The organism is Phycicoccus sp. M110.8, from assembly GCF_032464895.1.
Lineage (GTDB): Bacteria > Actinomycetota > Actinomycetes > Actinomycetales > Dermatophilaceae > Pedococcus.
In genome coordinates, this window is sequence record NZ_JAWDIC010000001.1 from 1,643,716 (window position 1) to 1,699,821 (window position 56,106).

The window sequence follows — 56,106 nt, forward strand, 5'->3', positions numbered from 1 at the left end:
GCCGGGTCCGGGGAGGACGAGGCCGACACCGCGCTGCAGGCCCTGCGCCACCGGTTCCTCGTCTCGGCCGCCCTCGCCGCCCCGGTCATCGTCCTCGCGATGGTGCCGGCGTGGCAGTTCCGCTACTGGCAGTGGGCCTCCCTCGTCCTTGCCGCACCCGTCGTCGTGTGGGGCGGCTGGCAGTTCCACCGCGCCGCCTGGACCAACCTGCGGCACGGGCAGTCGACCATGGACACGCTCGTGTCGGTCGGCACGCTCGCCGCGCTCGGGTGGTCGCTGTACGCCCTCTTCCTCGGCACGGCCGGCGAACCGGGCATGGTCCACCCGTTCCGCCTCACCCTCGAGCGCACCGACGGTGCGGGCAACATCTACCTCGAGGCGGCGGCGGGCGTGACCGCGTTCCTCCTCGCCGGCCGGTATGCCGAGGCGCGGGCCAAGCGCGCGTCCGGCGCCGCGCTGCGTGCGCTGCTCGAGATGGGCGCCAAGGAGGTCAGCGTCCTGCGGGGCGAGGGTGACTCGGCCCGTGAGGAGCGCGTGCCGGTCTCCGAGCTGGCCGTCGGCACGCGGTTCGTCGTGCGGCCCGGTGAGAAGATCGCGACCGATGGTGAGGTCGAGCAGGGCACCAGCGCCGTCGACGCCTCGATGGTGACGGGTGAGTCCGTGCCGGTCGAGGTCGGCCCGGGCGACGCCGTCATCGGCGCGACCGTGAACGCCGGCGGACGCCTGGTCGTGCGGGCCACCCGCGTCGGGGCGGACACCCAGCTCGCGCAGATGGCACAGCTCGTCGAGGACGCCCAGAACGGCAAGGCCCAGGTGCAGCGGCTGGCCGACCGGGTGTCGGCCGTGTTCGTGCCGGTCGTGATCGTGCTGGCCGTCGCCACGCTCGGCTTCTGGGCCGGCGCGGGGGCCGGGTGGACGGCTGCGTTCACCGCGTCGGTCGCCGTCCTCATCGTCGCCTGTCCCTGCGCCCTCGGCCTGGCCACCCCGACCGCGCTCATGGTGGGGACCGGGCGCGGCGCGCAGCTGGGGCTCATCATCCGCGGGCCCGAGGTGCTCGAGTCCACCCGCCGCGTCGACACCGTCGTGCTCGACAAGACGGGCACCGTGACCACGGGCCGGATGACGGTGCAGGACGTCGTGCCCGCGCCCGGGGAGGACGCGGCCGAGGTGCTGCGGCTGGCCGGGGCGGTCGAGGCGGCCTCCGAGCACCCGGTGGCCGCGGCCATCACGGCGCGCGCCGCCGAGGCCTCCGAGGCCGGCGACCTGCCGCCGGTGGCGGACTTCGCCTCGACCGCGGGCCTCGGCGTCCAGGGCGTGGTCGAGGGCCGGGCGCTCGTCGTCGGACGCCCGCAGCTGATGGCCGACTGGTCGGTGACCGTGCCCGAGGAGCTCGCGGCCGCGCTCGACACCGCGCGGGGTCGCGGCGCGACCGCCGTCGTCGTCGCGTGGGACGGCCGGGCTCGCGGCGTCGTCGCGGTCGCCGACACGGTCAAGGACACCTCGGCCGAGGCCGTCCGCCGGCTGCGGGACCTCGGGCTGCGCCCTGTCCTGCTGACCGGCGACCACGAGGCCGCGGCCCACGAGGTCGCCCAGGCCGTGGGCATCGACGAGGTCGTCGCCGACGTCCTGCCGCAGGACAAGGTCGACGTGGTGCGGCGCCTGCAGGACGAGGGCCGGGTCGTCGCGATGGTCGGCGACGGCGTCAACGACGCGGCTGCCCTGGCCCAGGCCGACCTCGGGCTCGCGATGGGCACCGGGAGCGACGTCGCCATCGAGGCCAGCGACCTGACACTCGTGCGGGGCGACCTGCGCGCGGCGCCGGACGCGATCCGGCTGGCGCGACGCACCCTGGGCACGATCCGCGGCAACCTGTTCTGGGCGTTCGCCTACAACGTGGCTGCGATCCCCTTGGCGGCGTCGGGGCTGCTGAGCCCGATGATCGCCGGCGCCGCGATGGCACTGTCGTCGGTGTTCGTCGTGACGAACAGCCTGCGGCTGCGCGGCTTCCAGCCCACCCGCTGACCCGGGCTCCCCTCGCCGTCGCGACCGCTGCGGCCGACCCCTCCCGGCGGGTTCGGGGGTGCAGACGTGGCGTATCCGTCACCCCTGCACCCCCAAACCCGGGCCGAGGCCGGGGCAGGGCCGACCACGCCGTCAGACGGCGCAGGCCACGTGGGTCGTCGCCGTCGGCCGGGCCTCGAGCCGCTCGGGCGGGATGGGTCGCCCGCACACGGTGCACACGCCGTAGCTCCCGTCCTCGACCCGGCGCAGCGCCGCCGCGACCTCCTCGAGGTGGGCCAGCGCGTGCCGGGCGAGGGCGTCGACCTGGGCCCGCTCGAAGGCGATCGTCGCGCCCTCCGGGTCGTGCTCGTCGTCGGCGTTCGACCCCTCCGACGCCGCGACCATCGCGGCGACGTCGGCCTCGCGGTCCGCGAGCGCCGCGAGCGTCCGCTCCCGCTCCTGCCCGAGCCGGGTCCGGGCCCACGCCAGCAGCTCGGCGTGCGACCCCTCCGGGGTGAGGTCGTCCTGCGGTGTCGGGTCGGGCGTCACCCGACGAGCCTAGGCAGGCAGTGCCGGGACGGGGCGACGCCGCAGCGACCAGGCGAGCATCGACAGCCCGCCCACCGGGATCTCCGCACCGAAGACGAACCCGCGGTACAGCAGCACCCCGGCAGCGGCGAGCGCCGGCTGCACCCCGAACGCCACGAGCACCCCCACCATCCCGAGCTCCACGATCCCCGACGCCCCGGGCGTGATCGCGGCCATCGTCAGGATCCGCTCCACCGCGAACGCCGCGGCCACGACCGCCGGGTGCACGTCGGCGCCGATCATCCGCAGCCCGGCCCAGAGCAGCAGCGCCTGCAGCGCGGCATACGCGAGCTTGGCGCCGACCATCCGGCCCCAGCCGGCGGCGACCAGGCCGGCGCTCTCGCGGCGGAACGACGCGGCCCGCTCGGCATACCCCTCCTCGGCGCGGGGCAGGAACCGCACCCGCGCCACGACCCGGTCGGCGCACCGGCCGAGCCAGCGCACCGCTCGGTCGTCGCGGGCGACGAGCCACACCACGAGGACGCTCGCGGTGAGCAGCCCGAGCCCCACGTATGCCGCGGTGCTGACGCTGCTCGACACCTCCACCCCGGCGACGCCGAGCCACAGGAGCGCGAGGCCGGGCAGGACGAACTTCAGCAGGGTGTCGACGAGGTTGGTGATGACGGCCCAGCGGCCGAACGCGGCGGTGGTGAACCCCCACGACCGGGCCATCCGCCAGTTGGCAACGGTGCCGGCGGCGCCGCCGAGCGGCAGCAGGTTGGAGACGAACGAGCCGGTGAGGTTGAGCAGCAGGGCACGGCGGTGCGACAGGCCCGGCATCGCCGCGGTGAGGGCCGGGGTCTGGGCCCACAACCCGGCGAGCCACACGACCGTGAGCACGGCGACCTGCAGCAGGCTGAGCCCGCCGAGGACGGCCGCGATCTGCGACCAGCCGGCGCCCGCCACCTTGGGCAGTGCGAGGGCGAGGATGCCCACCGCCAGGCCGCCGGACAGCAGCAGCTTGGCGGCCCTCCCCCCGCCGCGACCCCCCGGTACGCGGCGGGCGAGCCGGTGCCGTGCGGCCGGACGACGCAGGGCTGCGGTCGTCGCCGTCGACGGTCTCGGCTCGGTGTGGAGGGCCATGGCCCCACGGTGACGTCCGTGGGGGTCCCGGCGCATCCGGCTTTCTACCCATCTCGACCCCCATGCCGGACTAGTCCCCTCAGGGTCGACCCTGAGCCGCTGGAGGTGCGAGTAGGGGTTTGCCGGCTGGTGGCGCGGCCGACGTGGCGACCCGGCCGCGGCGGATGGGGCTTGCCGCGGCTCAGTGCAGGTGGTCGCGCCAGTCCGCGGGCACGGCCCCCGCCGGACCCGGGACGGGCTGGTCGACCGGGTGGCTCTGGGGGTCGGCGAGCCTCGGGCCGAGGAACCCCTGCCCGCTCGGGAAGTCCCAGAACCAGTCCTCGCCCGGCTCGAAGCTGGTGATGACCGGGTGGCCGGTCTCGCGGTGGTGGGCCGTCGCGTGCTGGGAGGGCGAGGTGTCACAGCACCCGATGTGGCCGCACTGGGCGCACCGGCGCAGGTGGACCCACCAGCCCCCCGCCTCGAGGCACTCGACGCACCCGGCGCCGCTCGGCGGGACGTCCGGGTCGATCCCCTCCCGGGACGTGTCGGCCTGCTGCTCGCTGGTCGGGTCTGGCATCGGACCACCTCCGGACCCCACCGTAGGACGCAACCGGCGCGATCGCCCGCGACGACCTACCGTGGCGCCATGCGCCGCCCCACGCCGCTGCCCCCGGGACCGGGGCAGAAGTCCGTCTGGGACTACCCCCGCCCGCCGCGCGTCGAGCCCAGCAGCCAGCACGTCGAGGTGTGGCTGGGAGGCGTCCGGGTGGCCGACACGACCCGCTCCTGGCGGGTCCTGGAGACCAGCCACCCGCCGACGTACTACCTGCCCGCCGACGCGTTCGCCCCCGGCGCGCTGCGACCCGCCGAGGGCTCGTCGTGGTGCGAGTGGAAGGGCCGCGCGGCCTACCTCGACCTCGTGGCCGGCGACGTCGTGGCGGCCCGTGCCGTGTGGACCTACCCCGAGCCCACCCGCGGGTTCGAGGTCCTGGCAGGGACGTATGCCGTGATGCCGGGCCTCGTCGACCGCTGCGTCGTCGACGGGGAGACGGTGCGTCCGCAGGAGGGCGGCTTCTACGGCGGCTGGGTCACCGACGCGGTGGTCGGCCCGTTCAAGGGCGGTCCCGGCACCCACGGCTGGTGACGCGCGGCTGGCTCAGTCGGGTTCGCCGAGCGCCTTGCGCGCCTCGTCCCGCGCCGCCTGGGCCTGCTTGCGGTCGCGGACGGCGTCGGTGACCGCCTCCAGCGCGCGCTCGTCGGCCTCCCGGGCCTTGGCCAGCTGCCGCTCGACCACGGCGAGCCGCTCGCGGGTCTCCTCGGCGCGCTCCCGGGCGGCGGCGACCGCGCGCTCGGCGTCGGCCAGCCGGCGCTCCGCCTCGGCCAGCTCGGCCTCACGCTCTGCGCGCCGCTCGGCCACCTCGTCGCCGGCCGGCTCGTGCCCGGGCTCGTCGCCGACCGGCTCGTCCCCAGCCTCGTCGCCGGCTGCCTTCCCGCCACCTCCGGATCGACCCGCCGGCCCCGGCCCCCGGCCCCCGGGCACCACCGTGAGGATCGCGCCGCCGGTGGTCCGCGCCAGGGCCTCGGCAAGGTCGACCTCGCCGAACCCGCTGTAGGACAGCGAGCGCGTCAGCTGCCCCGACGTCACGGCAGCAGACGCCTGCTCGTCGGCGAGCGCCGCGATCGCGGTCGCCCGCACCTCCTGCTGCGCGGCCGGGCTGAGGGACCGGCCCGCGTCGGAGACCGCCCGCGTCGCAGCCCGCACGTACACCTCGACGGTGGCGTCCCGCTCCTTGCGCATGCCGGTCAGCGCGGCCGCGTCGAGCCGCGACTGGGCCGACCGCATCCGCTCCCCCAGGTCTACGAGGTCGGCCACGACGTCCTCGGCCTCCCGGGCCGTGAGGTTCACCGCCCACGCGGCGAGGCTCGGCTTGCGCAGCCTGCCGATCTCGGTCGCCGCCTCCTTGTCCGAGGCCGCCTTCGCGTCGGCGACCAGGCGCGAACGGGTCGCCATGAACTCGTCCGGCTCCACGGCATACAGGTCCTGCATGGCCTCGGCGACGCGGTCAGCCACCGCGCACCTCCGACCCGGTCCCCTCCGATGCCGCCCCCGATCCGGCCACCCCCGCGGAGTCCCCTTCGTCCAAGCCCAGGAGGCGGGCACCGTTGTGCCACAGCACCTTCCGCAGCCAGTCGTCACCGAGGCCGAGCCGGTGCAGCGCCTCGAGCTGGTGGGCGTAGGGGTAGGGGATGTTGGGGAAGTCCGAGCCCAGGACGACCCGGTCGGCCAGGCCGGCCAGCCGCTCGACGTACGCCGGCGGCATGGGCGCGAAGGCGTTCGCGTAGTCGGTGCCGGCCATGGTCGTGTCGAGGTGCACGCGCGGGTACCGCTCGGCGAGGTCGGCGAACGCGTCGTACTCGCCCATGCCGAGGTGGGCGATGACCAGCACGAGCTCGGGGAACCGCTCGAGCACCGCCGCGACCGGCCGCGGACCCGTGTGCTCACCGTCCTTGGGTGCGGAGCCGGCGTGCAGGACGACCGGCACCCCGGCCGCCTCGAGGGCCGCCCAGCCGGGGTCGAGCAGCGGGTCGTCGGGGGCGTAGCGGCCGACCTGCACGTGCATCTTGAACAGCCGCGCACCGTCGGCCAGCGCCCGCTCGACGAGGTCGCCGACCCCTGGCTCGGGGTAGAGCGTGGCGCTGTGGACGGCGTCGGGCACGCGGGCGGCGAAGTCGGCGCACCAGTCGTTGAGCCACTGCACCATGCCCGGCTTGTGCGGGTACGTCAGGGACGGGATCGCCCGCACCCCCAGCGCCCGCAGCGTCGCCAGCCGCGTGGGCTCGTCGTCGCGGTAGTGGATCGGCCACGGCTGCCCGTAGTGCTGCGCCGCCTCGTCGAAGTAGGCCCACACCCTGTCCAGCATCCGCTCGGGCAGGAAGTGCACGTGGATGTCGGCGAGCCCGGGGAGCCCGAGGCCGCGCCAGTATGCCGGGACCTCGGCGTCGGTCCGCGGCCCACCACCGGGCGCCGGGTCCGGCCGCGGGGCGGGTGGTGACGGGCGCACGGTGGCGACGCTACGGCATATCCGGGCCTGCGCCCACGGACACCGCGGCGGGCGCTACGGGGCGCCCAGCTCGCGCTGGATGCCCTCCACCGTCTCGTCGCCGAGCTTCTCGAAGACCCGCTGCATCAGCGGCTCGGCCAGCTTGGCGATCCCGTTGAACTCGATGTGCGCGTGGTAGGTCACCGTGCTGCCGGTCGGCGACGCCACCACGCGGATGTCGTCGGTCGAGGTGGCGGTCTTGTTCGTGCCGCGCAGGACGACGTGGTCGCTGTCCATCGTCACCAGCCGGTAGTCCAGCTCGGTCTCGCGCCCCAGCACCTTCGAGACGTTGCGCCACTGCGAGCCGACCTGCACGGGTCCGTCGTCGACGCGTTCGCAGCGCACCGTGCCGGGGTCCCAGGCCACGGCGTTGGAGAAGTCGGCGAGGTAGGCGACCACCTCGGCGGGCGGGCGGCTGACAGGGAAGGAGCGGACGACGTCGACCATGGGCACGACGCTAACCCGGCGGCGCCGCACCCGCCCGGTGACGCGGAGCGCGGCAGGGCGGGCGGGAGGTAGGCCCCGATCGGGAGGTCGGCCGGGTGAGCGGGGGGCCAGCCGTCCGGTAACCGGCCGTCCAAAAAGAGGGGGCGCACTGTCGGGGGCCGGTACTAGCCTCGGTCGAGGGGGGCGTCGCAGGGTCGCGCACCACTCAGCCACCGCCTCGCGGCTTCGCCGTGGGCACACGTCCGAACCTGTCACCGTCCGAAGAGGTACCCGTGTCTGCACCAGCCACGACTCCTGTGAAGTACCCCGAGAACATCGACGCGGCCGTCCTCAAGGTCGCCGGCGTGGTCGTCCTCGGGGCGATCATGTCGATCCTCGACATCACCGTCGTCAACGTCGCCCTGCGCACCTTCCAGACCGCGTTCGGCGGCGAGCCGCTGGCCTACTCCACCGTCGCGTGGACCGTCACCGGCTACACCCTCGCCCTCGCCACCGTCATCCCGATGTCGGGCTGGGCCGCCGACCGCTTCGGCACCAAGCGCCTGTACATGATGGCGATCCTGCTGTTCACCCTCGGCTCGGTGCTGTGCGCGACCGCGAGCTCGATCGGCATGCTCATCGGCTTCCGCGTCCTGCAGGGCCTCGGCGGCGGCATGCTCATGCCGCTCGGCATGACGATCATGACCCGCGCCGCCGGCCCGAAGCGGATGGGCCGCCTCATGGCGATCCTCGGCATCCCGATGCTGCTCGGCCCGATCTTCGGCCCGATCCTCGGCGGCTGGCTGATCGACCACTTCACGTGGCACTGGATCTTCCTGATCAACGCGCCGATCGGCCTCGTGGCCCTCGTCTACGCGTTCTTCGCCCTGCCCAAGGACAACCCGCAGCCCTCCGAGTCCTTCGACTTCGTCGGCATGCTCATGATGAGCCCGGGCCTGGCCCTGTTCCTGTACGGCGTCTCCTCGATCCCGGGCGAGGGCGGCATCGGCCACACCAAGGTCCTGCTGCCCGGCCTGGTCGGCCTCGCCCTGATGGTCGCGTTCGTCCTCTACAGCTTCAAGCCGAAGCACCCGCTGCTCGACCTGCGCCTGTTCAGCAACCGCAACCTCACGGTCTCGATCATCACGATGTTCATCTTCGCCGCGTCGTTCTTCGGCGGCCTGCTGCTGATCCCGCAGTTCCTGCAGCAGGTCCAGCACGAGACGCCGCTCACCGCGGGCTGGCTCGTAGCACCCCAGGGTGTCGGGGCCATGCTCACCATGCCGATCGCGGGCGCCCTCGCCGACCGCTTCCCGGTGGGCCGGATCGTCCCGGTCGGGCTCGTCCTCATCATCGGCGGCATGTTCACGCTCACCCAGATCGAGGCCGACTCCTCGCACTGGGGCTTCCTCATCCCCGTGCTGTTCGTCATGGGCCTGGGCATGGGCGGCACGATGATGCCGATCATGACGTCGGCGCTGAAGACGCTGACCCACCACGACGTCGCCCGCGGGTCCACCCTGCTCAACATCACCCAGCAGATCGCCAGCTCGGTCGGGGTCGCGACCTTCTCGGTCGTCCTGACCAACCAGATCAACAGCAGGCCGCTCGCGGCCCAGGGCGGCCAGTACCTCGAGGTCGCCGCCACGCAGGGCCCGCAGGCGGCACAGGCTGCCGCGGCGAAGCTCCCGCTCGTCGGGCAGTTCTTCGCCGCGCACGGGGGCAGTCCGGCGGCAGCGGCCCAGGCCCTGGCCGACGAGGTCGCCAAGCTCGCGGCCGAGGCGTACGCCAACACCTTCTGGGTGGCCGCCTCGCTCGTGAGCCTGTCGCTCGTCGCGGCACTCTTCCTGCCGCGCAAGCACGAGGAGTCGCACCTGCTCGACGACGCGGACGCCGAGGGCGCGCCGCCGGTGATGGTCCACTGACCCGCGACCTCCTGCGCCGGGTCCGCGAGGAGTTCGGCGTCGAGCTCGTCGGCGTCCACCCCGTCGGGGTGGGCGCCGACGCGCGCGCGGACCTGCTCCGTGGCGAGACGAGCGACGGCCGTGCGTATGCCGTCAAGACCAGCACCGGGCCGCAGCCGGGCATCGTGGTGGCGGGCCACCTGGCGAGGGCGGGCGTCCCCGGCGTCCCGGCACCGCTGCCCTCGCTCGAGGACGGGTGGGCGTCCGAGCGCGACGGCGTGCGGCTGAGCGTCGTGCCGTGGGTCTCGGACCGGCGTGGCCTCGACGTGGGGCTCGCACCGGGCCACTGGCGCTCGCTCGGCGCCCTGCTCTCCGCCCTGCACCGGGTGCCGGCCGACGCCCCCGGACTGCGCGGGCTGCCGACGGCCGGCCGGGACCCGGAGCCGCTCCTCGCACGACTGCACGCGCTCGACGACCGCCTGGCGACGTCGCGGGCACCGCGGCCCGGGGCAGGCGCGACTGCTGACGCAGGTACCGGGGCGGCCGCGAGCGTGGACGCACGCACCGGGACGGACGCACGCACCGGGGCGGGCGCTGGGCGCGGGGCAGGCGCTGGGCGCGGGGCGGACGCTGGGCGCGGGGCGGACGCTGGGCGCGGAGACGACGCGCACGTCGGCGAGCTGCTGCGGTTGTGGGCCGAGGGCGGGCGCGAGCGACTCCTCGCGGTCGGCGAGCTGGCCCGCAGGGCGGCGTCCGACCCGCACGCGTGGGCCGACGCGCCGTGGGTGGTGGCGCACACCGACCCGCACCCGGGCAACGTGCTCCTGGCCGGCGAGGGCGCCGACGACGGCGCCGACGGCGTCTGGCTGGTCGACTGGGACGACGCTGCGCGCGCGACCCCGGAGTGGGACCTCATGTTCGTGGTGGGGGGTGTGCTCGCGACGCCGACAGCGGCCGACCAGGCGGCGTTCGCCGAGGGCTACGGGCAGGTGCGGCTCGACCCGGTCCGGCTGCGGTACGCGCAGGCGACCCGGGCCCTGCACGACTTTCTCGACTTCGCGGACGACGTGCTGGCGACGGACCGGCTGCCGGACGCGGACCGCCGGTGGTCGGTCGAGGTCCTCGCCGGGCAACTGTCGCCCGACGGGCTCGTGGCGTTCGCCCTCGGCGAGCGCGGATCCGACAGACTCGGGCCATGACCTCCCCCGCGACGCCCGCCCTCGCCCGGTTCGCCGGCCGCACCGCCCTCGTGACCGGCGCCGCCCACGGCATCGGCCGCGCCGTCGCGACGCGCCTGCACGCGGAAGGGGCGAACGTCGCGCTCGCCGACCTCGACCCGGCCGCGGCGAAGGACGCCGCCGCCACCCTCGGCGACCGAGCCGTGGCCGTGGAGTGCGACGTCACCGACGCGGAGGCACTGGAGCGCGCGGTGACCGCCGTCGTGGAGCAGTTCGGCGCGCTCGACGTGCTGGTGTGCAACGTAGGGGTCGCCACCGGCGAGGGGTTCGACGCGCTGGACGACGCGGCGTGGACGTTCCAGCTCGAGCCGACCCTGCACGGCACGGTGCGGACCATCCAGGCCGCCCTGCCCCAGCTGCTCACCTCCGCGTGGGGCGGGGCCGTGGTCATGACCGGGTCGGTGAACGGGCTCGCCGCCTTCGGCAACGTCGGCTACTCGCTGGCCAAGGCGGCCCTGCCGAACCTGGCGCAGAACCTCGCGGTCGAGTACTCCGCCACCCGCGTGGGCGAGGGTCAGCGGCCGGTGCGGTTCAACGTCGTCGCGCCGGGCACGGTCCGCACCCGGGTCTGGGACGACCAGGACCCGGACGCGCTCGTCCCGCTCTACCCGATGGGCCGCGTCGGCGAGCCGGAGGACATCGCGGCGGCGGTCGCGTTCCTCGCCTCCGACGACGCCTCCTGGGTCACCGGCATCACGCTGCCGGTGGACGGCGGCATCCTGGCCGGTCCGGCGCTCGCGTTCCAGGAGCGCAACCGCGGCCCGGTCGACTGACGACCCTGTCCGCAGGCGGCCGGGGCCGGCAGGTCGGCCTGCGCCCAGTCGCCCCCCGGGCGCCCCGGTCAGCCCTGCGCGGCCGCGGGGGAGTGGTCGCCGGCGATGTTGACCATCCAGTCCACGCCGAACCGGTCGGTGCACATGCCGAACTCGTCGCCCCAGGGCTGCTTGTCCATGGGGACCGAGACGCTGCCGCCCTCGGACAGCTTGTCCCAGAAGCGGCGGAGCTCGTCGTCGTCCCCCGAGAGGCTGACCGAGATGCGGCTGCCCTCGCGGTACTCCATGCCGGGCGGGGTGTCGGCCACCATGAGCGTGAAGCCCTGGGGCGTCTCGAGCTGGCCGTGCATGATGCCGTCGGCGAAGGGCTGGTCGGCGTGCCCGAACTCGCCGAAGGTGCTCATCGTGAGGTCGCCGCCGAAGACCTCCTGGTAGAACGTGAGCGCATCGCGCGCGGTGTCCTTGAACCCGATGTAGGGGTTGAGCCGTGACGTCATCGTCGTCCTCCTGACGGTGGTGGGGTTGTCCTCCCGAGGCTAGGAGGCACCACCGACGACGGCGAGGGTCCGATGACGTAGACGGTCGCGCGAGCGGCCGGGGTCCCGGGCGGTCAGCCCACGAGCCAGGCCCGGCGGAGCTCCGGGTCCCAGCGCCGCACGGCCGTGGCGACGGCCGCGGACGGGATCGGCAACGACGCGGCATACGCGAGCGCAGCCGTGGCCACGTCGTCGGGCAGCCTGCGTGCCAGCGTGATGTGCGGTCGCCACGGCAGCTCGTCCACCATCCCCACGGTCTCGACGAGAGCCGAGCGCACGTGCCGGTGCAAGGCGTCGAGGGCTGCGTCCGGCGCCACCGGCAGGACGAGCGCCGGGCGCCGCTCCCCCAGCAGCGCCGGGCCGGTGAGCTCGAGCCGCATCGGCAGCCGAGCCGCGAGTGGCACCAGCGCCTGCTCCGCCGCCGCCGTCACGAGGGGCACCGCCGCGAGGGTCACGTGGGGCGCGTTCGTCGGGCCCTGGTGGTCTGCCTGGCTCGGCAGGCCGGCCTGCGCCAGTGCCGCCCACAGCCCGCGCACCGCCTCGTCCGTCACGGCGTCGAGCACGAGCTCGACGGACTGCAGCGGCACGGGCAGGTCCCGGCTCAGGCCGACGCGATGTGAACGAGCGCGTCGCCGCGGTTGACCAGCGGCGCCCGGCTGTGGCCGATGACGATGCCGTCGCGGTCGGCCCGCACCAGCCGCAGCGTCCGGCCGAACGAGTCCGAGAGGGCGCCGAGCCGCTCCCCCTGCGCGACCCGACGGCCGAGACCGACCTCGAGGTGCAGGATGCCGGTGGCGCGCGCGCGGACCCAGCCGCTCGTGCGGCAGGCGAGGCTCGGCTCCTCGGCGAGGTCCACGGGATCGGTCATGCCCAGGGCAGCCAGCACGCGGCGTACCCCCACGACCCCCGCGGTGATCGCCCACTCGTCGAACCGCCACGGCTCCCCGGCCTCGTAGAGCAGGACGGTCGCACCCATCTCCCGGGCGGCCGAGCGCAGCGAGCCGTCGCGCAGCTTGGCGTGCAGCATGACCGGCGCCCCGAACGCCTCGGCGAGCGCGACGGTCTTGGGGTCGTCGAGGTCGGCGCGCACCTGCGGCAGGTTGGTGCGCCCGTCGGAGCCGGTGTGCAGGTCGATGCCGACCTCGCAGGGCGCGACCACCTCGGTCATCATCAGGTGCGCGAGCCGCCCGGCCAGCGACCCGCGCGAGGAGCCGGGGAACGAGCGGTTGAGGTCGCGGCGGTCAGGCAGGTAGCGGTCGCCCGCCATGAAGCCGTGGACGTTGACGATGGGGACGGCGATGAGCGTGCCGCGCAGGGTCTTCGGGGACAGCCCGGCGAGCACGCGCCGCACGACCTCGACCCCGACGACCTCGTCGCCGTGGATGGCCGCGTTGACCCACACGGTCGGGCCGTCCTCGCGGCCGTGGATGACCTGCACCGGGAGGCTGAGCTCGGCGCCGGTGACCAGGCGCGTGATCGGCAGGCCGACGTCCTGCTTGCTGCCGGCGCGGACCCGCACCGGGCCGATCGCGAACGAGGGGCGGGCCATCAGCGACCCCGGTTCTGGCGCCGCACCGACAGCGGCGGGCGCCCACCGAGGTAGGACCGCGAGGAGTCGACGAGGAAGCCCTGGCGCAGCACCTCGCGGCCGACGAGCATCCGGAAGCCCATCGCGTCGCGGTTGGTGAGCGTGACCTCCGCGGTCACGGGCCGGCCGACCAGCGAGAGCTCGAGCTGCACGACCAACCGGTCCTCGAGGTGCCCCGACGAGCTGCGCACCGACCGGCGGTCGTGCACCGGGCGCTCGACCGTGACGGCGTCCTGGGGCGAGCGCTGCCACGGGTGCACGGAGAACCGCACCCAGTCCTCGCCGTCCCGGTCCTGCTCCTCGACGTCGAACGCGTGCAGGGCCGAGGTGCGCGCCCCGGTGTCGAGCTTGGCCTTGAGCCACGGGACACCAACTCCGGGCAGGCTCACCCACTCGCGCCACCCGACGGGGGTGCTTAGATGGTTCGGCTTCGACACCGGTCCATCTTGGCAGGGACGTCCCCGTGAAACTGGCAATCCTCTCGCGTGCCCCCCGCACGTACTCCACCCAGCGCCTGCGCACCGCGGCCCTCGACCGCGGCCACGACGTCAAGGTGCTCAACACGCTTCGCTTCGCGATCGACCTGTCCGGTCCCGAGCCGGACCTGCAGTTCCGTGGCCGGCCCCTGTCCGACTACGACGCTGTCGTCCCGCGCATCGGCAACTCGATCACGTACTTCGGCACCGCCGTCGTGCGCCAGTTCGAGCAGATGGACGTCTACACGCCCAACACCGCCAACGGGATCGCCAACTCCCGCGACAAGCTGCGCGCCACCCAGATCCTCTCGCGGCACAACATCGGTATGCCGGCCACGACGTTCGTGCGCAACCGCGCCGACGTGAACGCCGCCATCAACCGCGTGGGCGGGGCACCGGTCGTCATCAAGCTGCTCGAGGGGACCCAGGGCATCGGCGTCATCCTCGCCCCTGAGATCAAGGTCGCCGAGGCCATCATCGAGACGCTGCAGAGCACGCAGCAGAACGTGCTGATCCAGGCGTTCGTCACCGAGAGCCGCGGCCGCGACATCCGCGCCCTGGTCGTCGGCGACCGCGTGGTCGCGGCCATGCGGCGCACCGCGCAGGGCGGGGAGTTCCGGTCCAACGTGCACCGCGGCGGCACGGTCGAGGGCGTCGAGCTGACCCCGGAGTACGAGCAGACGGCGGTCCGGGCGGCCCAGATCATGGGGCTGCGGGTCGCGGGCGTGGACATGCTCGAGGGCAACGAGGGTCCGCTCGTCATGGAGGTCAACTCCTCGCCCGGGCTGCAGGGCATCGAGACCGCGACCAAGCTCGACGTCGCCGGCGCGATCATCGACTACGTCTCGAACCAGGTCGCCTTCCCCGAGATCGACGTCCGCCAGCGGCTCACGGTGTCGACGGGGTACGGCGTGGCCGAGCTCGTCGTGCACTCGGCGTCCGACCTCGTCGGTCAGCCGCTGCGCGACTCGGGCCTGACCGACCGTGACATCACGGTGCTGACGCTGCACCGGGGCACGCAGGTCGTCCCCAACCCCAAGCCCGGCCAGCTGCTCGAGGCCGAGGACCGGCTGCTGTGCTTCGGCAAGCTGGAGGAGATGCGCTCGATGATCCCCGAGCGGCGTCGCCGGCGGGCCAAGGTCCGCAAGCTGCCCAAGCAGCCCATCCACGAGGGCTGAGCCACCGGCACACCCGCACTCCGGGGTCTTTGAGCGGTACCGGCGGTGATGACCGCCGCGATCGCTCAAAGACCTCGCGCGTGGGTCGAGCGGTCGGTGGGTGACGACGGGTCAACCGGCGTCGGGGTACTGCCACGGGCCGAGGTCCATGGCGGCGCCCTCGACGACGTCGATGCGCGGCGCAGCGCCGTCGAGGCGCAGCAGCAGCGGGGCTGTCGCTCCGGGCAGGGACACCGACAGCAGCTGCGGGCTCCGCGCGTCGGCCATGGCGCGGTAGCCCTTCCACGACAGCGCGGCGGCTGCCTCCCCACCTCGGGGAGGCAGTCCAACCCGTCCGCGCCGCGCGACCGCCCCGTATGCCGTCGTCGTCGACCGGCGCACGTCGACGTCGAGGTCGCGTCCGCCCTGGGCGATCCGCACGGTCGGGAACCCCTGCACCCAGCAGGCACTGGTGCTGCCGTTGGTGACGACCAGCGTGACGGCCGACGTGCCCATCGCCGAGTCCCAGCCCCGCGCGGACAGGGTGAGGTCGCCGGGGGCGCACGCCCGCCCCGCCGGCACGGTCCGGGGCCCACGGGGCGGCGCGGGTGACGGGGACTGCGCGGTCGGGACCGGCTCCGGCGCGGGCTCCGCGACCGGCGGCCCGGCCGGGGGTGCGGCGAGCGCCGGCGGGTACAGGTCGCGCTGCAGGCCGCCCAGGGCCTCCCGCCCCGGCGGGCTGGCGGCAACCACCAGGGCGGCCAGGACGACGACCACCCACGCGGCGGTCGCGGCGACGCGCAGACCCCGCCGGTCGAGGCGCACGAGGGGCGCGACCGCCGCCGCCGTCCCGAGGGCGGCACCGACGACCAGGCCTCCCAGGAGCCAGCCCCACGAGTCGCCACCGGGCCGCCCCGAGGACCAGTGCACCGTCGCTGCCACCACCACGGTGGAGGCCACCACCGCCGATACCCCCGCCAGCCCCGCCCCGAGCAGGGCGCCGAGGCCACCCGCCCGCCCCGACATGCGCAGGCGCAGGTCGACCAGCCACGCGAGGACGACCACGGCCACCACGCCGGTCGCCAGCAGCAGGGCGGACCCCCCGAAGAGCCAGAACGGCGCGGCAGCCAGCACGCCCACGGCCACGGCCGCTGCCCGGGCGGCGGCGGAGAGCGCCACCCGCCACGTCGTGACCGAGACCGGGACCGCGGGTCCGGCGTCGAGGGACGCGGAGGGTTGCGTGGTCGCTGTGGTCGCCGTGCCTGCAGCCGCGCCATCCCGTCCGGCGGCCCTGGGGGCCAGACCCCGGCGAACCAGCGTGGCGAGGAGGCCGGCGACCAGGAGGAGGCCGCACGCGGCATACCACCACCAGAGCTGCCGCTGGGCGGCGACGTTCGCGACCTCGTCGCACAGCGCCCGGTCCCGCTCGCAGGGAGTGTCGCCCCAGACGGTCTGGTACCGGCCGTGGGACCACCCCACGAGGAGCAGCCCGACGAGCCCGCCCACGACGAGCAGCCTGCTCCCCCAACGCCCCCACGCCACCGGTCCACCCTAGGCGACGGGGCGCGCGGCCCCGAGGTGTCAGGCCGGCTGCAGCGACTGGGCGAGCAGCGAGTACCCGAGCCACTCGGGGACCTCGCGCCGGACCGACGCGGGCCCCTCGAGGACGACCTCGCCGGAGCGCAGCGCCTGCGGCCAGACCAGCTCGCCACGCCAGATGCGGGTCAGGGTGCGCAGGCTGGTCTCGAGCGTCGCGGTGACCTCGTGGCCGGGGTCGTAGTCGCACAGGTCCACCTCGCCGTGGGCCACGACGAGCCACCAGTGCGAGACCGGGCGGGCGACGTCGTCGAAGGAGATGCGCAGGACGGTCCGCGACCGGGGCCAGCGGTCGACCGGGATCGAGCGGCGCACGTCCCACAGCAGCAGGTGCGGGTCGTAGTCCTCCTCGCCGAGGTCGCCGATCCAGCGAAGTCCCCACTGCCCCAACGTGTTCACGACCGGCTCGAGCTCGCGTCCGCACTCGGTGAGCTCGTAGACGACCCGCTGGCCCCGGACCGACCGGGCCACGATCCCGGCCCGCTCCAGCGACCGCAGCCGCTTGCTCAGCAGCGCGGGCGACATCTTCGGGACGCCGCGGCGCAGCTCGTTGAAGTGGGTGCTCCCCATGAGCAGCTCCCGGACGACGAGCAGGGTCCACCGCTCGTCGAGGACCTCCATGGCCTTGGCCACCGGGCAGAACTGGCCGTACGACGTCATCGCGCACACTCCCTCGGCTCGTGCCCACCAGTACACGCCCGGCAGTGGTGCGGCGGCTAGTACAGATCCAGAACCGCTCCCGGTACACATCCGGCACTGGAGCGCCCGACCACCCGGGTCGCACGCTGGTCCGGCAGGACGGACCAGCGAGGAGCACACCATGACTGCACAGACCGGCACCGCCGGCGCCACCACCAGCACCACGACCACCAGCACCACGACCACCAGCACCACGACCACCGGCACCACCACCGCCACCCCGGAGGACACGGCGCTCAAGGCCGCCCACCGCGCGCTGTGGGCGCTCGGCGACTACCCGGCCGTCGCCTCGGAGGTCATCGCGGCGCTCGGGCACCGGCTCGTCGCCGCCGCCGGCATCGGGCCGGGCCACCGGGTGCTCGACGTCGCCGCCGGCTCGGGCAACGTCGCGATCCCCGCTGCCGCGGCCGGGGCCGACGTCGTCGCCAGCGACCTGACGCCCGAGCTGCTCGAGGCCGGCCGCTCCGCCGCGCGCGACGCGGGGATCGAGCTCACCTGGGAGGTCGGCGACGCCGAGCGGCTGCCCTACGACGACGCCACGTTCGACGCGGTCACCTCGTGCGTCGGCGTGATGTTCGCGCCGCACCACCAGCCCGCGGCCGACGAGCTGCTGCGGGTCACCCGCCCCGGTGGCACGGTGGCGCTGGTCAGCTGGACGCCGGCGGGCTTCATCGGCCAGATGTTCGCGACGATGAAGCCGTATGCCGCGCCGCCGCCCCCCGGCGCGCAGCCGCCGCCGCTGTGGGGCGACGAGGACCATGTGCGGGCGCTGTTCGGCGACCGCGTCACGAGCCTGGAAGCGGTCCGCGAGGAGCTGCCGGTGGACCGGTTCGCCGACGGCAGCGAGTTCCGCGACTTCTTCAAGGCCTACTACGGCCCGACCATCGCGACCTACCGCCGCATCGCCGACGACGCCGCGCAGGTCACGGCGCTCGACGCCGCCCTGGCCGAGCTCGGCGACCGGCACCTCGACGGCGGCGTCATGCCGTGGGAGTACCTGCTGGTGACGGCCACCCGCCGCTGAGGGGGCGGCAGCACCGCGTCCTTGAGCGATCGCAGCGGTCCTGGTCGCCGTGATCGCTCAAAGACCGCCGGTGGGGGCGGCGCTGAGGGGGCGGCGCTGAGGGGTCAGCGCTGAGGGGGCAGCGGGTCAGGCGCGGAGCTTCTCCAGCCTGGCCCGCAGCGCCGCCTCGCGGTGGGCGTTGCCGTGCAGGCCGATGTAGCGCTGCCCGAAGACCGCGAGCAGCGCGTCGTCGAGCCGGCGGACGGCGGCCGGGGCGTGCCGGTAGCCCATCCGCGCGGTGATGCCGTCGACGTCGATCGAGCGCAGCAGCCCGGCGAGCTCGTCGAGCGAGGTGATCCCCAGCTCGAGCAGCAGGCCGGAGATCCACGCGTAGTGGTCGGTGCGCGACCAGCGTGCCCCCTGGAACTGCCCGGCGAGGAAGGTGGCGAGGTCGGCGGCGCCGATCCTGGGGTCCTCCTGGCCCGCCGGCACCTGCTGGCCCTCCATGCTCGCCTGCAGCCGGTCGCGGATCTCGGAGAACTCCCGGTCGGCGAGCTCGAGCAGCCCGGCGGCCAGCGTGAAACGTCGGTCGAGGTCGGGTACGTGCTCCTGCGGCACCGTGCCCTTGTAGCGGATGTCGTGCTCGAACTCCGCCCACGCGTGCTGCAGGATCGTGCGCACCTGAACCGAGGCGGTGCGCCCCTTGAGCCCCTCGTATGCCGGGGGCAGCGCCTTGAGGGGGTCCGGCGCCACGAGCAGGTGCCGGCTGGCGTACCCGAACCGGCCCTGCTGGGCGGTCTCACGCCCCATGTCGCGGTCGTCGAACACACTGAACTGGTCGGCGAGGACGTCGGCCACGGCCGCGACGTCGCCGCGCAGGTAGGTCACGACCCGCACGCCGATCTGGTCGGTGACGTCCTTGAGCGGGTCGGCGTAGACGGGGTGGCCGTCGACGGTCCGCGAGGCCTTGGCGGCGAAGGACTCCACGCTCTTGGTGCGCCCGGTGACGCTGAGGTAGTTGATGCCGGCGTCGTCGAGCAGCTCGCGGACGAGCGCCGTGAAGCCCTCGGTGACCCCGACCAGCTCGGGCCGCAGCGCGGCATACCGCTGGACCGGGTCGTCTCGCTGCTCGTCGCTCACCCGGACAGGCTATTGGCCGGTGCGCCCGTCGATCCGCTCCCGGATGAGGTCGGCGTGGCCGCAGTGGCGGGCGTACTCCTCGATGAGGTGCACGAGCAGCTCGCGCAGGGTGATCGGGTCGCGGGTGGGGTGCAGGCTGACGAGCTCGAGGCTCTGCGCGCGGTCGACGAACTCCTCGGCGTGGGCGACCTCGCGGCGCCACGCCTCCCAGGCCTCGGCCACGACCGCGTCGTCCGCGACGGCGCCGTCGAAGTCGGCCTCCCGGTCCTGGTCCTTGCCCCACAGCCGCGGGATCTCGTTGCCCTCCATGGTGATCCGGAACCACACCTGCTCGACGTGGGCGAGGTGCCGCAGGAGCCCGAGCAGCGACATCGTCGACGGCTCGACCGACCGGCGGGCCATCTGCTCGGCGTCGAGTCCCTGGCACTTGAGCTCGAAGGTCATCCGGAAGTGCCGCAGGTAGTCGAGCAGCACGCTGCGCTCGTCGGTCGCGGAGCTGCCGGCCGCCGCCCTGGGGTCCTCGTCGGGGTCGAGCCAGAGGTCTGGGAACTTCTTCGCCTGGGAAGCCATGGGCGGCATCCTCGCGGGTCCGGCCCCTGGGTCCCAACTCGGTTTCGCGGCCACCACCGGCCGAGGTGGCCTGCGGCGGCTCAGCGCAGGCGGGTGGCCAGGAGGGCGGCGAGGCGGTCCATCTGCTGCACGTGGGCCGAGTCGCCGTCGGTCTGCAGGACGGCCGGGCCGTCGCCCGCGGTGATGATGGCCACGGCATACCCGCCGACGATCCCCATCTGGCGGGTCTCGGTGTCGGCACGCAGCCAGCCGCCCTTGAACGCGCCGGCCCCGATCCGCCCGAGCCCCCACCGGTGCGCGGCGATGGGGTGCATCTGGCCGAGGAGGAAGGCGCTGGCCTCCGGGGAGACGACCCGGCCGGAGTGCAGGGCGGCCATGAAGCGCAGCTGCTGGCGGACTTTCCACTGCATCGAGCCCTGCGAGGTGTCGGGGGCGGAGGTCGTGGTGTCGCCGATGCTGCGCAGGACGCGGTCGATGGCGGGGCCGGGCCGGCCGGGGATCTCGTTCCGGATCGCGACGACGGCGTCGCCGTCTGAAGCGGTGAGGGCGGCCTTGATCCAGCCGCGCTCCCTGGCCGGGATGCGGCTCGGGTCGCCGTCGACGACGGTGTCGAGGTAGGCCGCCACGACGAGGACCTTCGACGTCGACCAGGCGCGGTAGCTCGGGACCGAGCCCTCGACGTGCACGTCGGCGGGGTTCGAGAGCGGCGCCCAGGCGATCGCGTTGCGGGTGTCGCCGCGCAGGCTGGTCAGGCCGGTGGCGGAGGGCCTGGGGGTCGTCGGGCGCGGGGTGGGCTTCACGTTGGGCGCGGGCTTCGGCTTCGTGGTCGTCGGCGTCGTCGTGCCGGTCGTCGTCGTGGGGCGGGTCGTCGCGCTGGCCGTGCCGTCCGTGGTCGGCGCGGCGGCCGTCGTGCGGGGTGTGCGCTCGGTCGCCTGGGCGCACCCCGTCACCAGGACGAGGACCAGCCCGAACCAGAGCGTGCGACGCATCCGACGACGATAGACGCCCGCCGTCCCGCGCGGGGCGCCCGGCCCCCGCGCGCGCGAAACGGCAGTTGCGTGCGTGAAACGGGACTCCGGGACCGCCGTTTCACGTCAGCAACTGCCGTTTCGCGGGGAGCAGCGGGGAGCCGCGGGTGGCTGGGGCGTGTGCCGGGTGCTCGCGCTCAAATCGCCTTGAGGGTGCGGGCGAACAGCGCCTCGAGCTCGGTGAACATCCGCTCGGTGGCGGCCTCGTCGTACATCGACGTGTCGTCCATCGAGTAGCCGTGCGCGGCACCGGGGTAGATCTGGTTGCGCGCGACGAGGCCGGCCGCGTCGAGCGCCGCCCCGAGGCGGGCGACCTGCTCCGGCGGCATCGAGCCGTCGTTGTCCGCGTGCCCGAAGACGTACTCGGCGCGAGCCGTCGCGAGCGACAGGTGCGGGCTGTCCGGCGCGTCAGTCGCCAGGGCGCCGCCGTGGAAGCCGCCGACCGCGGCATACCGCTGGTCCAGGCCCGACGCACGGATGGCGAGCCGCGCCCCCATGCAGAAGCCCACCGTGCCGAACGGGCCCTCCGGGTCCACGCCCTCGAGCCCGGCCAGGGTGTCGGTCCAGACCCGGATGTCGGCCTCGGCCCGGGGAGCGGTGATCGCCTCGATGCGCGGTCCCGTGTGGGCGAAGAAGGCCTCCCGCGCGCCCGGCTGGCGCAGGTCGGTGGTGGGGCTCGTCTCGGCGGCGGTGCCGCTGCGATAGAGCACGTTGGGGGCGAGCACGACGTAGCCCCAGGAGGCGATGCGGTCGGCCATCTCGGCGATCCGGGGCCGCAGCCCGATCGCGTCGATGAAGAAGAGCACGCCGGGGCCGCTGCCGCTGTCGGGGCGGGCGACGTACGCCTCGGCCGGTCCGTCGGGGGCGTCGATGGTGACGAGGTCCATGGCTCGCACGCTAACCCGCGACGTCGCGGCCCGCCGATCGGGGCCCCGGCGCAGCCGGCTCGGCCCGTGGGCCGGCCTGTCCCAGCCTCGCTCAGGCCACCGGCGAGCCGAACCGGGCGACGTGGTGCCAGACCTTCTTGAGGTCCTGCGGGTCCTCGTCGCCGGCGCGGACGGCGTCCCAGACCACCGCCGCGTCGAGGACCCCGTCGCGTGCGACGCGGCGGCCGACCTCGACGACGTGCGGCCCGCGGAAGTCCGGGTGCCGCTCGAGCTCGTCGACCGCGAGGCGCCGCCCCTCGTGCCACTCCACGGGTATGCCGAGCGCCTCCGCCTGCGCCTGCGTCGCCGTCCCGCGGTGGGCCGGGTCGAGGACGAGCGCCTCGACGTCGGTCGCGAGCGCCAGGGTGCCGTGCACGTGCGCCTCGACGTAGTCGTCGAGCACCCCGCCCTCACTGAGCTCGATGGCATCGGTGAGCGGCCGCGCGTCGAAGTCGTCGGCGAGGCGCACCAGGTCGAACCGCCTCGCCGTCCCGAAGGCGACGGGCTCGAAGACCGAGTCGGGGAAGCAGAAGGTCGTCCGGTCCAGCACGTGCTCGGCAAGCCGCAGGTGGGCCGAGCCGAACCGCAGCGAGCCGCCGGTGCCGCGCCGGCGGTGGTTGAGCGCGCCGTAGCGCGGGCGCTCGGAGGCGGGGGCGTCGTCGTACGCGTGCCCGAAGATCCGCTGCTCCCAGCGCCACCGGTCGCCACCGGGGTGCGCGGTGAGGCCGCCGTTGCTGGTGCCGGTCTCGAACTGCGACCGGTAGACCCCGTCGCGCGCCAGGTGCTCGAGCACGGTCAGCCCGTGGGACACGCGGTCGGGGTGGAAGTTCACCGTCACCCGCAGGCTCCGGTCGAGGGGCGGACCCTGCGCCAGGCCGTCCACGTGGGCGACCGCCGCCTCGGCCCACCGGCTCGCGCCCGCGGCGCGTCGGCTCGCGCCCGAAGCGCCCGGCGCGGACCGTGCGGCGACCCCGGGCACGACCTGCGGCGCCTCCCCCTGCGTCATGCGGGCATTGTGGCGCACCGCCCCGGCACCGCCCGGCATTGCCCGGCACCACAGGGCACCGTGTGGCACCGTGGCCGGGTGAGCACCGACGACCAGCCGCTGTGGGACCTGCTCGGCACGACCCGGCGCGCGGTCCTCGCCACCATCCGGGGCAACGGACGCCCCCAGCTGTCCAACGTGGGCTACCTCTGGGACGCCTCGGCCCGCACCGCCCTCGTCTCGGTCACCGACGACCGGGCCAAGACGCGAAACCTGCGCCGGGACCCCCGCGCCAGCCTCATGGTCACGACACCGGACCTCGGGGCGTATGCCGTGGCCGAGGCCACCGCCGAGCTGGGCCCGGTGGCTGCGGCCCCGGACGACGAGGCGGTCGACGCCCTGGTCGAGCACTACCGCGCCCTCAACGGCGAGCACCCGGACTGGGCCGACTTCCGGGCCGCCATGGTCCGCGAGCGCCGGCTGCTGGTCACCCTGCGCGTCGAGCGCGTCTACGGCTGGGCACCGATCGCCGGCTGACCTGCGACGTCGCCGTCCGACGTCGCGGTCCGACGTCGCGGTCCGACGTCGCCGTCCGACGTCGCGGTCCGGCCGCCGGTGCCGGGCACGACACAATGCCGGGCATGACCGACCCCGCCGACGAGGCCCGACAGCTCCTGCTCGCCAACGCCGACCGCACCGTCTCCGGGCGGCTCGACGACCCGGCGGTGTTCGCAGCGGTGGTCGGCGTCGAGCGGCTGGTCGTCGCGACCGGCTCGACCGACCCCGAGGTGCTGCGCGCAGCGCTGGAGGGGAACCTGCCCGAGCACCCCCACGGCTCGGACGTGGCCAACCTCGTCGCCGAGGGCGAGCGGCACGTGGCCGCGGGGCTGGTGCGGCGGGCCAACCGGCAGGCGGTCGACGCTGCGGTGGTGAACCCCGACGCCGGCGCCTACGAGGTGACGACGGACGCCACGCTCGTGCGGGCCGCCGTCCGGGCGGCGCAGCGCTCCCTCGACGCCATGCCGTACTACGGGATCCGCTACGGCGAGCGGGGGTCCCGCTTCGCCAGCACCGACTCGGCGTGGCTCATCTCGCTCGCCCACCTGGGCGAGGAGCGCGCCACCCGCCAGGTCGCCTGGCTGTGCCGGGTGCTCGCCGGCCGGGGCATGCCGTCCTGGCTCATGGAGCTGCACCTCGAGGAGCTCGTCGCAGAAGTGCGGTCGGTCGCGGGCGAGGAGGCCGTGGGCGCGCTGCCGGCCGCGGCGGCGGCCGTCACCGCTGCGCGCCGCCGCCACGTCGACGACGACCTCATGGTCCTGGCCGACGGCTGGGCCGACGACGCCCTCGCGGCCGAGCTCCCCGTGCCGCGCACCGGGGCGCTGCTCGCCGCCGCCACGGCCGACGCGTTGTCGGGGGTGACCCACGACGACCACGTCCTGGTCGACTGGCTCACCGACCCCGCCCGGGTGCGTCCCGAGGTCGCCGACACGATCCACTGGGTGCGCCAGCAGGTCCGCGACTCCGCCCGCTGACCCGCCGCGACCACCCCTCGAGTGCGCGTTCCGGTGGGCGCGGACAGGGGCGGCGCCGTGGCTCGACGCCGCCCCTGTCCCACCCGGTCCGGTGGAGGTGTCGCGGACCGGGAGCCCCGGCGGGCGCGGGTGGTCCCGTCCGGTTACCGCCCGTCCTCGGTGCGCAGGTAGGCGCCCGGGACGTCGTTCGGCGCGTACACCGTCGGGTCACCCGGGTAGGGCACCGCGAAGCCGTGCGCCTGGTACCAGGTGAAGCGGTTCATCTGCTCCGGCCCGGCCGAGTCCGGGACCGCGTTGGGACCGCTGAAGGCCTGGTCCTTGCGCCAGTGCTCCCACTGGGCGGCGACCCCCTTCATCGACGGCGGGACGGCCGTGGCGCTGGGCTGCGCCGACGGTGCCGCGGTCGCCGCACCCGCGGGGGTGTCGACGCCGCACTCGGGTGCCGGGGTGACGCCCTCGGTGAGCGGGATCCGGTTCGCCACCTGGGTGAACGGTGTCAGGTCGGGCTTGGCCTGGAACGCGTCGAACATCGGCGTCGCCGCGGCCAGCTTCTGGTTCAGCGGCTGCGCGCCGAGGATCTGCTGGATGGTCCGCACCATGTTGATCTGCGAGTAGTACGTGCTCACGACCTTGCCGTGCACGGCATACGGGCTGATGACCTGCACCGGCGCCCGGTGGCCGTCGACGTGGTCCGCACCGTCCTGGCTGTCGTCCTCGACCACGAAGATCGCGGAGTCCTTCCACCACTTGCTGTGCGAGATCTGGTCGACGACGCGACCGACGGCGAGGTCCCCGTCGGCCACCTGGGCACGGGCGTCCGGCGCCCCGCCGGTGTGGTCGCTGGACAGCCACAGCATGTTGAGGTTCGCCGGGCCCTTCTTCTCGAAGTCCTGCTTCCACACCTGGTACCGGTACGTGTCCGGGATGTTGACGTCGAACTTCGGGTAGTCGTGCACGGTGATCGCGTTGAGCGACGGGATCGGCGACTCGGTGTCGGACTTCACGCTCGGGTCGGTGAGGGCGCTCGGGTCCGCGCCGCCCTCGACGGCCTTGGTGGTGCAGTAGTACTGCTGCCACGTGGCGCCTGCCGGCTTGGTGAGGAACTGCGTGAACTCGCCGTAGTTGAGCGCGCTGCGGTGGGCCGACTCGACCGACGTCCACAGGAAGCCGGACCGCTGGTGCCCCAGCACGTCGTCCTCGGTGTCGTAGCTGCGGACGTACTCGCCGGCACTGGACTCGGTGTACTCCGGGTCGTCGCCCTGCATCAGCCAGTTGTGGCCCTCGGCGGAGTTGGTGCCGATGTCGTAGACGTTGTCGTACAGGCCGAACTGCTTCGCGAGCGCGTGCTGGTTCGGCGTGACGTCCTTGCCGAACTGGGCGAGCGAGGCGTCACCGTTGCCGCGGGTGTCGTCGCCGTAGACCTGGTCGTAGGTGCGGTTCTCCTTGACCAGCACGAACACGTGCTTGATGGTCGACGGGTCGCCGATGCGACGCGGGACCGGCACGGCCGCGACGCTCGAGCCCTGGGACTGCTGGACGTCGGCCCGTCCCCAAGCGTTCTGGTGGAACACCTCGCTGGTGTAGCGGCCGAGGCTGGAGTCCGCGGGCATGGCGAAGGTGGTGAGCGAGGCGGTCGTGCTGTGCGTGTCGTGGCCGCTCACCACCGGGACGCCGTACCCCTTGTCGGTGGTGATGGCCGGACCCCGCGCGTCGATGCCGCGCGTGTTGGTCACCACGACCTGGTCGCCGATCGTGGCGACGTCCTCGGGGTAGTAGTCGGTGGGCAGCAAACCGCGGTAGCCCACCGGGTCCTGCGGGTCGCCCGACCAGCTGTACACGGCGAGGGCGTTGGCGCGGCCGAGGCTGACGAGCAGCCGCCCGGACTTCGTCAGCGCGATCCCGGTGGGGGCGTAGCCGACCGAGGACCCGCTGTAGGGCTGGGTCGCGATGGTCTGCACGACGGCGCCCTTGCGGGTGTCGACGACGGAGACGGTGTCGCTGCCCGTGTTGGCCACGAACAGGGCCGACCCCGCGGCATACAGTGCAGTGGGGTGCAGGCCCACGGCGATCGAGCCGACGGATGCGGACGCGCTGCTCGGGTCGATGACGCTGAGGGTGCCGGTGGTGGCGGTCCCGAGGTAGGTGTCGGCGGGCACGTCGGTGCCGTAGGAGTTCATCGTCGGCTCACCCGGCCGGGCCGGCCGACCACCCTCGTTGCTCACGTAGAGCCGTCCGCCGACGAGGTGCAGGGCGCGGGGTGCGGTGCCGACCTTCCACGTCTGGCGCACGACGCCGGTCGCGGGGTCCAGGGCGAGCACGGAGTTCTGCCCGTTGGCCGCGACCCACAGGGTCGACCCGTCCGGGGAGTAGAGCGAACCCGCGGGCAGCGCCGAGTTGCCCGCCACCTTCGGCAGGGCGAAGCGGGTGGCCGCGCCGAGCGTCCCGTCGGCGTTGACCGGGAAGCGGGTCATGGCGTCGCGCTGCGGGAGCCAGAGGAACTTCCCGTCGGGTGAGTACGTCGGGCCCTCCTGCCCCACCGTGCCGTCGGAGAGCACCTGGTCGACGCCCTTGGCCTTGCCGACCCGGTAGACGAGCTTGCGGGTGGACAGGTCGAAGACCTGCAGGGCCACGCCCTTGTCCATGCTGCTCGCGGCGAGGAACCGGTGGTCGGGCCTCAGGGTCGAGCCCATGAACTTGCCGTACTCGGTCATGAGCCGGTCACCGATCGGCTTGATGACCTGGTTGTCGGAGACCTGGAGCCCGTCGGCGTACTGCGTGCCCACGGTGCGGGTGCCGAAGACGCCGGTGTCGGCGTGGGCGATCGCCCCGCCGACCACGGTGAGCGCCGCGGTGCCGGCGACGGCGAACCGCAGCCGGCGGGTCCCCCGCCCGAGGAGGGCGGAGGGCGCGCCGGCGGACTGCCGGCGCTGTCGAGTGACCTGCATGATCATCCTTTCGAGGGGGGTGGAGCCATGAGGTCGACGAGGCCGTCGACCTGCCAGAGGGGGTTGGCCTGGTCCCCGTGAGGGGTGCGGACGGTGAAGTAGCCGTTGACCTCCTTGGGGCCGTCGCCGTCCGCGACGAACCGCCCGTCGGCCGCGACGTCGAGCTGGTAGACGGCCGAGCCGACCGCCTGCGCCCCGGGGAGGTGCCACGTCACGACGCAGCGCCAGTCGCTCCCCGGCCCCCGCGCGGCATACCTGCCCCCGGCGCGGTCGCACGTCGCCCCGGTGGCCAGCTGCTGCTCGGTCACGGACGGCCGGTGCAGCTCGTCGGTCTGCAGCCGGTACAGGTGGGCGAACGAGGTCGCCACGGCGCGCTCGACCTGCGCCCGTTCGATGCCTGTGCCGCTGGCCGGCGTGGCGACCGCGACGACGACGGTGGAGGCAACGAGGACCCCGACGAGGGGTGCCACGCCCAGCAGGAGGGCACTGCGACCGGTGCCGTCGTCGGTCGGGTTCGCGAAGTCGCGGCGGACGAACAGGACGTATGCCGCCGCGGTCGCCACCGCCGTCCAGGCCAGCGCCGTGGCGAGGCCGGCGAGCAGGGGGCCGGTCTGGGCGGGTGCGGTGAACAGGCCGCGCCAGCCGAGCAGGACCTGGCTGGGCAGGGCGAGCCGGACGACCGCCGGCAGGGGGAAGAGCTGGGCGCCCTGGAGGACGACAGCGAGCAGCGCGGGCGCCGCGAGACCCATGGGCGAACGGCCGAGCGCGACCGAACCGAGCAGGCCGACCGCGGCGTAGGCGAGGGCACCGACCAGTGCGCACCCCCATGCCAGCAGGACGAGGCCCGCGGCGCGGCCGGCCGGAAGGGGCTGGCCGGACAGCCCGACGAGGTCGTGCCCGGTGCCCCCCAGCAGACCGCCGGCGATGCTCGACGCGGTCAACCCCACGACCATGAGGCCCACGACGGCGGTCGACGAGAGCGCCTTGGCCGCGAAGATCCGGCGCGGCGAGCGCACGACGAGGAGCAGGTGGCGCCACGTGCCGAGCCGGTCCTCGACCGCGAAGGCGTCGCCCGCCACGAGCGCGGTGAGCAGGGGCAGCGCCCACGTGCAGCAGAAGCCCAGCACCACCAGTGACCCGGCCCAGCCGCTCGCGTGCATCCACCGCCCGAACACCGTGTCGGCAGGCAGCTGGGTCTGCTGGCCGACCGCCACGACGAAGGCTGCGGGCACGAGCCAGCAGGCGGCGAGCGCGACACGCACCCGCCACTGGGCGAGCAGCTTGACCAGCTCGAAGTGCAGGGTGCGACGCCACGGCGCCGCGCCCGGTGCGGGCTGGCTCGGGGCGGGGGCCCCGGCCAGCACCACGTGGGCGGTCGTGGGGTCGGCTGCCGACGCGGCGGCTGGGGTGGCGGCTGGGGTGGCGGCAGCCGGCACGCTTGCGGCGGTCCCGGCGTGGGCGGGGAAGCCGGTGGTCGCCACGTCAGGCCACCTCGGCCGTCCGGGGGGCGTCGTCCTCCGTGAGGGCGAGGAAGGCCGCCTCGAGCGGAGGCGTGACCGGCGTCAGCTCGCGGATCGCGATGCCGGCCCGCACCAACCTGGCGACCAGCTCGTCCATCATGGCCACGGAGCCACCCACGACCAGCTCGCCCGGTGGCGGCCGGTGGGTGCCACCCTCGGCCGCGACCCACACGCCGCGGACCCCCAGGGCGAGGCGCCGCGCGGCCTGCGCGTCGGAGGTGACGAGCCGGTGCTCGAGCCACTTCGCCCTCGACGCGAGCTCGGCGACCGGCCCGCTCAACACGACCTGCCCGGCCGACAGGATCGTGACCTCGTCGCACAGGGTCGCGAGGTCGCCCATGTTGTGGCTCGACACCACGACGGTCGCGCCGTCGGCAGCGAGGCGGGTGAGGATGCGCCGGATGCCACGACGTCCGGCCGGGTCGAGGCCGTTGGTGGGCTCGTCGAGGACGAGCAGCCGGGGTCGGCCGAGCAGGGCGGCGGCGAGGCCGAGCCGCTGCCGCATCCCCAGTGAGAACCCCCGCAGCCGGTCGTGGGCGACGTCGGTGAGCCCGACCTCGGCGAGCACCCCCTCGACCTCGGCCGCTGCACCGGCTCCGCGCAGCGTGGCGACTGCGGTGAGGTTCTGGTGGGCGGTGAGCGAGGGGTAGAGGGCCGGCGCGTCGACGAAGCCGGTCACGCCGGTGGGGACGCCGAGAGTGCGCGACACCGGGACGCCGAGGACCTCGAGCTCGCCGCGGTCCGGGACGGACAGGCCGAGCAGGGAGCCGAGCAGGGTGCTCTTGCCCGCGCCGTTGGGCCCGACAAGGCCGTGGACCCGGCCCTGCGGGATGTCCAGGTCCACCCCGTCGAGGGCCACGACGTCGCCATAGCTGGTCGTGACCCCGCGCGCGCGGACCGCAACGGCAGTCACCGGAAAGCCTTCTGCCTCATCACCTCCGCGACGGTAGGCAGCGCCCGTCGCACCTGAGCGTCACCGGGGCGAACGCCCGGCGAACGTTGGGCCGGCCGTTGTTCACCGAGCTCGGCCGAGGTCCACCCAGAACAGCGGCGCCGGGTGCGATCCGCGTCGTCCAGTCGACCCGCAACGGCGACGAGGACACCGCCGGGCGGCCGGCCCGACACCGGTCGTGCGGCCTACGAGCGCGTCAGGCCGGGGACGACCAGTGCGCCCGTCGCAGGCGCTCGATCCCGCCGAGGAGCACGTCGAGGGCGAAGTCGAACTCGAAGTCCTCGTCGCAGCCCGTGGCGTCGGGCCGGCGCGCCCGGGCGTCCGTCGCGATGGCGATGATCGCCGGGTAGTCCGCCGGGTCCGGCTCGGGCGCCCTGCCCCGTCCGGCCTTGGCCGGGGAACCACCGGTGTCCGGTGCGTCGGTGAACAGCTCCGGGCTGAACCCCCAGATCCGGTTCCCCAGCAGGTGCATGACGTGGTGCGTCTGGTCCGGCGTGAACCCGCCCGCGAGGAAGAGCGCGCTGACCCGCTCCATGTGGCCGAGGACGGCCGGTGTGCGCACGGTCCTGGACTCGATCGCCCGCCGGGCCCACGGGTGGGCTCCCACCACCCGGCGTGCACCGTGCAGCGCCTCCCGCACGCCGTCGCGCCACCGCGTGGGCGAGGACGGGGGCGGCACGGCCATCTCCGCGACGAGGACGTCGACCATGCCGGCGAGGAGGTCGTCCTTGTCCGCGACGTGCTTGTAGAGCGCCATCGGCACGACGCCGAGGGCGTCCGCGAGCCGCCGCATCGTCACTGCGTCGAGGCCGTCGGTGTCCGCGAGCTCGACCGCAGCGCGGAGGACCCTGGCGCGGGTGAGGGACTCCCGGCCGCCACGCGGCATACCGACTCCTGGAGATGGGGGGCTTGACTTGGTGTACAGCGTACACCTACCGTCTCAACCATCGAGGTGTACGTCGTACACCTCTGGCCCTGCTGGAGGAACCATGACCGCACCCCGTCGCCTCGCCCTCGGCGCCGCCGCGCTGTACCTCGTCACCTGGGTGACCTCGGTCGCAGCCGTGCCGCTCTACGGCGGCTCGGCGTTCGACGCCGGCGCGCCCCTCGCCGACCGCGGGTCCGTGCTGACCGCCGGGCTGCTCGAGGTCGTCCTCGCGCTCGCCGTCGTGGGCACCGCGCTCGCCCTGTACCCGCTGCTGCGCCCGCACGGGCCCGGCGCCGCGTTGGGGTATGCCGTGCTGCGCGCCCTCGAGGCGACGGTCATCCTCACCGGCGTGGTCGCCATCCTCCCCGCCGTGGCACGGCCCGCCTCGACGGCGGCACCGGGCCTGGACCCGGGTGTCGTCGCGGGCCTCCACCTCGTGCACGACTGGACGTTCCTGGTCGGTCCGGGGCTGGTCAACCCGGTGAATGCCGTCGTGCTGGCCGTCCTGCTGCTGCGCCGGCGACTCGTACCGCGGTTCGTGCCGGCGCTCGGCATCGTCGGCGCCGTCCTCGTCGCGGCGATGAACGTGGAGGTGATGTTCGGCCTCACCAGCCCCCAGCCCCTGCTGGCCGTGCCGCTCTTCGCCTGGGAGATCTGCCTCGCCTCGGTCCTGGCACTGAGGGGCATCCGCCCGGCCGACGGCGAGCTCCCCGCGCCGGCCGCCCGACCGGCGACCACCGCCGCCGCGTCCCCGGCCTGAGGTCCGACGCCCCGGACCGGTCGGCAAGGGCCATCGGACCCTTCCTTCGCGGCGTCGGCGGCTGAAGACTGGCGGCACGAGCAAGGAGGACCCGATGGGCAACCTGGCGACCCCCAACCTGCCGTCGCGCGACTTCGACGCGACGACGGAGTTCTACGCGGCGCTCGGGTTCGAGCCTGCGTACCGCGACGAGGGCTGGCTGATCCTCACGGGCCACGACGTCACGGTGGAGTTCTTCCTGTACCCGACCCTCGACCCCGCGACGAGCTCGTTCAGCTGCTGCCTGCGGCTCGACGACGTCGACGGCTTCTACGAGACCTGCCGCGCGACCGGCATCCCGGAGACGGATCGCGGGTGGCCGCGCCTGCACCCACCGCGGCTCGAGCACTCGGGCCTGCGGATCGGCTACCTCGTCGACCCCGACGGCACCCTGCTCCGGCTGGTGCAGAACGCCTGACCTCGGCCGCGGGTACGGCGCCGGCACGAGGACGCGGCACCGGCGGGATGGCACGCTGACCCCGTGACGCGGATCCTCGACGCCGACTACCTCGTGGTGGGGGCCGGCGCGATGGGGATGGCGTTCACCGACGCGCTCGTCGACCACGACGACCGGGCACGCGTCGTCATGGTCGACCGGCGGCACGGCGTCGGCGGGCACTGGCTGGAGGCCTACCCCTTCGTGCGGCTGCACCAGTCGTCCAGCTTCTACGGCGTCGCCTCCACCCGGCTCGGGGGCGGCCGGCTGCAGCAGCGCGGACCTGAGCAGGGCCTGCAGGAGCGCGCCTCGCAGCCCGAGATCTGCGGGTACTACGCCGAGGTGCTCGAACGGCTCCTCGGCACCGGCAGGGTGGAGCTCCTCGCGAACAGCGAGTACGTCGGTGACCGCACCGTCGTCTCCCGGGTCTCAGGTCAGCGGTTCGAGGTCGGCCCCGGGTGCCGCGTGGTCGACGCCCGCTACCTGGCTCCGTCGATCCCGGCCGAGGCGCCGCCGCCGTTCGCCGTGGCCGAGGACGCCCGGGTCGTACCCGTCAACGCGCTGGCGCGGGTGGAGGAGGCACCCAGCCGGTACGTCGTCGTCGGGTCGGGCAAGACCGCGACCGACGCTTGCATCTGGCTGCTGTCGCGGGGCGTCGACGCGGACGCGATCTGCTGGGTGCGGCCCCGCGACCCGTGGATGCTCAACCGTGCCGCGGTCCAGCCGGACCCGGGCGTCTACCTCGGCACGTCCGCCGACATCCTGCAGGCTGCGCACGAGGCCGGCTCCCTCGACGACTTCTACGTCCGGCTCGAGGGCGCCGGGGTCCTGCTGCGCATCGACCCCGAGATCCGGCCGACCATGGCCAAGGTGCCGACGCTCGCCGCGTGGGAGCTGGAGCAGCTGCGCACCATCGAGGACGTCGTGCGCCGAGGTCACCTGAGAGCGGTCGAGCGGGGCAGGCTGGTCCTCGACGACGGCTCCGTCGCCGTCGCCGAGGACGCGCTCGTGGTGCACTGCGCCGCGGACGGCCTCAGGAACCCGCCCCTGGTCCCGATCTGGCGACCCGGGTCGATCACCCTGCAACCCGTCAGGACCGGCTTCCCCTGCTTCGGCGCCGCGCTGACCGGCTACGTCGAGGCGACGCGGCGCGAGGACGCGGAGAAGAACGGCGTCTGCCGGCCGTCCTACTTCGGGAACTCGTTGCAGCAGTGGGCCGGCATGAACCACGTCGGCCTGCGGAACACGCTCACCTTCTCCGCCGAGCCCGACATCGCCGAGTGGTCGAGCGGGGTGGCGCTCAACCCCACGCGCGTGCCGCCGGGGTATGCCGGGTCGGCCCTCCTCGACGACGCCCGCGAGCGCTTCGCCGCCCACACCGAGCGCGGTCTGGCCGCCCTGGCCGCGCTGGCGGCACACCCCTGACCCGGCGTTGGGCCGGAAGTCAGCGCCCGACGACCTCGCCGAGACCGGCCAGCAGGCGCTCGAGGTCGTCGGTGTCGGTGTAGGAGGCGAGGCCGATGCGCAGGCCGCCGGTGTCGCCGAGGCCGAGGGCACGGGACGCCTCGAGCGCGTAGAAGTGCCCGGCGGGGGCGTTGACGCCGCGGGCCGCGAGCTGGCGGGAGACGTCCTTGCTGTCGTGGCCCTCGAAGGTCACCAGGAACGTCGGCGTGCGCTCCTCGGCGCGGGAGTGGACGGTGGCGCCGGGGAGCTCGGCCAGTCGCGACTCGAGCTCTTCGCGCAGCTGCAGCTCGTGGGCGGCGACCGCCGCGAGCGAGGTGGTGAGCCTCTCCCGGCGGGAGCCGTCACCGGGGACGATTCCCGCGATCACGTCGATGGCAGCGGTGACGCCGGCCATCGACTCGTACGGCAGCGTGCCGAGCTCGAACCGTTCGGGCACGGCGTCGGACGACGGCACCAGCTTGTCGGGGTGCAGCGACTCGAGCAGCTCGGGTGCCGCGGCGAGCGCGCCGCAGTGCGGCCCGAAGAACTTGTACGGCGAGCACGCCACCAGGTCTGCGCCCATCGCCACCCGGTCGACGAGGCCGTGCGGCGCGAGGTGGACGGCATCGACGAACAACAGCGCGCCCCGGTCGTGGGCGAGTGCGGCGATGGCGGGGAGGTCGGGCTTCGTGCCGATCAGGTTCGAGGCGGCGGTGACCGCGACCAGCCGGGTGCGGTCGCCCACGACCGCGCCGACCGCCTCGGCGGGCAGCTCACCGGTCGTCGGGTCGAACTCGGCCCACCGCACCGTCGCGCCGACCTGCTCCGCGGCGAGCAGCCACGGCCGGATGTTCGCGTCGTGGTCGAGCCGGCTGACGACGACCTCGTCGCCGGGGCCCCAGTGCTTGGCCAGGGTGCGGGCCAGCTCGAAGGTCAGCGCCGTCATGCTCCGCCCGAACACCACGCCGCGCGGGTCGGTGCCCATCAGGTCGCCGAGCGCCTGTCGTGCGCTGCGGACGGCCGCGTCGGAGTTGCGCTCGGCGGCGGTCACCTCGCCGCGGGTGGACATCGGGCTGGTCAGCTGCCGGGAGATCGCGTCGGCGACGGCCTGCGGCACCTGCGAGCCGCCCGGGCCGTCGAAGTGCGCCGCACCACCCTGCAGCGCGGGGAACTGCGCACGCAGCGCCTCGACGTCGAGGGTGGGTGCAGCCTGGGGCTCGGGGGTTGCCTGCATGTCTGGCACTGTTTCACCCATCGACGGTTCGACGGGAGGCGGGATCGGCATGGCGGGTGGTGGGGACGCTCGTGAGCTCTCGCGGCGGCTGGCTGACCAGGCAGCCGCGCTCGTGGGGCTGCTCGACACGGACTCCCCCGATCCGGTCGCTGTCGAGGCCGCGCTGGTGGCCGCTCGCTCCACGGTGACCGAGCTCGAGGCGACCGTTGCCGTCGCGAGGGCTGGTTCCGGTCCGCAACCGCTGCCGCCGGTCGTCGTGTCGGCACCTGTTCTCGGCGTCGACGCGTGCCGGGCCGGGTGGGTCGGGGCGATCCTCGAGCCCGGCATCCCTCGCCCCCGCGTCGCGGTGGCTGAGACCGTCGACGCGCTGGTGGAGACGGTCCGCCGGTCGCTGGCGATCCAGGTGGTGGCGATCGACATCCCGATCGGGCTGCCCGACTCGACGACGCGCAGGGCTGACTCGCTGGCACGAAAGGCTTTGCGGCGCAAGGCCTCCTCGGTGTTCACGACGCTGACCCGCGCCGCCTACGGTGAGCCGACCCGGGGTGCCGCCGACCCGGTGAACCGCGCGCTGACCGGTCAGGGCGTGGGGGCGCAGGCGTTCGGGTTGCGTGCCAAGATCCTCGAGGTCGACGCGTGGGTGCGCAGTCGCCCGACGGTCCGGGTACTGGAGGCGCACCCCGAGCTCTGCTTCGCCACCATGTCCGGCGCGCCGATTCCGGCAGGCAAGAAGACGGACGACGGCAGGGCTGCGCGACTCGCCGCCCTCCGCGCCGCAGGCCTGGCATCTCCGTCGGTCCTCTCCGGGAGCGGGTATGCCGCGGACGACGTCCTCGACGCCTGCGCCGCCGCGTGGACGGCGGCCCGCTGGGTGAACGGCGAGGCCCGCTCGCTGCCGGATCCCCCGGAGACCTTCTCGGACGGCATACCCGCAGCGATCTGGGTGTGACGAGAAGCGACGTGCCCGACGTGGCGGCGAGCAGCATCGCAGCCGCGGACCGAGGTCAGAGCACGAGGTGCTGGTGTCCGTCGATGAGCTCGCGCACGGCGTCCAGGTGGCCGGCGTGCGTGGCGGTGTCGACCAACACGTGGACGACGACACTGCGCAGGTCTGGGAAGGACAGGCCCGCATCCGGCCACCACGGCTCGGGCAGCGCGGGTGGGGCCTCCAGCTCGAGGCTCGCGATCACTGCGTCGGACGCCTCGATGGCACGCCGGTACTCCTCGAGGACCTCGGCCGGAGACTCCTCGTCGCCGACCCGCCAGTCCGCGGCACCGTCGTCCGGTCCCAGGCCCGCCGGCCAGTAGTCGAGCGGTGCACCTCCCATGACCGTCCCGAACCAGTACCGCTCGAGGCCCAGCGTGAGGTGCCGAACCAGCCCGACCGGGTTCCACCCCGACGGCAACACGGACCGGCGAAGCTGCTCGTCGGAGAGGCCGTCGACCGCCGCCAACACGTGCCGTCGTTGTCCGGCCAGACGTCCGAGGAGCAGGTCGCGCTCCGCGCCGGCGTGCACTTCCGCACCCATCAGAAGCCGTCTCGGGCCATGTTGGCGAACCGGGCGTAGTGGCCCTGGAAGGCCAGCACCATGTCCTTGGTGGGGCCGTTGCGGTGCTTGGCCACGATGACGTCGACCTCGCCCTCGCGGCCCTCGACCTTGGGCTCGCGGTGCAGCAGGATCACCATGTCGGCGTCCTGCTCGATCGAGCCCGACTCACGCAGGTCGGACATCGCCGGCCGCTTGTCGGCGCGCTGCTCGGAGCCACGGTTCAGCTGGCTGATCGCGATGACCGGGACCTCGAGCTCCTTGGCGAGCAGCTTGAGCGCACGGGAGAACTCCGAGACCTCCTGCTGGCGCGACTCGACCTTCTTGCCCGAGCTCATGAGCTGCAGGTAGTCGATGACGACGAGCTTGAGGTTGTGCTGCTGCTTGAGCCGGCGGCACTTCGCCCGGATCTCCATGAGCGACATGTTCGGGGAGTCGTCGATGAAGAGCGGGCTGTCGGAGATCTGCCCCATGATCCGGGCCAGCTTCTTCCAGCCCTGGTCGCCGATGGTGCCCTTGCGCAGGTCCTGGAGCTGGATCTGGGCCTCGGCCGACAGGCAGCGCATGGTGATCTCGGAGCGGCTCATCTCGAGGGAGAAGATGGCCGTGGCCTGCTTGTGCTTGATCGCCGCGGCGCGGGCGATGTCGAGGCCCATGGTCGACTTACCGACCGCGGGGCGGGCCGCGAGGACGATCATCTGGCCGGGGTGCAGGCCGTGGGTCAGCTCGTCGAGCTCGATGAACCCCGTCGGGACGCCCAGCATCTCGTTGGCGTCACGCCCGGCCGCGACCTCGATCTCGTTGAGCGTCTCCTCGAGGACGTCGCCGAGCGCGACGTAGTCCTCGCCCCCGCGCTTGTCGGCCACGGCATACACCTCGGCCTGGGCGGCATTGACGATGTCCTCGACGTCGCCGTTGCCCTGCTGGTACCCGAGCTGCACGATCCGGGTGCCCGCCTCGACGAGGCGGCGCAGCACGGCGCGCTCGGCGACGATCTCGGCGTAGTAGCCGGCATTCGCGGCGGTGGGGACGGCCTGGATGAGCTGGTGGAGGTACGCCTGGCCGCCGATGCGCTGCAGGTCACCGCGCTTGGACAGCTCGTCGGAGACGGTGATGGCGTCGGCCGGCTCGCCCCGGGAGTACAGGTCGAGGATGGCGTCGTAGATGAGCTCGTGCGCCGGCCGGTAGAAGTCGGTGCCCTTGAGGCCCTCGACACAGTCGGCGATCGCGTCCTTGGACAGCAGCATGCCGCCGAGGACGGACTGCTCGGCGTGGACGTCCTGCGGGGGGACGCGGTCGTCGCCACCGGGAGCACCGTCGCCGGCGGAGCCGAAGGCGCTGGTGCTCAACTCGGCCAGTGACACCGGCTACTCCCCTGTCTGTGCGGAACGAACGACACCCGTGTGGTTACCAGTGGACCAGTCGGTACCGACAGCGCCTCCAGCGGGTGACCGGGACACGCTAGGGCCGGGCGCGGAGAGCCGTCGAATCCCCCTTGTGGACGAGCTGGGGAGAAGATGTGGGCAACGCCGGGACGGCTTGTGCACAGTCGGGGGATAACCCTGTGGATTTCCGCGACGGTCCGTCCCTGAATGCGTCCTGACCTGCGCGTATGCCGTCCACGGGATGTGGAGGGAAGAAACTTCCGGGCGTGTCCCGGGCTGTGGGCGGTCGGGGGCGGAAAGCGGGTGACGAGGGACAACCGTGGCCCGCCGGACGTACCCTGCCCGCATGTGCCGGAACATCCGCCAGCTGCACAACTTCGAGCCCCCGGCGACGTCCGAGGAGGTGCGCGCCGCCGCCCTGCAGTACGTGCGCAAGGTGAGCGGGAGCACCCGTCCGAGCCAGGCCAACCAGGCCGCGTTCGACGCCGCCGTCCTCGAGGTCGCGCACGCCACCCAGCACCTGCTCGACCACCTCACCACCACCGCGCCCCCCAAGGACCGCGAGGTGGAGGCCGAGAAGGCCCGCGAACGCGCCCGGGTCCGCTACGGCGTGGCCTGACACCCCCGCACCTGACCGCCGCCACCTCGCGCCGCGGCACCGGCGTCGGCGGCTTTCCGCGGAGCACGCCCCCGACGGCCACCGAGCCGCTACCGTCCCGGCCATGCCTGGACCGCCCGACGAGGACGACGCTGCCTCCCGGCTCGCAGCCGACTTGGGGCGGCTGACCGCGCGGGAGGCACTGGCCCACCTCCAAGACCCGAACCTGTCCCTCGACTGGTCCTCGCTGCCCACGGGCGTGAGGTCGGCCGACGGGGCGCGGTTGAGGTTCGACCGCCGCCGACGCTCCGTCGAAGTCCGACCCACCTCGGGTGAGCTGTGGGTGGTCGACCTGGGGCGCCGGGACCGGATGCGCGGTCGTGAGGACGTGCTGACGCCGGACCTCGAGCGCGTGCAGGGCCCGGTCCTGGAGGTGACGGTGCGTGCGGAGTGAAGCATGGGACGGGGGGACCTCGCCGTCCGTGACCCGCTGGACGCCCGGGTGGCGAAGGCGGCGACCTCGGTGCCCGCCGGCAGCTACCCCACGTCCCGGTACGTCGACGCGCGCGGGCGGACGGCCCTGGTGGCGGTCGGGGACCTCGAGGCGGTGTCCGGGTTCGGCACCTTCCTCATGGACGGCGGCGTCCAGTACGCGCACCTGCGCACGACCTCGGGTCTGGGTTGCTTCCACGACGGGCGCCGGACCGGTTTCATGCGCGCCGTCACGCCGGACCTTGTCGAGCAGGCGCGGCGCGATGGCTTCGCGCCGGTGACGACCCGTCTCGGCCCGATCGGCGTCCTCTTCACCCTGGACGGGGAGGGCGACCACCTGGCCCTTGCCGCCTACGAACGCGGCACCGGCAACAGCATCGGCGTCGTGGTGGACCTGCGGCGCCCACCGGTGCGTGACGGCGCGATCGTCGACCCAGCTCGCTGAGCCGGCGCAGGCCTTGGGTGGACGCCCGACCCGTCGGACTCCTCGATAACCCGTTGAGTGCGGCAAGCGCCACCCGCGACGATGTGCGTCATGGACGAGCGATGAGTTCCGCGACCGACCCCGGTCGAAACCCGTGAACCCGCCGACCCGAAGGACCTCTCCCATGACTGCCACCACCGACGACACCGCTGTGCCTCCGGCCGCCGCGGCCGTCGCCCTCGACCCACCCCTCGCCGCCCGGGACCTGCCCGCGGAGCCGGCACCCCCCACACCGGCACCTGCCACACCCGCACCCGTCCCGGCGACCGTCGACACCACGCTGGTGCTGCGGATCCTCGTGCTCTCCACGTTCGTGGTCATCCTCAACGAGACGATCATGGTCAACGCGATCCCGCGGCTCATGCGGGACTTCGCGGTGCCGGCCACCAGCGCCCAGTGGCTCTCGACGGCGTTCATGCTCACCATGGCCGTCGTCATCCCGGCGACCGGCTGGTTCCTCCAGCGGGTCCGGACGCGCACGGCATACGCCCTCGCCATGGGGCTGTTCGTCACCGGCACCGCGCTGGCCGCCGCGGCCCCGACGTTCGGGGTCCTGCTGGCCGCCCGTGTCGTCCAGGCCAGCGGCACCGCGGTGATGATGCCCCTGCTGATGACTACGATGATGACGCTCGTCGCGCCGCAGGACCGCGGCCGGGTGATGGGCAACGTCACCCTCGTGATGTCGGTCGCCCCGGCCCTCGGGCCTGCCGTCTCGGGCGTCCTGCTGCAGCTCGGGTCGTGGCGGCTGATCTTCGCGGTGGTGCTCCCGATCGCCGGCGTGACCGCACTGCTCGGGCTCCGCGCCCTCGTCGACATCGGCGAGCCCAGCGCCACCCGGATCGACCTGCCCAGCGTGGTCCTTTCGGCCGTCGGCTTCGGCGCGCTCGTCTACGGGCTCAGCGGGCTCGGCGAGGGCGGCCGGGCGAGCCACGCGGTGCCGCCGCTGCTCGTGACGGTCGTCGGGGTGCTCGCGCTGGCAGCGTTCGCGCTGCGCCAGGTGCGGCAGCAGCGTGGCGCCGGCCCGCTGCTCGACCTGCGCACGCTCACCTTCGGGCCGTTCACGATCGCGCTCGCGCTCATGTGCTCGGCGTTCATGGCGATGATGGGCGCGATGATCCTGCTCCCGCTGTACCTGCAGGACGTCCTCGGGCTCAGCACCCTGTCGACCGGGCTGCTGCTCATGCCCGGCGGCCTCGCGATGGGGGTGCTCGGCCCGGTCGTCGGCCGCGCGTACGACCGGCTCGGCGCACCCCGGCTCGTCATCCCCGGGGCGGTCGTCATGGCCGGGACCCTGGCCCTGTTCACGCAGGTGACGCCGCAGACCTCGCCGTGGCTGGTGCTCGCCGCGCACGTCGTGCTCATGGTGTCGCTGGCACTGATCTTCACGCCCGTCTTCACCTCCGGCCTGTCCGTCCTGCCGCCGCACCTGTACGCCCACGGCAGCGCCGTCCTGGGGTCCCTGCAGCAGGTTGCGGCCGCGGCCGGCACCGCCGTCGTCGTGAGCGTCATGGCCGGGCGGGCCGCCACGGCCGCAGAGGGAGGCGCCGCACCGCTGGCCGCCCTCAGCGACGGCATCCGCTGGGGCTTCGGGGTCGGTGCCGTGCTTGCCGTCGCCGCGGTCGGTATCGCGTTCGCGGTCCGCACCCCGGCCACCACCGGCGAGGGCGGGCCCGCCGGCCACTGAGCGCCCACCGCCTCGTCCCGCACCGCCTCGTCCCGCACCGTTTCGTCCCCCACCACCTCGTCTCGCCATCGCGCCGGGATCCCGCCCAGGGTCCCGGCGTGGTGGCGCGCGGGACTGAGTCAGTGATGCGTCCAGCGCATCACTGACTCAGCACCACCTACGTCGTGTCCGTGGGCTGCGCCCTGCCGAGCGGCCTCGGCCTGAGGCCCGAGCCGTCGCGCTCAGGCCCGCCGGTCACTGAGCGCCCACCGTGATGGCTGGTGGGCCATGCTGGCTCCCGTGACCCACCCGCTCGTCGAGGCCGTCCGCGACGCGCTCGCCCCGGCCGGCGACCCGCAGCGGGCCCGGGCCCAGCAGGCGTACATGAAGTCGGCCATGCCGTTCCGCGGCCTCACCTCGCCCGAGCTCAAGGCGCTGCTGCGCCCCCTGCTCGCCGACCCGGCGCTGCGCATCGGGGACCGCGCGACGTGGGAGGCGGCGGTGCGCGAGCTCTGGGACGAGGCCACCCACCGCGAGGACCGGTATGCCGCGACGGCCCTCGCCGGCCACCGCGCCTACCGCGCGTGGCAGGACGCCGAGACGCTCCCCCTCTACCGGCACCTCGTCGTCACCGGCGCCTGGTGGGACCACGTCGACGAGGTCGCCACCCACCGGGTCGGCCCGATCCTGTTGTCGCACAAGGGGACCGTCACGCCGGTCGTCCGCTCCTGGGCCACCGACGAGGACCTGTGGCTGCGCCGCACGAGCGTGATCTGCCAGCTCGGCGCCCGCGACCGCACCGACGTGGAGCTGCTGCGGTACGCCGTCGAGTCCAACCTCGACGACCCCAGCTTCTGGCTGCGCAAGGCGATCGGCTGGGCGCTGCGCCAGTACGCGCGCACCGACCCCGACTGGGTCCGGGACCGGGTGGCCGAGTGGGACGGCCGGCTCAGCGGGCTCAGTCGGCGCGAGGCGCTGCGACACCTCTGACGACACCGGCGGCCACGACTCCGGCCAGCGCGGACGACGCGGCCGCGACGAGGAACGCCCCCGCGATCCGGCCGGCGTCTGACAGCGACCCGGCCGCTGCGGCCCCCACCGACGACCCGACGAGGAACGCCGAGATCAGCCACGCGAAGGCCTCGGTCGTCGTCCCCCGCGGGGCCAGCCGGTCGACGAGCTGGAACACGCAGGTCAGCACCACCGGCAGCCCCACCCCGCTCGCCACGGTGAGCACCGCCATGAGGGGCAGGCTCCGGGGCACCAGCGCCAGCGCGGCATACGTCAGGACGAGCACACCGACGCCGAGCAGCAGGTCACGTCGGGCGTCCCGGTGCGGAGCCCGCGGGCTGTAGCCGACGCCGCCGGCGAGCGCGCCGAGCGCGTTGGCGGCCACGAGCCACGGCGCCAGGCCGCGGTCGCCCGCCTGCTCGGCCCACGCGACGAGGGCGACCGCCGGCACGCCGATGGTGAGCCCGACGAGCAGCACCGCGGCATACAGGACGACGAGGCGGTGCGAGCGCAGCGGACCGAGCCAGTGCCGGTCCTCGTGCACCGGCGGCGTCCAGCCGCGCGACGCGCGGGTCGACGTGAACCACGCCGTGCCTGCGAGCCCGACCACGGCCGCGGCGACCAGCCCGCCCCCGGCACCGGCCAGCTGCGCGAGCAGCACGACGAGCGGACCGAGGACGAAGACGAGCTCCTGCGCGGCCGCGTCGAGCGCGAAGGCCGCCGGCACTTGGCGCGGGTGCAGGACCGAGGGCCACAGGGTGCGCAGCGCGGGTTCGAGCGGAGGCGTCGTCAGCCCCGCGACGAGGGCCACGGCCAGCCCCAGGGCCGTCGGGGTCACGGGGAGCAGCGCCAGGGCCAGCGACGACACCACGGCGCCCAGCACGAGCGGCACGCGCTGCCCGCGCAGGTCCATGGCGCGAGACAGCGCGGGGCCGCCGAGGCAGCAGCCCAGGGAGTATGCCGCGGTCAGCAGGCCCGCGCGCCCGTACCCGCTGCCGCTGTCGCGCGTGAAGAGGACGAGGGCGAGCGGCACCATGCCGTTCGGCAGGCGCCCCACGAGTGCCGACACCAGCAGCCGGCCCACCTGCGGGCGGCGCAGCAGGTCGACCGGGTGGACGCCCACGCCGGACGCCCCGGCTGGTGCGGCGGGTGCCGGTTCGTGCGGCTGCGCCACGCTCAGCCGCCGAACGGCCAGCCCGGGCGCATCCCCGGCTCGGCACCGGGCTCGATGTAGTGCTCCGTGCCGAACGTCTGCGCGAAGACCTCCTCGGGCATGCCGAGCATCATCTCGATGTCGCTGGCCTGGCTCCGGTGGGCCTCCAGGGCGGCGCGCCGCTGCGCGAGGTAGCCGCTGACGTCGACCTGCCAGGTGATCTCGGCCTCGGGGGTGCCGAGCGGGTTGCCGTCGTCCATCGGCTGGTCCGGGTCGTAGGCCTGGTCGGCCATCCCCGCCTCGACCGCGGCCTGGTACGTCCGGCGGATCGCGTCACGGTTCATGGTCGACTCGAGCAGCCGCGGCCGGCGCCGGGCCAGCTCGGCGGCCCGGTGCACGACCGGGTTGACCTTGACGTGGTCGGGGTGCCCGTAGCCGCCGTGCCAGTCGTAGCCGACCAGCACGTCAGCGTCCTCCTCGTCGAGGATGTCGGCCAGGCGGCGGGCGGCCTCGTCGACGTCCGCGCCGTGGAACGAGCCGTCGGCGCCGTTCTGGTCCCAGCCGCGCATGCCGGAGTCGGCGTAGCCGAGCCAGGCGACGCGCTGCACCCCGAGTGCGGCCGCCGAGGCCAGCGCCTCGCGGCGGCGCCAGTCGACGAGGGTCTCGCCCTCGGGCAGCCCGGACGCCGGGAGCTCGCCGTGGTCGCCGTTCGTGGCGAACACGGCGACGACGCGGCTGCCCTCGGCGACGGCGCGGGCCATCGAGCCGGAGGTCTGCGAGGCCTCGTCGTCGGGGTGGGCGTGGAGGAAGACGATCGTGGGCACCGCGTCATTCTGCCTGCCGCCGCTGATGTCCTCGCCACCGGATTTCCGCGAACGGGCAGCGGCCCGCCTGCCGTCCGCCGGTCGACGCCGCAGCGACGGATCGGCCGTCGAGGGCGAGACTGGCACCGTGACCGACTACGCCGCCCTCGTCGCCCGCCTCGACCTCGAGACCAAGGTGCGCCTCCTCACCGGGGCCACCTCCTTCACCCTCCACGGCGAGGAGTCGATCGGGCTGGCCCCGATGGCCTTCTCCGACGGCCCGACCGGGGTCCGCGGGCTGAAGTTCACCGGCGGCGAGGAGGTCGCGCTCGTCCCCACCGCCACGCTGCTGTCGGGCGCCTGGAACGAGGACACCGCCCGCGAGGTCGGCGAGCTGCTCGCCGAGGAGGCCGAGCGCCAGCAGATCCACGTCGTGCTCGGGCCGACCATCAACCTGCACCGCACGCCGCTCGGCGGGCGGCTCTTCGAGGCGTACTCGGAGGACCCGCTGCTCACGGGCCGCCTCGCCGCGGCATACGTCAAGGGCCTGCAGGACAAGGGGATCGGCGCCTGCCCCAAGCACCTCGTGGCCAACGAGTCGGAGACGCTGCGCAACTACATGAACTCGGTGGTGAGCGAGGAGGCGCTGCGCGAGGTCTACCTGCTGCCGTTCGAGATCACGGTCGACGACGCGAACCCGTGGTCGATCATGGCGGCCTACAACGACGTCAACGGCGTCGCCGCCACCGAGCAGGACCACGTCAACAACGAGGTGGTCAAGGGCGAGTGGGGCTGGGACGGGCTGCTCATGTCCGACTGGTTCGCGACCAAGACGTCCGCGCCCGCCGCGCTGGGCGGCCTGGACCTCGTCATGCCCGGCCCGGACGGGCCGTGGGGCGAGGAGCTGGTGGCGGACGTGCGCTCCGGCGCGGTGCCCGAGTCGGTGGTGGACGAGCACGTCGTGCGCCTGCTGCGGCTCGCCGAGCGCGTCGGTGCGCTGGGCGCACCGCAGGACCGGCGGACCTGGCCCACCGACTCGCCCGCCCCGGACTCCCCGCAGCGCCGCGCCCAGCTGCGCCGCCTGGCCACCGACGGGATGGTGGTGCTGCGCAACGAGGACGGCGTCCTCCCGCTGTCGGGCGAGCAGAGCGTCGCCCTCCTCGGACGGCACGCGGTCGACACCGTGTGCATGGGCGGCGGCTCGGCGCAGGTGAACCCGCCGCACCAGGTCTCGATCGCCGAGGGGATGCACGCGGTGCTGGGCGACCGCCTCACCGTCGTCGACGGCGTCGAGGTCCGCGAGCGCGCGCTGCCCGCACCGACCGAGACGATCCGCGACCCGAGGACCGGCACGCCCGGCCTGCACGTCGAGCACGTGGACGCCGACGGCACGGTCATGCTGGCCGAGCACAGCGACTCCAGCTCGGTGACGACCGGCTGGGACGACACCCTGCCCCGCCCGACCGAGCAGCTGCGGCTGTCGGCCGAGCTCGTCGCCGGCGGTCCGGTGCGCCTCGGCGCCAGCGGCACCGGTCGCTGGCAGCTGCTCGTCGATGGCACCGAGGTGGGCTCCGCCGACCTCGCCGCCGAGGGCGCCGACCCGGGTGAGTCCATGCTCAAGCCGCCGGTCTGGACCACCGACCTGGACCTGCCCGCCGGCACCATCGTCGAGGCCGTCCTGACCGTCGTGCGGTCCGAGCCGCAGCCCGGCCCCGACGGGAAGATGAGCACCCTGTCGCACGCCATCGCCTCGGGCATGGGCATCAAGTCGCTCGTGGTCGCGCCGGTGCCGGCGCCGGCCGACGAGGTCATCGCCGCGGCGGTCGAGGCGGCCCGCGCGGCCGACGTCGCGGTCGTCGTCGTCGGACTCACGCCCGAGCAGGAGACCGAGGCCACCGACAAGACCACGCTCGCGCTGCCCGGTCGCCAGGACGACCTCGTCGCCGCCGTCGCCGCGGCCGCCCGCCGCACCGTGGTGGTCGTCAACGCCGCCACCCCGGTGCTCATGCCGTGGGCGCAGGACGTCGACGCGGTGCTCGTCGTCGGGCTCCCCGGGCAGGAGGGCGGCCACGCGGTGGCGGACGCCCTGCTCGGGATACGCGAGCCCGCCGGGCGGTTGGTCACCTCGTGGCCGGCTGCCGACGGCGCCGCGCCCGCTTGGGACGTCGAGCCCACCGACCTGCGGCTCGAGTACACCGACGGCACCTTCGTCGGGTACCGCGGCTTCCACGCCGGACGTGCGCCGGCGCCTGCCCACTGGCTGGGTGCGGGCGAGGGCTACGGCTCCTGGGAGTATGCCGACGCCCGCCTCGCCGGGACCGGCGCCGGGTCCGCTGGTGGGGCCGGTGTGCCCGGCGCAGCCGATGGGGCCGGGGCCGGTGACGATTCCGGCGCCACCACGCCGACCGTGGAGGTGACCGTGCGCAACACCTCGACGCGGGAGTCCCGCGAGGTCGTGCAGGTCTACTTCCAGCCCGCCGAGGAGGACCAGCCGGTCCGGCTCGTGGGCTGGACCGGGGTCAGCGTCCCGACCGGCACCGAGACGACCGTCGAGGTCGCGACCGAGCCGCGGCTGTGGCGCCGCTGGGACACCGATGCCGGTGCCTGGGCGACCCTCTCGGGCGCGGGCGAGCTGCTCGTCGCCCGGGGGCTGGGGGACGTGCGCCACCGCATCCCGCTGGGGTGAGCCCACGGCATACGCTGGCCGACGTCCCCGCCACCGTCCGGGCGCGCTGGGGCCGCTCCTGACGTCCGCGGGGTCCGGGCGATCAGAGTGAGGCGCCCCCGCAGACCTGCCAGTGCTGGCCGGTCACCATGGCACCGTCCGGTCCGAGCAGGTGTGCCACCAGCGCGGCGACCTCCTCGGGCTCGACCAGCCGGCCGAGCGGCGGGACCGCGACGGGGGTGGCCGATCGACGTGGGTCCTGGAGCATCGCCGTCCGGGTGGGGCCGGGCTCGACGACGTTGACGGTCACCCGGCGCGGCGCGAGCTCCTGCGCCCACGAGCGGGCGAGGCCGCGCAGCGCGGCCTTGCTCGCGGCATACAGGCTCTTGCCCGCCACCCCGGCTGCGGTGCGGCTGCCGACGAGGACGATCCGTCCGCCGTCGTCGAGGCGGTCGACGAGCGCGTGTGCGAGGGTCGTCGCGGCGCCGACGTGCACGTCGTACATGCGGCGCCCGGACTCCGGGTCGAGGTCGGCCAAGGTCCCGCTCTCCTGGAACCCGGCGGCGTGGACGAGCGCCCGCACCGAGGCCAGGTCGGCGGTCACGGCAGCCGGTGCCGCAGGGTCCGACAGGTCGCACGGTCGCCAGTCCAGGCCCTCGAGGCCCGGGTCCCGCCGGGACAACCCGACGACGCGCCAGCCGTCGGCGAGGAGGCGGACGGCGACCGCCCGGCCGATGCCCGAGCTCGCGCCCGTGACGACGGCGGTGCCGGCAGCGCCGGCCCCGGCGGTGCTCGCGCCGGCGCTGCGGGCGCCGGTGCTCCTGGCGCCGCTCACGCCCTGTCGGCGGCCGTCTCGCCGGCGCCGGGCACCTGGCCGGCCGGGACGCGGACGTAGCGGATCGCCTTGCGGTGGTGGGTGAAGGCGACGTGCACGGTCCCGTCGGGCCCCTCGACCACCGAGGGGTAGCTGAGCTCGCGGTTGAGGCCGTCGCGGGAGTTGTTCGACAGCGCGTAGCCGTCGCCATCGGCGAGCACCCGCCGCCAGGGCCAGGTCAGGCCGTCGTCCCCCGAGACCGCGAGCGTGAGCGGCGCGCGGGGCGCCCCCCAGAAGGCGACCCGCGGAGCCCCGTCGCCGTGCGTGGGGCCGTCCGCGTGCCGCGGTCCGGTCCCTCCCGACACGCCCTCCGCGACCGGGACCACCTCGGGCGCCGCACCCTCGGCGATGCCGTCGTCGTCGATCTCGTCGTAGAGCGAGGCCCGGCGGGCGGTCGCGTCGAGGCGGCTCGACTCGTTGAGCACCATGGCCGTCCGGCCACCGGCGAGGCGGACCGCCTGGATCGAGGAGTTGTTGTTGGGCAGCTCGACGGGGACAGGCGCGCTCCAGGCGCAGCCGTCCGGCGAGGTGCTGCGGCGGACGTGGTCGGCCCAGCGGCTGCGGTAGTACGCCGTCCACGCCCCGGAAGCGGCCGGCGGCACGACGCACATGTGCACGGCGCCGGTGGAGTCGGGGACGGGCTGCTCGAGCCAGTGCGCCCCCGCGTCGTCGGACACCCACACGCTGCTGGTGTCACGGTCGCCGACCCACCGCTCGCCGGGCACCGGCACGCAGGCGAAGGTCGGCAGCACCCACCTGCCGTCCGGCAGCACCACGGGAGGCTGGCGGACGAAGACACCCTCGCCGTCCTTGGCGAGCAGGGTCCGCTGGTCGCCCCAGGTCAGGCCGGCGTCGGAGGAGGTGCGCACCCGCACGACCGCCGTGTCCTGGTTGCCGGCGCGCTGCGCGGTCCAGAACAACCAGAGGACGCCGTCGGGCGCGACGAACAGCACCGGGTTCTGCTCGGAGAGGTCCGGGTCGCTGCTGAGCCGCACCGGGTCCGACCACGGTGAGGTCTCGTCGTCCGGCCGCCGCGAGAACCAGACGCTGATGTCGGCCACGCCCTCCTGGGTGCCCCCGAACCAGACGCACCCGAGGTCGCCACCGGGCAGGACGGCGAGGTTCGCCGCGTGCGCCTGGACCGTGGGCGACGGCAGGTAGGCCTCGGTGAGCCCGTCCTCGCGCCGCCGCAGCACCCCGTCCGCGACCACCTCGGCGGCAGGGGGGCGCGAGGTGGCCGCGGGGTCGGAAGGGCTCACCGGTCGCCCCGCGCGGCCGAGAGGTGGTCGGCAGCAGCCCGCTCGAGGTGCACGAGGTCGGAGGAGACGGTCGCGAAGGTGAACCCCTCGGCGAGCCGCTTGGCGGCATCGGCACCGGCCGGGGTGTGGATGCCGGCGGCGACGCCCGCAGCCGCCGCCGCGGCGCGGATGCGCTCGAGCGCTGCCTCGAACACGTCGGCCACGGCCGGGTCGCCCGGGAACGCACCGCCGACGGCGAGGCACAGGTCGGACGGCCCGACGTAGACGCCCGTCAGCCCGGGGACGGCGCAGATCTCCTCGACCGCCTCCAGGCCCTCGGGCGTCTCGATCATCGCCAGGCAGGCGATCGCGGCGTTCGCCTCGGCCGGCACCGGCCCGACCCGCAGCCCGGAGCGCATCGGGCCGTAGGACCGCGTGCCCTGCGGCGGGTACGTCGCCGACGACACCGCACGGGCGGCGTCCTGCGCCGAGTTGACGAGGGGCACGATGACCCCGGCCGCACCCGCGTCGAGCGCCTGGCCGATGAGGAACGGGTCGTTGGCGCCGACCCGCACCAGGCCGACCGACCGGCCGCCCGCGTCGACCGCGGTGAGCGCGCGCAGGATGCCGGAGTACTCGACGAGCCCGTGCTGGCCGTCGACGCAGACGTAGTCGTAGCCGAGCCGGGCGATCCGCTCCGTGGCGACCGGGGCGTCGAGCACGACCCAGTAGCCGACCGCGGCCTCGCGGCGGCGCAGCCGGTCGGTGAACGCCCTGGCGGTCGGGGGCACGGGCTCGGTGGTCAGGGGCTGCGTGGTCACGTCGGGTCTCCGGTGTCGGTCGGTGTCGGTTTCGGTGCCGTGTCTGGTGCCGTGTCAGCGGTTGTATGCCGGCATGGGGCCGTCCAGGGTGCGGCCCACCTCCGCGCAGGCGTCGAGGACGTCGGCGGGCAGGGGGCCCCGGTCGGCGACGGCGAGGTTGGCGCGCAGCTGGTCGGGCTTGGAGCCGCCGAGCAGGACCGCCGTGACGACGTCCTGCGACAGCAGCCAGCGCAACGCGAGCTCCGGCAGCCCGAGGCCGGCCTGCCGGGCGATGCCGTCGAGCGCCTCGACCGCGTCGAACAGCGCCCGGTTCCAGTAGCGGTCGCGGTACATCTGCGACAGGGCCGAGGAGCCGAACCGGCCCTCGCCGGGTGCCTCGTCGAAGCGGTGCCGGCCGGTCAGCAGGCCACCGCCGAGCGGGTTGTAGACGACCGTGGCGAGGCCGTGGGTCGTGGCGAACTCGGCATACTCCTGCTCGATCCGACGGGCCACGAGGTTGTAGAGCTGCTGGGCGACCACGGGCCTCGGGGCGCCGGCGCGGTCGCACGCGGCCTCGACGTCGGCGACCTGCCAGGCCGCGTAGTTCGAGACGCCGAGCGCTCCCACGAGGCCCTCGTCGACCAGCTCGGCCAGGGCCGACGCCGTCTCGTCCAGGGGCACCGACCGGTCGGGCTGGTGCAGGTAGAGCAGGTCGACCCGGTCGGTGCCCAGGCGGCGCAGGCTGGCCTCGAGCGAGGGGCGGATGCCCTCGCGCGACAGCAACGGGTGCCCGGCCGCGTCCCCGGCGTAGATGCCGACCTTGGTCGCGACGCTCACGTCGTCGAACCGGCCGCGCAGGACCTCGCCGAGGATCTCCTCGCTGCGCCCACCGGCATACCCGTTGGCGGTGTCGATCGCGGTGACGCCGGCGTCGAGCGCGACCTGCACCATCTCGCGGGCGGTGTCGAGGTCGGCGGTGTCCCCGAACGTCATCGTGCCGAGCACCAGGCGCGGCAGCGGCTTGACCAGCCCGGGCAGCTGCGTGGTCGCGGTGGCGGTCACGAGGCCACCGCCTGGGCCGCCGCCTGGTTCTCGGCCGCCCGGGCCGCGGCGATCGCGCGGACCACGTCACGGGGTTTGCGCCCGGACATGAGGGCGGGGTCGAGGGCGCTGCGCCGCAGCTGGCGGGTGTACTCCTCGCGGGGCCGCGTCAGCAGCTCCTCGGTGTCACCCTGCTCGACGACCTGGCCGCGGCGCAGGACGAGCACCTGCTCGCTGATCGCCCGGACGACGCCGAGGTTGTGCGAGATGACGAGGTAGGTCAGCCCGGTCTCCCGGCGCAGCTCGGCCAGGATCTGGAGCACCTGCGCCTGCACGCTGACGTCGAGGGCGCTGGTCGCCTCGTCGAGGACGAGCACCTCCGGGTCGGACGCGAGCGCGCGGGCGATGCCGATGCGCTGGCGCTGTCCCCCGGAGAACTCGTGCGGCTTGCGGTCGAGGGCGGAGGCCGGCAGGCCCACCTGGTCGATGAGCTCGGCGGCACGCTTGCGCCGCACCGAGGCGGACCGCTCACCGCGGGCCCGCATCGGCTCGGCGACGATGTCGCGGGCCGACAGGTGCGGGTCCAGCGAGCCGTAGGGGTCCTGGAACACCATCTGTATGCGGTGCCGCAGCGGCCGCAGCTGCCGCTCGCCGAGGGTGGCGAGGTCGGTGCCGTCGAGGACGACCGAGCCCGACGTCGGCTTGAGCAGCCGGACGAGGGCCTTGGCGATGGTGGACTTGCCCGACCCGGACTCGCCGACGACGGCCAGGGAGCCGCCCGCCGGGACCGAGAACGACACGTCGTCGACCGCGCGGTAGGCGTGCTCGCCGGAGCCGTACTCGACGACGAGGTTGCGGACGTCCAGCAGCGGGGCGCCCGGTGTGCGCTGGCTCGTGGTGCTCACGCGACGTCTCCCTTCGTGGTGAGCAGGCGCGGGCGGTGGGCCGGCTCGGCGGCGCCCGCGACGGGGAGGCTGACCGGTTCCGGCGCCGCGTCGGGGTCCTCCCAGGGACCGAGCGCCGGTATGGCGGCGAGCAGCTGGCGCGTGTACGCGTGCTGCGGCGCGTCCACCACCTGCTCCACGGGGCCGCTCTCGACGAACGAGCCGGCCTTCATCACGTGGATGCGGTCGCTCATGAGGCGGGCGACGCCGAGGTCGTGCGTGATGAGCAGCATCGCCGCCCCCGTCTCCTCCTGGATCTCGAGCAGCAGGTCGAGGATGCCGGCCTGCACCGTCACGTCGAGGGCCGAGGTCGGCTCGTCGGCGACGATGAGGTCGGCCTCGGCCGACAGCGCCATCGCGATGAGCACCCGCTGCAGCATCCCGCCCGACAGCTGGTGCGGGTAGGACCTCAACCGGCGCTCGGGGACGCTCAGGTGCACCTGGCGCAGCAGCTCCAGGGCGCGGGCCGATGCCTCACGCTTGCCGAGCTCGGGGTGGCTGAGGCGGATCGCCTCGACCATCTGCCGCTCGATCGTGGCGATGGGGTTGAGCGCCGTCATCGGGTCCTGCGGGATGAGGGCGACCGTGCGACCGCGGAGCGCGGTGACGTGCTTGCGCGTGCCGACGACGTCCTTGCCGTCGATGGTGGCCGTGCCGCCGAGGACGGCGAGGTCGTCGGGCAGCAGCCGCAGCAGGGCCATCGCTGTCGTGGACTTGCCCGAGCCGGACTCGCCGATGATCGTCACGGTCTCGCCGCGGTCGATGTGGAAGCTCACGCCGTCGACCGCCCGCACGACGCCGTGCGGCGCCATCAGGTCGACCGTCAGGTCCTGCACGTCGACGATGCTCATGACTCGCTCCCCGCCTTGGCGCGGCGGACCCGGTCGCGCAGGCCGTCGCCGAGCAGGTTGACCCCGAGGACCAGCAGCGCGATCGCGATGCCCGGGACGGTGACGAGCCACCACTCGCCGGTCACGAACAGCTCCCGGCCGTCGGAGATGATGCCGCCCCAGGTCGGGTAGGGCCGCTGTACGCCGGCGCCGAGGAAGGACAGCGCGCTCTCGAGCAACACCGCCTGCGCCAGCAGCAGGAACACCACGACCAGGGTCTGGGACAGGATGTTGGGGATGATGTGCCGCACGATGATCGTCATGCGGCGCAGGCCGAGGACCTGGGCCGCGGCGACGTACGGCTTCTCCCGCTCCACGAGCACCAGCGCCCGGGTGAGGCGGGCCGGCTCGGGCCACTGCGCGAGCGCGATGACGAGGGTGATCACCGGGACCGAGGGCCCGAACAGCGCGACCACCAGCAGCAGCATGAGCAGCAGCGGCAGCGACATCTGGGCCTCGAGCAGACGCGAGACGACCGAGTCGACCCAGCCGCCGAGGTAGCCCGCCGCGGCGCCGGCGACCACGCCGACCACGCCGGACAGGAGGATGGCGAGGAAGCCGATCAGCAGCGAGGTCTGGCCGCCGAAGAGGATGCGCGAGAGCAGGTCGCGCCCGTTCGGGTCGGTGCCGAGGACGTGCCCCGGGCTGAACGGCGGCAGGTGCGAGGCCGAGAGGTTGCCGCGGATGGGGTCGGGCAGCGGCAGCACGTCGGCCAGCAGGACCGGCACCACCACCACCGCGGCGCAGAGCGCGCCCAGCCAGATCTTGACGGTGCTGTACCGCGCCTTGCGGGCGGCCGCGGAGCGGCGCAGCAGTCGCGCCGGGACGGCGACGCGGGGGCGGGGCAGGGCGGTGTCGCTCATGCGCGGGCCTCCTGTCCGAGTCGGACCCGGGGGTCCATGAGGGGGTAGAGCAGGTCGACCAGGAGCTGGACGACCAGGGCGAGGACGACGGTCACCAGCACCGTGGCCTGGATCAGCGGGAAGTCGCGGCGCTGGAGCGCGTCGACGACCAGCTCACCGACACCGGGCCACTTGAAGACGACCTCGACGATGACGACGCCGTTGAGCATCGCGGCGAACCGGGTGCCCAGGGCGGTGACGACCGGGATCGCGGAGTTCGCGAACGCGTACCGCCACGTGAGGCGGCGCTCGGAGACCCCGCGCGAGCGGGCGATGGTGACGTACGGAGCGGTGAGGTTCGTGACCATCTCGCGCCGCACGAGCCGGGAGATCAGCGCCACCTGCAGGATCACGATCGTCAGGCAGGGCAGCACGATCGAGCTCATCGACGTGAAGCCCGAGGGCGAGAAGACCTGCAGGTTCACCGCGAAGACGATGAGCAGCACGAACCCGATCCAGAAGTCCGGCATCGACTGCCCGGCGATGGTCGCCATGTTCGCCCCGAGCTCGGGGGCGGTGTCGCGACGGCGCGCCATCCACACCCCCAGCGGGACCGCGACCAGCGCCGTGACGACGATCGCGACCACCGCCAGGGTGATGGTGTACGGAAGCCGCTGCATCACCACGTCCAGCGCCTGCTGGCGGAACTGGAACGACTGCCCGAGGTCGCCGCGCAGCACCTGGCCGAGGTAGGTGAAGTACTGCTGCAGCACGGGCTGGTCGAGCCCGAACTGGTGGCGGATCGCCTCGAGCTGCTCCGACGACGGGTTCGGCGGCGCGTAGTTGACGGCCGGGTCGCCCGGCGCCATCCGGAGCAGGACGAACACGGCGGTGACGGTCAGCCAGGCGGTGAGCACCGTCTGGGCGACGCGTTTGAGCACGTACCGGCGCATGGGGTCAGCCTGACACCTTGACCTTGGACAGGTCGTAGGAGTTCGCGGGCGACAGGTCGAGCGCGGTGACCCGCTTGCGCTTGGCCAGGACGACGTCCGGGGTCCACGCCCACATGGCCGGCCACAGCGCCCAGATCTTCTTCTGCGCCTCGGCGAGCAGCGCGTTGCGCTTGCCCTCGTCGGCCTCGCCGGACGCCTGGTCGAGCAGCGCCACGACGTCCGGGGCGACGAAGCCCTGGTAGGTGTCGCGGGTCTTCTCCTTCTCCGGCGTCCCGCCGTACTGGCCCTGCAGGTTGGTCAGGGCCAGGCCGGTCTGGTTGCCGTAGCCGTTGGCCAGCACGTCCCAGTCCCCGGCCTCGCCGCGACGCCACGCGTTGATGTCGCCGCCCTTGGGGATCATCTTGAGGACCGACTTCACGCCCACGTCCGACAGCATCCCCGAGATCGCCTCGAGCACGCGGGCCGCGCCGGCGAACTCCGAGTCCTCCCAGATGAAGGTGAGCGTGAGGTTCGAGACCCCGGCCGCCGCCAGCATCGACTTCGCCTTGGCCGGGTCGAAGGTGTAGTCACCGGTCTTGACGTAGCCCGCGAGGGTCGTGGGGACGACACCCTCGGCGGAGCGGACCAGGCCGTTCATGAGGCTCTTGATGAGGGCGTCGTGGTCGACCGCGTGCGAGAGCGCCTCGCGCACCTCGGGCCGCGAGAGCGGGTGCGACGACGGCTTGCGGAAGTTGTAGAACAGGTGGATCAGCCGGGTGCCCGGCTCCTGCACGATGTCGATGTCCTTCTTGGACTTCAGGGCCGCCGTCGACTCCGGGGTGATCGTGTCGATGACGTCGGCCTGGCCGGAGGTGATCGCGATGACGCGGGCACCCTCCTCCTCCTGGTAGGAGACCTTGACCTCCTTGAGGAGTGCCTTCTCGCCCCAGTAGTTCTCGTTGCGCACGAGGCGGTAGGTCCCGGTTCCCGAGTCGGCCTCGGCGACGGTGAAGGGGCCGGAGCCGATGCCGTCGCGCAGCTCCTCGGGCTTGTTGGCCTTGGCCGGCGTGATGAGGATGTTGGACATCAGCGAGTTCAGCGTGGCGAGCGGCTTCTTCGTCGTCAGGGTGAAGGTCGTGTCGTCGACCTTGGCGAACGTCGGCTGCTCGGGGAACTGGGAGGCGACATAGCCGGCCTTGACCTGGAAGTAGAGCTTGAGCGCGGTGTCGACGTCCTCGACCGTGACCGGCGACTTGTCGGAGTAGTGGATGCCGTCGCGCAGCTTCACCGTCCAGACCGTGGGCGACGTCTGCTCGAACGACTGCGCCAGGACGAGCTCGGGCTTGAGGTCGTTGCCGATGCGGGTCAGGGCCTGGCGGACCGCGCGCTGCACGGTGACCGCGGCGTCGTACTGGTTGAGCTTGTTGTCCAGGCTCACGAGGTTGCGGTTGAGGACGATGCTGATGCTGCCGCCGTCGGCCGCGGCGGACCCACCGGACCCGGCCGCCGACTGCGGACCGGCGCACGCGCTCACGGCTGCGCCGACCGCGGTGCTGAGGCCGATGAGGCCGGCGAACTGCAGCACGGCTCGGCGGGACACACCCTCGCTCCCGGAAACTGTGGCCTCGAGGGACCGGACGATGTCGGACATGAACTTCCTCCTTGAAGTCTCCGGGGTGCGCCCAGGGGGGCGTCTCTGCTCCGACGGCCACGATGGCACAGTTGCGCGTTGTGCGCAATAGCTGTAGCGTGAATTGCGTTATGTGAACGCTGGTGCAGAGCCGCACCGCTTCTCCAGCCACTGGCGTGAGCACGCACCACCACTGCGAAAACCGCTGTGGTACTTGAATTTCGAAGGGTTCGGGGAGGTCGCGTCGATGACGGAGCAGCTCATCCTGGCGGACGACCTTTCCGGCGCGTCCGAGGCAGCGGCGCAGTTCTTGTTGCGCACAACGCGCATTCTGGTGGATTGTTCGCCGCAGCCGGCGACCGGGCGGTCCGCCACCCGCGTCCGCTGCGTCGACCTGCACACCCGGCACGCGCCGGGACCCGTGGTCACCGACCGGGTGCGCACGGCGCTCGCGGCGGCCGGCTGCCCCCAGCACGTCCTGGTCAAGGTCGACTCGCTGCTGCGTGGCACCCCCGAGCACCTCGT

General features: G+C 74.0%; 55 protein-coding genes (2 of these 55 cut by a window edge). 20 read left to right on the forward strand and 35 right to left on the reverse strand.

Annotation, left to right across the window (positions count from 1 at the left end):
* Positions 1-2,022, forward strand: partial view of a heavy metal translocating P-type ATPase gene (locus RKE38_RS07840; RefSeq protein WP_316007613.1) — the 3' portion only. 201 nt of this gene lie to the left of the window's left edge; the window shows 2,022 of its 2,223 coding nt (coding positions 202-2,223); the start codon falls outside the window, past its left edge; its stop codon occupies positions 2,020-2,022.
* 132 nt (positions 2,023-2,154) lie between these two features.
* Here RKE38_RS07840 and RKE38_RS07845 read toward each other — a convergent pair whose 3' ends face one another.
* The 3 genes from RKE38_RS07845 to RKE38_RS07855 form a co-directional block, all read right to left on the reverse strand.
* Entirely contained in the window at positions 2,155-2,550 is a 396-nt protein-coding gene (locus RKE38_RS07845) for a TraR/DksA family transcriptional regulator (protein ID WP_316006882.1), read from the reverse strand.
* A 9-nt stretch (positions 2,551-2,559) separates the two neighbouring features.
* Positions 2,560-3,672 (reverse strand): lysylphosphatidylglycerol synthase domain-containing protein, encoded by a 1,113-nt coding sequence (locus tag RKE38_RS07850; RefSeq protein ID WP_316006883.1) that lies wholly within the window; start codon positions 3,670-3,672, stop codon positions 2,560-2,562.
* A 181-nt stretch (positions 3,673-3,853) separates the two neighbouring features.
* Positions 3,854-4,231, reverse strand: coding sequence for a UBP-type zinc finger domain-containing protein (locus RKE38_RS07855; protein WP_316006884.1), 378 nt, complete (start codon positions 4,229-4,231; stop codon positions 3,854-3,856).
* Between the two features lie 69 nt (positions 4,232-4,300).
* Here RKE38_RS07855 and RKE38_RS07860 point away from each other — a divergent pair, with 69 nt between their 5' ends.
* The gene (locus tag RKE38_RS07860) at positions 4,301-4,798 is read left to right on the forward strand and encodes a DUF427 domain-containing protein (RefSeq protein ID WP_316006885.1); all 498 of its coding nucleotides are present in this window, start codon (positions 4,301-4,303) and stop codon (positions 4,796-4,798) included.
* Between the two features lie 12 nt (positions 4,799-4,810).
* Here the strand turns inward: RKE38_RS07860 and RKE38_RS07865 are convergent, their stop codons facing one another.
* From RKE38_RS07865 to RKE38_RS07875, 3 genes are read right to left on the reverse strand one after another with little or no spacing between them, the layout of a single operon-like run.
* Entirely contained in the window at positions 4,811-5,725 is a 915-nt protein-coding gene (locus RKE38_RS07865; protein ID WP_316006886.1) for a hypothetical protein, read from the reverse strand.
* Positions 5,718-6,716 carry an amidohydrolase family protein gene (locus RKE38_RS07870; RefSeq protein WP_316006887.1) on the reverse strand — a complete coding sequence of 333 codons (999 nt, stop codon included), beginning with the start codon at positions 6,714-6,716 and terminating at the stop codon, positions 5,718-5,720. The genes RKE38_RS07865 and RKE38_RS07870 overlap by 8 nt, the downstream gene beginning before the upstream one ends.
* A gap of 54 nt (positions 6,717-6,770) precedes the next feature.
* On the reverse strand, positions 6,771-7,202 hold the full coding sequence (locus RKE38_RS07875; RefSeq protein WP_316006888.1) for an SRPBCC family protein: 432 nt from the start codon (positions 7,200-7,202) through the stop codon (positions 6,771-6,773).
* Between the two features lie 272 nt (positions 7,203-7,474).
* Here RKE38_RS07875 and RKE38_RS07880 point away from each other — a divergent pair, with 272 nt between their 5' ends.
* The 3 genes from RKE38_RS07880 (at position 7,475) to RKE38_RS07890 (ending at position 11,096) form a co-directional block, all read left to right on the forward strand.
* Positions 7,475-9,106 carry a DHA2 family efflux MFS transporter permease subunit gene (locus tag RKE38_RS07880; RefSeq protein ID WP_316006889.1) on the forward strand — a complete coding sequence of 544 codons (1,632 nt, stop codon included), beginning with the start codon at positions 7,475-7,477 and terminating at the stop codon, positions 9,104-9,106.
* A gap of 68 nt (positions 9,107-9,174) precedes the next feature.
* A complete protein-coding gene (locus RKE38_RS07885) occupies positions 9,175-10,284 on the forward strand; it encodes a phosphotransferase (protein WP_316006890.1) in 1,110 nt (369 codons plus the stop codon).
* Positions 10,281-11,096 (forward strand): SDR family NAD(P)-dependent oxidoreductase, encoded by an 816-nt coding sequence (locus RKE38_RS07890; protein ID WP_316006891.1) that lies wholly within the window; start codon positions 10,281-10,283, stop codon positions 11,094-11,096. The genes RKE38_RS07885 and RKE38_RS07890 overlap by 4 nt, the downstream gene beginning before the upstream one ends.
* Before the next feature lie 68 nt (positions 11,097-11,164).
* Here the strand turns inward: RKE38_RS07890 and RKE38_RS07895 are convergent, their stop codons facing one another.
* The 4 genes from RKE38_RS07895 to RKE38_RS07910 all read right to left on the reverse strand — a co-directional run bounded on the left by RKE38_RS07895 (position 11,165) and on the right by RKE38_RS07910 (position 13,657).
* The gene (locus RKE38_RS07895) at positions 11,165-11,593 is read right to left on the reverse strand and encodes a VOC family protein (RefSeq protein ID WP_316006892.1); all 429 of its coding nucleotides are present in this window, start codon (positions 11,591-11,593) and stop codon (positions 11,165-11,167) included.
* Between the two features lie 113 nt (positions 11,594-11,706).
* A complete protein-coding gene (locus RKE38_RS07900) occupies positions 11,707-12,219 on the reverse strand; it encodes a 2'-5' RNA ligase family protein (protein ID WP_316006893.1) in 513 nt (170 codons plus the stop codon).
* Between the two features lie 14 nt (positions 12,220-12,233).
* Positions 12,234-13,181, reverse strand: coding sequence for a succinylglutamate desuccinylase/aspartoacylase family protein (locus RKE38_RS07905; RefSeq protein ID WP_316006894.1), 948 nt, complete (start codon positions 13,179-13,181; stop codon positions 12,234-12,236).
* Entirely contained in the window at positions 13,181-13,657 is a 477-nt protein-coding gene (locus tag RKE38_RS07910; RefSeq protein WP_316006895.1) for an ATP-dependent zinc protease, read from the reverse strand. The genes RKE38_RS07905 and RKE38_RS07910 overlap by 1 nt, the downstream gene beginning before the upstream one ends.
* A 26-nt stretch (positions 13,658-13,683) precedes the next feature.
* On the opposite strand from RKE38_RS07910, the gene RKE38_RS07915 reads away from it, so the two are divergent.
* A complete protein-coding gene (locus RKE38_RS07915) occupies positions 13,684-14,874 on the forward strand; it encodes a RimK family alpha-L-glutamate ligase (RefSeq protein ID WP_310151868.1) in 1,191 nt (396 codons plus the stop codon).
* A 111-nt stretch (positions 14,875-14,985) separates the two neighbouring features.
* Here RKE38_RS07915 and RKE38_RS07920 read toward each other — a convergent pair whose 3' ends face one another.
* Both RKE38_RS07920 and RKE38_RS07925 read right to left on the reverse strand, forming a co-directional pair.
* On the reverse strand, positions 14,986-16,395 hold the full coding sequence (locus RKE38_RS07920) for a DUF4232 domain-containing protein (RefSeq protein WP_316006896.1): 1,410 nt from the start codon (positions 16,393-16,395) through the stop codon (positions 14,986-14,988).
* Positions 16,396-16,434: 39 nt separating this feature from the next.
* Positions 16,435-17,109, reverse strand: a complete 675-nt coding sequence (locus RKE38_RS07925) for a helix-turn-helix domain-containing protein (protein WP_316006897.1) — start codon at positions 17,107-17,109, stop codon at positions 16,435-16,437.
* Between the two features lie 160 nt (positions 17,110-17,269).
* Here RKE38_RS07925 and RKE38_RS07930 point away from each other — a divergent pair, with 160 nt between their 5' ends.
* On the forward strand, positions 17,270-18,172 hold the full coding sequence (locus RKE38_RS07930) for a class I SAM-dependent methyltransferase (protein WP_316006898.1): 903 nt from the start codon (positions 17,270-17,272) through the stop codon (positions 18,170-18,172).
* A gap of 126 nt (positions 18,173-18,298) precedes the next feature.
* Here RKE38_RS07930 and RKE38_RS07935 read toward each other — a convergent pair whose 3' ends face one another.
* The 5 genes from RKE38_RS07935 to RKE38_RS07955 all read right to left on the reverse strand — a co-directional run bounded on the left by RKE38_RS07935 (position 18,299) and on the right by RKE38_RS07955 (position 22,821).
* Positions 18,299-19,291 carry a GTP pyrophosphokinase gene (locus RKE38_RS07935; RefSeq protein WP_316006899.1) on the reverse strand — a complete coding sequence of 331 codons (993 nt, stop codon included), beginning with the start codon at positions 19,289-19,291 and terminating at the stop codon, positions 18,299-18,301.
* Between the two features lie 9 nt (positions 19,292-19,300).
* On the reverse strand, positions 19,301-19,861 hold the full coding sequence (locus RKE38_RS07940; RefSeq protein WP_316006900.1) for a DinB family protein: 561 nt from the start codon (positions 19,859-19,861) through the stop codon (positions 19,301-19,303).
* Between the two features lie 80 nt (positions 19,862-19,941).
* On the reverse strand, positions 19,942-20,850 hold the full coding sequence (locus RKE38_RS07945) for a hypothetical protein (RefSeq protein ID WP_316006901.1): 909 nt from the start codon (positions 20,848-20,850) through the stop codon (positions 19,942-19,944).
* 176 nt (positions 20,851-21,026) lie between these two features.
* Entirely contained in the window at positions 21,027-21,776 is a 750-nt protein-coding gene (locus RKE38_RS07950; protein WP_316006902.1) for a dienelactone hydrolase family protein, read from the reverse strand.
* 91 nt (positions 21,777-21,867) lie between these two features.
* On the reverse strand, positions 21,868-22,821 hold the full coding sequence (locus tag RKE38_RS07955) for a DUF3626 domain-containing protein (protein ID WP_316006903.1): 954 nt from the start codon (positions 22,819-22,821) through the stop codon (positions 21,868-21,870).
* A gap of 78 nt (positions 22,822-22,899) precedes the next feature.
* Here RKE38_RS07955 and RKE38_RS07960 point away from each other — a divergent pair, with 78 nt between their 5' ends.
* Complete coding sequence (locus RKE38_RS07960) at positions 22,900-23,337, forward strand: PPOX class F420-dependent oxidoreductase (protein WP_316006904.1); 438 nt, start codon at positions 22,900-22,902, stop codon at positions 23,335-23,337.
* A 104-nt stretch (positions 23,338-23,441) separates the two neighbouring features.
* On the forward strand, positions 23,442-24,332 hold the full coding sequence (locus tag RKE38_RS07965; protein WP_316006905.1) for a hypothetical protein: 891 nt from the start codon (positions 23,442-23,444) through the stop codon (positions 24,330-24,332).
* Between the two features lie 143 nt (positions 24,333-24,475).
* Here RKE38_RS07965 and RKE38_RS07970 read toward each other — a convergent pair whose 3' ends face one another.
* The 4 genes from RKE38_RS07970 to RKE38_RS07985 all read right to left on the reverse strand — a co-directional run bounded on the left by RKE38_RS07970 (position 24,476) and on the right by RKE38_RS07985 (position 30,635).
* Positions 24,476-27,277, reverse strand: a complete 2,802-nt coding sequence (locus RKE38_RS07970; RefSeq protein WP_316006906.1) for a bifunctional YncE family protein/alkaline phosphatase family protein — start codon at positions 27,275-27,277, stop codon at positions 24,476-24,478.
* 2 nt (positions 27,278-27,279) lie between these two features.
* Positions 27,280-28,758 (reverse strand): ABC transporter permease, encoded by a 1,479-nt coding sequence (locus tag RKE38_RS07975; protein ID WP_316006907.1) that lies wholly within the window; start codon positions 28,756-28,758, stop codon positions 27,280-27,282.
* Between the two features lies 1 nt (position 28,759).
* On the reverse strand, positions 28,760-29,710 hold the full coding sequence (locus RKE38_RS07980) for an ABC transporter ATP-binding protein (RefSeq protein ID WP_316006908.1): 951 nt from the start codon (positions 29,708-29,710) through the stop codon (positions 28,760-28,762).
* Positions 29,711-29,945: 235 nt separating this feature from the next.
* A complete protein-coding gene (locus RKE38_RS07985) occupies positions 29,946-30,635 on the reverse strand; it encodes a TetR/AcrR family transcriptional regulator (protein ID WP_316006909.1) in 690 nt (229 codons plus the stop codon).
* A gap of 103 nt (positions 30,636-30,738) precedes the next feature.
* Here RKE38_RS07985 and RKE38_RS07990 point away from each other — a divergent pair, with 103 nt between their 5' ends.
* The 3 genes from RKE38_RS07990 to RKE38_RS08000 all read left to right on the forward strand — a co-directional run bounded on the left by RKE38_RS07990 (position 30,739) and on the right by RKE38_RS08000 (position 33,337).
* Positions 30,739-31,437 carry a DUF4386 domain-containing protein gene (locus tag RKE38_RS07990; RefSeq protein WP_316006910.1) on the forward strand — a complete coding sequence of 233 codons (699 nt, stop codon included), beginning with the start codon at positions 30,739-30,741 and terminating at the stop codon, positions 31,435-31,437.
* A 94-nt stretch (positions 31,438-31,531) separates the two neighbouring features.
* The gene (locus RKE38_RS07995) at positions 31,532-31,894 is read left to right on the forward strand and encodes a bleomycin resistance protein (protein WP_316006911.1); all 363 of its coding nucleotides are present in this window, start codon (positions 31,532-31,534) and stop codon (positions 31,892-31,894) included.
* 63 nt (positions 31,895-31,957) lie between these two features.
* Positions 31,958-33,337 (forward strand): NAD(P)-binding protein, encoded by a 1,380-nt coding sequence (locus RKE38_RS08000; protein ID WP_316006912.1) that lies wholly within the window; start codon positions 31,958-31,960, stop codon positions 33,335-33,337.
* 19 nt (positions 33,338-33,356) lie between these two features.
* Here RKE38_RS08000 and RKE38_RS08005 read toward each other — a convergent pair whose 3' ends face one another.
* The gene (locus RKE38_RS08005; protein ID WP_316006913.1) at positions 33,357-34,589 is read right to left on the reverse strand and encodes a cysteine desulfurase-like protein; all 1,233 of its coding nucleotides are present in this window, start codon (positions 34,587-34,589) and stop codon (positions 33,357-33,359) included.
* Here RKE38_RS08005 and RKE38_RS08010 point away from each other — a divergent pair.
* Entirely contained in the window at positions 34,588-35,538 is a 951-nt protein-coding gene (locus RKE38_RS08010; protein WP_316006914.1) for a DUF429 domain-containing protein, read from the forward strand. The genes RKE38_RS08005 and RKE38_RS08010 overlap by 2 nt on opposite strands.
* A gap of 55 nt (positions 35,539-35,593) precedes the next feature.
* Here the strand turns inward: RKE38_RS08010 and RKE38_RS08015 are convergent, their stop codons facing one another.
* Positions 35,594-36,118, reverse strand: a complete 525-nt coding sequence (locus RKE38_RS08015) for a DinB family protein (protein ID WP_316006915.1) — start codon at positions 36,116-36,118, stop codon at positions 35,594-35,596.
* Positions 36,118-37,485 carry a replicative DNA helicase gene (gene dnaB / locus RKE38_RS08020; protein ID WP_316007614.1) on the reverse strand — a complete coding sequence of 456 codons (1,368 nt, stop codon included), beginning with the start codon at positions 37,483-37,485 and terminating at the stop codon, positions 36,118-36,120. The genes RKE38_RS08015 and dnaB overlap by 1 nt, the downstream gene beginning before the upstream one ends.
* Before the next feature lie 382 nt (positions 37,486-37,867).
* Here dnaB and RKE38_RS08025 point away from each other — a divergent pair, with 382 nt between their 5' ends.
* The 5 genes from RKE38_RS08025 to RKE38_RS08045 all read left to right on the forward strand — a co-directional run bounded on the left by RKE38_RS08025 (position 37,868) and on the right by RKE38_RS08045 (position 41,748).
* The gene (locus tag RKE38_RS08025) at positions 37,868-38,140 is read left to right on the forward strand and encodes a DUF2277 domain-containing protein (protein WP_316006916.1); all 273 of its coding nucleotides are present in this window, start codon (positions 37,868-37,870) and stop codon (positions 38,138-38,140) included.
* A gap of 103 nt (positions 38,141-38,243) precedes the next feature.
* Positions 38,244-38,573 carry a hypothetical protein gene (locus RKE38_RS08030; RefSeq protein ID WP_316006917.1) on the forward strand — a complete coding sequence of 110 codons (330 nt, stop codon included), beginning with the start codon at positions 38,244-38,246 and terminating at the stop codon, positions 38,571-38,573.
* Positions 38,574-38,576: 3 nt separating this feature from the next.
* Complete coding sequence (locus RKE38_RS08035) at positions 38,577-39,056, forward strand: hypothetical protein (RefSeq protein ID WP_316006918.1); 480 nt, start codon at positions 38,577-38,579, stop codon at positions 39,054-39,056.
* A gap of 163 nt (positions 39,057-39,219) precedes the next feature.
* Positions 39,220-40,779, forward strand: a complete 1,560-nt coding sequence (locus tag RKE38_RS08040; protein WP_316006919.1) for a DHA2 family efflux MFS transporter permease subunit — start codon at positions 39,220-39,222, stop codon at positions 40,777-40,779.
* A 279-nt stretch (positions 40,780-41,058) separates the two neighbouring features.
* Positions 41,059-41,748 carry a DNA alkylation repair protein gene (locus tag RKE38_RS08045; protein WP_316006920.1) on the forward strand — a complete coding sequence of 230 codons (690 nt, stop codon included), beginning with the start codon at positions 41,059-41,061 and terminating at the stop codon, positions 41,746-41,748.
* Here the strand turns inward: RKE38_RS08045 and RKE38_RS08050 are convergent.
* A complete protein-coding gene (locus RKE38_RS08050) occupies positions 41,717-42,892 on the reverse strand; it encodes an MFS transporter (RefSeq protein ID WP_316006921.1) in 1,176 nt (391 codons plus the stop codon). The two genes, RKE38_RS08045 and RKE38_RS08050, sit on opposite strands and share 32 nt — an antisense overlap.
* A gap of 53 nt (positions 42,893-42,945) precedes the next feature.
* Positions 42,946-43,746 (reverse strand): PIG-L deacetylase family protein, encoded by an 801-nt coding sequence (locus RKE38_RS08055; protein ID WP_316006922.1) that lies wholly within the window; start codon positions 43,744-43,746, stop codon positions 42,946-42,948.
* Between the two features lie 127 nt (positions 43,747-43,873).
* On the opposite strand from RKE38_RS08055, the gene RKE38_RS08060 reads away from it, so the two are divergent.
* The gene (locus RKE38_RS08060) at positions 43,874-46,411 is read left to right on the forward strand and encodes a glycoside hydrolase family 3 protein (RefSeq protein ID WP_316006923.1); all 2,538 of its coding nucleotides are present in this window, start codon (positions 43,874-43,876) and stop codon (positions 46,409-46,411) included.
* Between the two features lie 82 nt (positions 46,412-46,493).
* Here the strand turns inward: RKE38_RS08060 and RKE38_RS08065 are convergent, their stop codons facing one another.
* From RKE38_RS08065 to RKE38_RS08105, 9 genes are all read right to left on the reverse strand, one after another.
* Complete coding sequence (locus tag RKE38_RS08065) at positions 46,494-47,225, reverse strand: SDR family oxidoreductase (RefSeq protein ID WP_316006924.1); 732 nt, start codon at positions 47,223-47,225, stop codon at positions 46,494-46,496.
* Positions 47,222-48,523: a sialidase family protein gene (locus RKE38_RS08070; RefSeq protein WP_316006925.1), complete on the reverse strand. Its 1,302-nt coding sequence runs from the start codon at positions 48,521-48,523 to the stop codon at positions 47,222-47,224. Before RKE38_RS08070 ends, RKE38_RS08065 begins: the two co-directional genes overlap by 4 nt.
* Positions 48,520-49,293, reverse strand: a complete 774-nt coding sequence (locus tag RKE38_RS08075; RefSeq protein ID WP_410055454.1) for an HpcH/HpaI aldolase family protein — start codon at positions 49,291-49,293, stop codon at positions 48,520-48,522. The genes RKE38_RS08070 and RKE38_RS08075 overlap by 4 nt, the downstream gene beginning before the upstream one ends.
* A gap of 84 nt (positions 49,294-49,377) precedes the next feature.
* The gene (locus tag RKE38_RS08080) at positions 49,378-50,364 is read right to left on the reverse strand and encodes an aldo/keto reductase (protein ID WP_316006927.1); all 987 of its coding nucleotides are present in this window, start codon (positions 50,362-50,364) and stop codon (positions 49,378-49,380) included.
* Entirely contained in the window at positions 50,361-51,248 is an 888-nt protein-coding gene (locus tag RKE38_RS08085; RefSeq protein ID WP_316006928.1) for an ABC transporter ATP-binding protein, read from the reverse strand. Before RKE38_RS08085 ends, RKE38_RS08080 begins: the two co-directional genes overlap by 4 nt.
* Positions 51,245-52,138, reverse strand: coding sequence for an ABC transporter ATP-binding protein (locus RKE38_RS08090; protein ID WP_316006929.1), 894 nt, complete (start codon positions 52,136-52,138; stop codon positions 51,245-51,247). The genes RKE38_RS08085 and RKE38_RS08090 overlap by 4 nt, the downstream gene beginning before the upstream one ends.
* Complete coding sequence (locus tag RKE38_RS08095; protein WP_316006930.1) at positions 52,135-53,040, reverse strand: ABC transporter permease; 906 nt, start codon at positions 53,038-53,040, stop codon at positions 52,135-52,137. Before RKE38_RS08095 ends, RKE38_RS08090 begins: the two co-directional genes overlap by 4 nt.
* Entirely contained in the window at positions 53,037-53,972 is a 936-nt protein-coding gene (locus RKE38_RS08100) for an ABC transporter permease (RefSeq protein WP_316006931.1), read from the reverse strand. The genes RKE38_RS08095 and RKE38_RS08100 overlap by 4 nt, the downstream gene beginning before the upstream one ends.
* 4 nt (positions 53,973-53,976) lie before the next feature.
* The gene (locus RKE38_RS08105) at positions 53,977-55,602 is read right to left on the reverse strand and encodes an ABC transporter substrate-binding protein (protein ID WP_316006932.1); all 1,626 of its coding nucleotides are present in this window, start codon (positions 55,600-55,602) and stop codon (positions 53,977-53,979) included.
* A gap of 226 nt (positions 55,603-55,828) precedes the next feature.
* Between RKE38_RS08105 and RKE38_RS08110 the strand changes: the two genes are divergently transcribed.
* On the forward strand, positions 55,829-56,106 hold the beginning of the coding sequence (locus RKE38_RS08110; protein WP_316006933.1) for a four-carbon acid sugar kinase family protein. The gene runs 934 nt beyond the window's last position; 278 of the gene's 1,212 nt are visible here — the first part of the coding sequence; its start codon is at positions 55,829-55,831; its stop codon lies off the right edge, out of view.

What these genes read in the sequence shown, in the direction of transcription:
- RKE38_RS07850 (WP_316006883.1), bottom strand. Translation starts at nt 3,672, where the DNA reads ATGGCCCTCCACACCGAGCCGAGACCGTCGACGGCGACGACCGCAGCC.
- RKE38_RS07855 (WP_316006884.1), bottom strand. Translation starts at nt 4,231, where the DNA reads ATGCCAGACCCGACCAGCGAGCAGCAGGCCGACACGTCCCGGGAGGGG.
- RKE38_RS07860 (WP_316006885.1), top strand. Translation starts at nt 4,301, where the DNA reads ATGCGCCGCCCCACGCCGCTGCCCCCGGGACCGGGGCAGAAGTCCGTC.
- RKE38_RS07875 (WP_316006888.1), bottom strand. Translation starts at nt 7,202, where the DNA reads ATGGTCGACGTCGTCCGCTCCTTCCCTGTCAGCCGCCCGCCCGCCGAG.
- RKE38_RS07890 (WP_316006891.1), top strand. Translation starts at nt 10,281, where the DNA reads ATGACCTCCCCCGCGACGCCCGCCCTCGCCCGGTTCGCCGGCCGCACC.
- RKE38_RS07895 (WP_316006892.1), bottom strand. Translation starts at nt 11,593, where the DNA reads ATGACGTCACGGCTCAACCCCTACATCGGGTTCAAGGACACCGCGCGC.
- RKE38_RS07905 (WP_316006894.1), bottom strand. Translation starts at nt 13,181, where the DNA reads ATGGCCCGCCCCTCGTTCGCGATCGGCCCGGTGCGGGTCCGCGCCGGC.
- RKE38_RS07925 (WP_316006897.1), bottom strand. Translation starts at nt 17,109, where the DNA reads ATGACGTCGTACGGCCAGTTCTGCCCGGTGGCCAAGGCCATGGAGGTC.
- RKE38_RS07930 (WP_316006898.1), top strand. Translation starts at nt 17,270, where the DNA reads ATGACTGCACAGACCGGCACCGCCGGCGCCACCACCAGCACCACGACC.
- RKE38_RS07940 (WP_316006900.1), bottom strand. Translation starts at nt 19,861, where the DNA reads ATGGCTTCCCAGGCGAAGAAGTTCCCAGACCTCTGGCTCGACCCCGAC.
- RKE38_RS07945 (WP_316006901.1), bottom strand. Translation starts at nt 20,850, where the DNA reads ATGCGTCGCACGCTCTGGTTCGGGCTGGTCCTCGTCCTGGTGACGGGG.
- RKE38_RS07950 (WP_316006902.1), bottom strand. Translation starts at nt 21,776, where the DNA reads ATGGACCTCGTCACCATCGACGCCCCCGACGGACCGGCCGAGGCGTAC.
- RKE38_RS07955 (WP_316006903.1), bottom strand. Translation starts at nt 22,821, where the DNA reads ATGACGCAGGGGGAGGCGCCGCAGGTCGTGCCCGGGGTCGCCGCACGG.
- RKE38_RS07965 (WP_316006905.1), top strand. Translation starts at nt 23,442, where the DNA reads ATGACCGACCCCGCCGACGAGGCCCGACAGCTCCTGCTCGCCAACGCC.
- RKE38_RS07970 (WP_316006906.1), bottom strand. Translation starts at nt 27,277, where the DNA reads ATGCAGGTCACTCGACAGCGCCGGCAGTCCGCCGGCGCGCCCTCCGCC.
- RKE38_RS07985 (WP_316006909.1), bottom strand. Translation starts at nt 30,635, where the DNA reads ATGCCGCGTGGCGGCCGGGAGTCCCTCACCCGCGCCAGGGTCCTCCGC.
- RKE38_RS07990 (WP_316006910.1), top strand. Translation starts at nt 30,739, where the DNA reads ATGACCGCACCCCGTCGCCTCGCCCTCGGCGCCGCCGCGCTGTACCTC.
- RKE38_RS07995 (WP_316006911.1), top strand. Translation starts at nt 31,532, where the DNA reads ATGGGCAACCTGGCGACCCCCAACCTGCCGTCGCGCGACTTCGACGCG.
- RKE38_RS08010 (WP_316006914.1), top strand. Translation starts at nt 34,588, where the DNA reads ATGTCTGGCACTGTTTCACCCATCGACGGTTCGACGGGAGGCGGGATC.
- RKE38_RS08005 (WP_316006913.1), bottom strand. Translation starts at nt 34,589, where the DNA reads ATGCAGGCAACCCCCGAGCCCCAGGCTGCACCCACCCTCGACGTCGAG.
- RKE38_RS08015 (WP_316006915.1), bottom strand. Translation starts at nt 36,118, where the DNA reads ATGGGTGCGGAAGTGCACGCCGGCGCGGAGCGCGACCTGCTCCTCGGA.
- RKE38_RS08025 (WP_316006916.1), top strand. Translation starts at nt 37,868, where the DNA reads ATGTGCCGGAACATCCGCCAGCTGCACAACTTCGAGCCCCCGGCGACG.
- RKE38_RS08030 (WP_316006917.1), top strand. Translation starts at nt 38,244, where the DNA reads ATGCCTGGACCGCCCGACGAGGACGACGCTGCCTCCCGGCTCGCAGCC.
- RKE38_RS08035 (WP_316006918.1), top strand. Translation starts at nt 38,577, where the DNA reads ATGGGACGGGGGGACCTCGCCGTCCGTGACCCGCTGGACGCCCGGGTG.
- RKE38_RS08040 (WP_316006919.1), top strand. Translation starts at nt 39,220, where the DNA reads ATGACTGCCACCACCGACGACACCGCTGTGCCTCCGGCCGCCGCGGCC.
- RKE38_RS08090 (WP_316006929.1), bottom strand. Translation starts at nt 52,138, where the DNA reads ATGAGCATCGTCGACGTGCAGGACCTGACGGTCGACCTGATGGCGCCG.
- RKE38_RS08095 (WP_316006930.1), bottom strand. Translation starts at nt 53,040, where the DNA reads ATGAGCGACACCGCCCTGCCCCGCCCCCGCGTCGCCGTCCCGGCGCGA.
- RKE38_RS08100 (WP_316006931.1), bottom strand. Translation starts at nt 53,972, where the DNA reads ATGCGCCGGTACGTGCTCAAACGCGTCGCCCAGACGGTGCTCACCGCC.
- RKE38_RS08105 (WP_316006932.1), bottom strand. Translation starts at nt 55,602, where the DNA reads ATGTCCGACATCGTCCGGTCCCTCGAGGCCACAGTTTCCGGGAGCGAG.